Below are 54,471 nucleotides of genomic sequence, written 5' to 3'. Positions count from 1 at the left end.
GCCTGCATCGCGGCAACGGCAGCCTTGAGGCTGTCGAAGGCAACGGGCGTGGCCTTGGACTGCATGCCCCGCAGTTCGGTTTCACCCAGCGACTGGCGCACCACCCCAATCCGCCGTCCCGCAAGAGCGGCCGGACTGCCATCAAAACGCCCGGTGGGCGCCAGCAATCTCACGCCGGAAAGGCCGATCGGCAGGGAGAAATCCACCTGCATGTCCACCGCCCAGCTGAACGGCAGGCCACAGGCGAGATCCGCCTTGCCACTGGTGATGCTGTTCACCAGGCTGGCCGGATCGCTGATCGGAGCAAAGCGGACACTCACAGGACGGCCCACGGCCTGGCTGAGCTCAGCGGCAATGCGTTCAGCCACCAAGATGCCGTAGCCGGAAGGCTGGCCTTGGGGGCTCACCATCATTAGGGGTGGGACGTCGGCGAAACCACTCAGCACCAGCTGGCCGCTGCGCGCTGCCCGCTGCACCGCCCCCTCCAGCTGGGGCTTGGCCGGGGGTTGGGCCGAGGATTTGGTTTGGGATTGGGCCTGGACCGCCGCCGGCATTGCGGCCATCAGCCCGAGAGCTCCCACGCCAGCAGCCAGCCGGCGACCAAGGCCAGCTAAGCGAGAGCTGCGCTTGGAAAAGCTGCGCTTTGGTGCTGCCACCCAACCTCGACGTGATCTAAAAGAAGTATGCAGAGGCTCGGCTCCACTGCCAACTCAGCTCAATAATCAAACCGCATGCTGAGATCAAGCCAGGCGCTGCGGGTGATCGGCGCGCTGGTGGAGATCAGGTCGATGCCGCTGCTGGCGTAGTCGCCTAGCTGCTCAGGCTGCACGCCTGAGGCTTCCAGCACAAGCTGCCGGCCGCCAGCCAGGCTGCGCAACTCGGGCACCAGCTGCCGCAACTGGGCCGGCAGGAATTCATCCAGCAGTACCCCATCGGCGCCCGCTTGCACCGCCGCTGCCGCCTCAGCCGCCGTTTCCGCCTCCACAATCACCCGGGCCGGCCAAGGAGCATGGGCCCGCACCGCCGCAATCGCCGCCTCCACCCCACCCGCCCAAGCCAGGTGGTTCTCCTTGAGCATCGCGGCGTCATCGAGGCCCTGGCGGTGGTTGCTGCCGCCCCCGCAGCGCACGGCGTACTTTTCAAGTCGGCGCAGACCCGGCGTGGTTTTGCGGGTGTCGGCAAGGCGCACGCCCGTGCCCTCGAGCTCGGCCACCAGGGCGGCGGTGGCGGTGGCAATGCCGGAAAGACGCATCGCCAAGTTGAGGGCCGTGCGCTCGCCGGCCACCAGGGCAGCGGCCCCACCCTCCAGCTCCAGCAGGCGCTGGCCTGCCACCACCGGCTCACCATCAGCCACCAGCAACTGCAGCCGCAGCGCCGGATCCAGCAAGCGGAACAGCGGCTCCACCAGCACCCCGCCGCAAAACACCCCTGGCGCCTTGGCCAGCCAGTGAGCCCGGCCATGACGACCAGCCAGGGCCGCAGCCGTGAGATCGCCGCGGCCAATATCTTCTGCCAGGCAGGCGCGCAGCTGCGGCTCCAGCTCGGGGGTAAAAGGCAGATGGGCAGCAGGCATTACCCCTCCGGGGCATGACGATCTAATGATGCGAGGTCATAGGCCAGCCGGATACGCCAACGGTTGCCAAATCCGCGCCCACGTATTTTCTAAAGCCAGATCCAACGTGCTCCCCCCTTGATCCGCCCCAACCTGCGCAACCTTGCCCCCCTTACTGCCGTTGCGCTGCTGAGCCTGGCGGGATCCGGCACCACCGCCGCCATGGCCCAAACCAAGGCCGCCCTGACACAACCCACCCCTACCGTCCAAATCCTGGACAACAACATCTCCCTAGCCCAGGTGCTCAAGGCCCAGGAAGGCTGGTGCACGGCCCTGCTACAGATCAGCGCCGACTACGCCAAAGGAGGGATCACCAAGGCATAGGCAACCGCCACAAAGGTGATTGATCAAGCCTATGCCTACCAATACGGACCGGTGGCGTTCAAGCCAACCCTTGCCTCAGGCGAACAAACCTTTCGCACTGATCGAGAAGGTGCCCTCGCCTACTTTGTGGGCCACAATCCCAAATTCCCCCAAGACAAGGGTTTCGCCATCAAGCCCTGGCGCTCTTGCAAGATTGTGAACCAGGTGATTCAGCTGAATGGGGCGTCGGCCACCACCATGGGCAATGTGATCTTCACCGACGCCACTGGCGGCGTCACCAGCGTTGACAAGACCTGGACGTTTGCCAAAGAAAACGATGGCAGCGTGCGCATCGTTCTGCACCATTCATCGCTGAAATACGGCGGCTGAGCCTCACCGCATCTGCAACGATCGCCATGACCAAACCCCGCTGGTGGACCGCCGGTGACCTCGATGGCTTCCTCGGCCTCGGGCTCGACAACCTGATCCAGATCCTGTTGATCGTGGCCCTTTGCCGCGGCGTACTCGGCTATCCCGACAGCCTGATCTTCGGCGCGATCCTGCCTGCCACTGGCATCAGCCTGGTGGTGGGCAACCTGGCTTACGCCCGCCAGGCCTTTCAGCTCGACCAGCGCGAGGGGCGCGACGACCGCACCGCCCTCCCCTACGGGATCAACACGGTGAGCCTGTTCGCCTATGTGTTTCTGGTGATGCTGCCGATGAAGCTGACGGCCTTGAGCCAGGGCCTGGATCCAGCCGCAGCGGTAACCCTCTCGTGGCGAGCTGGGCTGATCGCCTGCCTGGGTTCGGGGTTGATCGAATGCTCCGGTGCCTTCATCGGCAACAGCCTGCAGCGCTGGCTGCCTCGCGCAGCCCTGCTCTCCACCCTGGCTGGCATTGCCCTGGGCTACATCGCCCTGGGCTTCCTGCTGCGCACCTACGCCCAACCGGTGGTGGGGCTGGCAGTGCTGGCAGTGATCCTGGTGGGCTACTACGCGCCGGTGCGCTGGCCGGTGCCCGCCGGCCTGGTGGCCGTGCTGCTGGGCATAGCCCTGGCCTGGGCCAATGGTTTGATCGACCTCGATCCAGTGCGCTGGCAGAGCAGCACGGCCCTGATTGGGCTCCACATACCCAAGCTGCAGCTGGCAGACCTGTGGCAGGCGCGCGGCCAGCTAGTGCCCTGGTTGGGGGTGATCGTGCCGATGGGACTTTTCAATGTGATCGGCTCGCTGCAAAACCTGGAGAGCGCCGAGGCCGCCGGCGATCGCTATCCGGTGCCCAGCTCGATGCTGATCAATGGCATTGGCACCCTGGCCGCTGCCACCTTGGGCTCCTGCTTTCCCACCACCATCTACATCGGCCACCCGGGCTGGAAGGCCATGGGCGCCCGCATTGGCTACTCCTGGCTCAATGGCGTGGTGATGGGCGCCGCCTGCCTGCTGGGCCTGTTTGGCGTGGTCGGCCAACTGGTGCCGATTGAAGCCGGTATGGCGATCGTGCTTTACATCGGCCTGGTGATCGCTGCCCAGGCCTTCCAGGCCACGCCGCCTCGCCATGCTCCGGCCGTGGCCTTGGGGCTGTTGCCCGGGCTGGCCGGCTGGGGCGCCCTGATGCTGAAAGCGGGGCTGCGGGCCGGTGGCAGCGGCACGGCCGCCAGCCCCTTTGGACCAGCAATGCTGGCGCCCCTGGCCCAGGCCGATGTGTGGGCCGCCGGGGCCTTCGCCCTTGAGCAAGGCCAGATCATCACGGCGATGCTGCTGGCGGGCATGCTCGTTTACGTGATCGAGGCCCGCCTGCTGGCGGCGGCGGCCTGCGCAGCCATCGCAGCCGTGCTGTCCTGGTTTGGTGTGATCCACGCCTGGCAATTCACCAGCTCCGACACCGTGCTGCAGCTGGGCTGGGGCGTGGGCCAGAGCTGGGCCCTCGGCTATGGGTTGATGGCCCTGGTGTTCCTCGCCGCCCGTTGGGGCCTCCGGCCTCAGCGCTGATGCTGCAGCAAACCGAGGGTGAGATTGTCTGGGTCGGTCTGCAGGTAGACGTAGCCACCACCATTGGCGAGCAGCACCACTTTGTAGTTGTAGGAGGCGCCCGCAGAGTCTCTCTGGGTCATCGAACCCAGGCAGCTGGCAGCCAGCTTGAGATTGCCGCTGTAGGTGCCCCGGTCCTGGCGGCCGGCGTAGCTGGACACCGCCAGACCTTGCACTGCCCCTGCCTGCCACCACTCCCGCTGCACCACCGCATTGGGCTGCCAGCTGCCAGCCAGCCAGCTCTGGCCCTGCTGCTGGCTGGTGACCAGGCCATCGAGCTGCTCGGGCCGGCAAGCGCCCGGAGCCTGGGCCACATAGCGCAACGACAACACCTCACTGGGTGCCACCACCAGGGAAGTGCGCGGCCGGCCTAGGCGCTCCAGGGCTACCGCATCAGCCATGGCACCGGCCGAACCCTGGCGCTCAACTAATGCCCAGCAGTTGGCATCGGCTTTCACCTGACCGCTGTAGCGATCTTCCGTAAAACGGCGCCCCGCCCGCAGGTAGCGAACCCCTTCGATGCGGCCATCAGCAAACCAGCGCTCCTGCATCAGCAGGGCCGTGGGTTCGCCCCGCTGCTGACCGCTCCCGAGCACCACAAAGGTGCCAGCCGCTGGTGCTTTGCACTGGGCCAGGGCCGCCGCAGCCGACTTTTCAGCAGCTCCTGCCCCTGGCACCAGGCCAGCGCCAATAGCCACGACAGCGAGCAGGGCGCGGGGGTTGGCCAACAACGCACACCATCAAGTGGTTGCAGTTTGGCAAGAGGCAGTTTGGCAAGAGCCCTACTTACCAATACAGAAACGCGAAAACACCCGATCCAGCACCGCCTCGCTCACCGCCTCGCCGGTGATCTCGCCGAGGGCACGCACGGCGGCGCGCAGGTCAATCGTCCAGAAGTCCCAGGGCAGCTGCTGCGCCGCAGCTTCAAGGGCAGCCCCCAGGCTCAGGGCTGCCGCCGCGGCCAGATCCCGTTGGCGGGCATTGAGTGCCACCTGCACCCCTTCAAGGCAGCCAGCTCCACAGCGGCGCAGCAGCTCGGCCACCAGCTCGTCGCGGCCGGCGCCAGTGAGGGCACTGAAGCGCACATCTGCCGGCTCCCCATCCCCCGGGGGCACCAGACCCACCGGCAGGCCAGCCCCATCGGCCTTGTTGCCCGCCACCAGCAGCACGACGCCCTCGGGCACCAGCTCCCGCAGGGCCTGATCCTCCAGGCTCCAGCCCGCCTCCAGATCAAATAGCAACAGCACCGCATCAGCGGCGGCCAGGGCCTGGCGGGAGCGCTCGATGCCCAGCTGCTCAACCCGGTCGCTGGTGGGGCGAATGCCGGCGGTGTCGAGCAGGGTGAGCGGCACGCCGTCGAGCACCAGCTCGCTTTCCAGCAGGTCGCGGGTGGTGCCCGGTAGGTCGGTCACGATCGCCCGCTCTCGCTGGCTGAGCAGGTTGAGCAGGCTGGATTTGCCCACGTTGGGCCGTCCCACGATCGCCACCCGCAGGCCCCGGCGCAGCAGCTCCCCCTGGCGCGCCTCAGCCACCAGCTGCTCCAGCTCAAGCCGCACCGCCTCCAGTTCCGCCGTCACCGCCGCGCCATCGAGGGGGGGCAGGTCCTCCTCGAAGTCCACCCGCGCCTCCAGCTCCGCCAGCTGATCCAGCAGCCGCTCGCGCAGGGCGCCGATGCGCAGCTGCAGGCCGCCATCGAGGCCAGCCATGGCCAGCTGGGCCGCCCGGCGGCTGCGGGCCGTGATCATTTCGCTGATCGCTTCGGCGCGGGTGAGGTCGAGCCGGCCGTTTAAAAAGGCCCGCTGGCTGAATTCCCCTGGCAGGGCCCGCCGCGCCCCAGCCGCCAGCACCAGCTCCAGCACCCGCTGCACCGCCATCAGGCCGCCATGGCAGTGCAGTTCCACCACGTCTTCCCGGGTGAAGCTGCGGGGGGCCCGCATCAACAACAGCAGGGCTTCGTCGAGCCGCTCGCCACTAGCAGGATCCACCACATGGCCGTAAAGCACCCGGTGGCTGTCCCAGCTCTGCTGTCCTGGGGCCACAAACAATTGATGGCCGATCGGCTCGGCCTCGGGGCCAGAAATCCGCACGATCGCCACACTGCCCTCGCCTGGAGCCACGGCGGTGGCCACGGCGGCGATGGTGTCAGCAAATCCGGCGGGGTCTGGCATGACCCCATTTCAGCGCCAAAGCGCCCGCAGATCGAGCACCCGGCTCAGGGATTGGCCAGGCCGGGAAACACCATCAAATCGATATGGCCGCCAACGGGATGGCGCCATTCGCGGAATTCCTCGGCCAAGGCGTGCTGCTCGCGGGGCAGGGCTTGAGCCTGCAGGTCCTGGAGCCGCTGGTGCACCAGGTCCAAGGTGTCGTCTATCAGCTGGGCCGCCTGCTCGGAGGTCATGGTGGGGAAGCCGGGGAATGGGCAGGTTGTAACTGGGCCTTCAACGGCACGCTGTAGCGGACATCACGACCGCGCCAGCCGCACCTCCAGCTCACCGCTAGCAGGCAAACGCCCCATCAGTGAGAGAATCAGCTTCTATTCAGGGGCACTCGTGACGAACGGCAAGGGATCTCCGCGCTCAGCACTGTCGACCCTGCTGCTTGGCTTCGGCGCCGTCGGCGGCTTGGCCCTGCTGGTGTGGCTGACGCTGGTGATGCTCGACCTCAAGCACCTCAACACCTCGGGCTTCACCCTGCCCTAGCCGATGCCCGTGCGGGCGATGTCGAGCACATCGGCCATGGAGCGGATCTGATTAATGGTGCTGGCTAGCTGGCTGGAACTCTCAAGCTCCACCCGCAGATCGATGCGGGCTGGCTTGCCGGGATTGGTGCGCACCCGGGCATCGCAGACGTTGATGCGGTGATCGGAAAGGCGAGTGAGGATGTCTTTAAGCACCCCAACGCGATCGAGCACCTCGATGCGAAGTTGCACCGGGTAGCGGCGCGGGCGCGTCTCGGAGGCGGAATTCCAGCGCACCGGCAGCCGCCTTTCGGCCGGCACCTGGGCCACGTTGGAGCAGTCCTGGCGGTGGATGGTGATGCCGTGGTTACCGAGAGCCACCGCCCCAAGAATCTGCTCGCCAGGCAGGGGACTGCAGCAGCCCCCGAGCCTGTAATCGAGGCCCTCAAGGCCGAGGATTGAGCTGGTGCCACCCCCACCCACCGGCGCTTGATGCGCCACCTGGGCAGCGTGGGCCGCCACCTTGGCCGCGACCTGCTCATTGCTGACCACGGGGGTGGAGGCTTCGCTGGCCAGGCGCATTTCCTCACGCAGCCTGTTGAGCACCTGATGCAGGGTGACCCCACCAAAGCCGAGGGAGGCCAGCAGGTCTTCGGTGCAGGTGAGATTGCAACGGCGGGCCACCTTGGCCATCGCCTCACCATTGAGCAGGGCATCGAAGCCATCGCGGCCGAGCTCGCGCTCGAGCATCTCGGTGCCGCGCTGGAGGTTGTCTTCGCGGTGGCTGGTTTTGTACCAGTGGCGAATGCGATTACGGGCCGTGGGGGTAGCCACGAAATTGAGCCAGTCGAGGCTTGGGTGGGCCGTCTTGGCGGTAACCACCTGCACGAAGTCACCATTCCGCAGAGGTGTGGCGAGCGGGCATAGCCGATCATTAATGCGCACGCCCTGGCAATGATTGCCGATTTCCGAGTGGATGCGATAGGCGAAATCTACGGCCGTAGAACCCTTACGCAAACCCACCACATCGCCATTGGGAGTAAATACAAACACCTCCTCATCAAAGAGATCTTCTTTGATCGAGCGCAGGAAGTCGTTGCTGTCGGTGCCACCGTCATCCTTCTGCCAATCAACCAGCTGCCGCAGCCAGTTGAACCGCTCGGCATCTGCTCCAGAGGCGGCCGGCGAACCGCCCTCCTTGTATTTCCAATGGGCAGCAATGCCGTATTCGGCCACCTGGTGCATGTCGGTGGTGCGAATCTGCACTTCAATCGGCCGGTGCCGGCCGATCACCGCCGTATGCAGGGATTGGTAGCCATTGGGCTTAGGCAAGCCGATGTAATCCTTGAAGCGCCCCGGGATCGGCCGGAAGGTGTCGTGCACCACCGCAAGAGCCCGATAACAACTCTCGAAGTTGGGGCAAAGAATCCGCAGAGCCGCCACGTCGTAGATCTCGTGGAACGCCTTCTGCTGGCGCTGCATCTTGCTCCAGATGCCATAGAGGTGCTTGGGCCGGCCGCTTACTTCGCAATTGGCCAAGCCCACGGCGGCTAGCCGGTCTCGCAGCAATTGCACCGTGACCGCCAGGCGCTCCTCGCGCTCGCTGCGCTTGGTGGCCACCTGCTGCTGCACATCCCGGTAGGCCTCGGGCTCGAGGATCTTGAAGGCCAGATCTTCCAGCTCCCACTTCAGCCGGCCAATGCCGAGGCGATTGGCCAGGGGGGCATAGATCTCCCGGGTTTCCCGGGCGATGCGCAACTGCTTTTCGGGCTTGAGCGCCGCGATGGTGCGCATGTTGTGCAACCGATCGGCCAGCTTCACCAGCACCACCCGGATGTCGCTGGCCATGGCCAGGAACATGCGGCGCAGGTTTTCAGCCTGGGCTTCGGTGTGGTTGGTGAAGTGAATGCCGCCGAGCTTGGTAACCCCCTCCACTAGGGCCCGCACCTCGGCGCCGAAGTGCTGTTCGATCTCCTCAGCGGTGACCTCGGTGTCCTCCACCACGTCGTGCAGGAAGCCCGCAGCGATCACGCCGGCGCTGGCACCGATATCGCGCAGTAGGTCGGCAACGGCGACCGGATGAATGATGTAGGGCTCGCCACTGGCCCGAAACTGGCCCTCATGCAGCTGGTAAGCGAAGTCGAAGGCGGAAGCCAGCAGGGCCTCGGCATCGGTGGGGCAGCTCACCCCCTGCCCCGGCGGCACATGCTCGATGCAGCGCTGCAACCACTCCGGCAGGGGCACGCCGTAGTCGGCAGGACTGCGAATGGGCTTGCGCACCAGGGCTGGAGCTGCCGCCACTCGAGTAGCTACGGCTGTTGCATCCAGATTCGGGGCCGCCCTGAGCATTTCAGCCTGCGGGTTCCTCTCATCGTAGGCAAGTGGGGCCAAGCTGGTGGCCATGATCAGCCCCGTGCTCGCAATTGAGAACCTGGTGGTGCGCTATCCCGACGCGGAGCGCCCCACCCTCGACGGCCTGAACCTGACCCTGGCGGCCGGCGATCGCCTGGCCCTGGTGGGTCCTTCCGGCTGCGGCAAAAGCACCGTGGCCCGGGCAGTGCTGCAACTTCTACCCCCGGGCAGCCAGTGCAGCGGCTCCCTGCTGCTGGCGGGTCAGAACCCCAGCCAAATGGCCCGTCCGGCCCTGCGCCAACTGCGCGGTGAAGCGGTGGGGCTGGTGTTCCAGGACCCGATGACCCGCCTCAACCCACTGCTGACGATCGGCGATCACCTGGCCGACACCCTGGCGGCCCACCGGCCCCGCTGGCAGAGGCGCCAGGTGCGGCAACGGGCGGAAACCCTTCTGATCCGGGTGGGCATCGGCCCGGAGCGCTACGGCAGCTATCCCCATGAATTCAGTGGCGGCATGCGCCAGCGCTTAGCGATCGCCCTGGCGATGGCCCTGGAGCCGCCGCTGGTGATCGCCGATGAACCCACCACCAGCCTGGATGTGGCCGTAGCCGGCCAGGTGATGGCGGAGCTCAGCAACCTCTGCCGCGAAGCGGGCAGCGCCCTGCTGCTGATCAGCCACGACCTGGCCATGGCGGGCCGCTGGTGCGACCAGATCGCCGTACTTGATCAGGGACGCCTGGTTGAACAGGCGCCAGCCCGGCAGTTGCTGATGGCCCCCGCCTCCGCCCTGGCCCAACGGCTGGTGGCCAAGGCACGGGAGCGGGAGGGCGCCGAAAGTTTGCCGCCACCGCCAGCACCGCTACTGCTGGAAATCGAGCAGCTGCGCAGCTGGCATCCACTGCAATCCCTGCCCTGGCAAGCCCGCTGGCTTAAGGCGGTGGATGGCGTCAGCCTGCGCCTGCAGCAGGGCGAAACCATCGGCTTGGTGGGAGCCTCCGGCTGCGGCAAAAGCACCCTCTGCCGCGCCCTGATGGGGCTGGCGCCGGTGCGGGGTGGCACGGTGCGGCTGCAGGGCACAAACCTGCTAAGCCTGCGGGGCCGAGCCCTGCGCCAGGCCAGGCGCGGCATTCAGATGGTGTTTCAGGACCCGCTGGCCTGCCTCAACCCCCAGATGGTGGTTGGTGAGGCGATTGCCGATCCCCTGCTGATCCACGGCCTGGCCAACCGCTCCCAGGCCCGTCAACGCGCCCGCGAACTGCTGACAGCGGTGGGGCTCACCCCCCCGGAAAGCTTTGAAAACCGCCTGCCCCGCACACTCTCTGGTGGTCAGCAGCAACGGGTAGCGATTGCCCGGGCCCTGATCCTGCAGCCCCAGGTGCTGCTCTGCGATGAGAGTGTCAGCATGCTGGATGCCGAGGTGCAGGCAGATGTGCTGGCCCTGTTGCGGGAGCTGCAGGAGCGCCTGGGGTTGGGGATGCTGTTTGTCACCCACGACCTGTCGGTGGCCAGTGGCTTCTGCCACAGGGTGCTGGTGCTGGAGGGGGGGAAGATCGTGGAGGAGGGCCCCGGCTCCCGGCTGCTGAGCGATCCCCAGACCGCCATCACCCGAACCCTGGTGGAAGCCTGCCCGCGACTTCCCATAGCTGCATGACCCTGCCTAGCGCCGCCTGAGCACCGCCAGCAAACGCTCGAACATCTCCGGCAGCGGCGCTTCGCACACCAGCCGCTGCTTGGTGATCGGGTGATCAAGTCCCAGCTGCACGGCGTGCAAAGCCTGGCCAGGCAGCTCAAGCGGCAGCTTGCGGCAGCGGGAGTAAGTGGGGTCGCCCACGATCGGGTGACCGACGTGGGCGCAGTGCACCCGGATCTGGTGGGTGCGACCAGTGTCGAGCTTGAAACGCAGCAGGCTGTAATCCCCCAGGCTCTCTACCAGGCGCCAGTGGGTGCAGGCATGACGCCCCGAATCGTCGTGAACCACGGCATATTTTTTGCGGTCGACGGGGTGGCGGCCGATCGCCCCGACAATCGTGCCGAAGTCGCCAGCCGGTTGGCCGTGCACCACCGCCAGGTACTGGCGAGAAGCGATGCGCTTCTGGATCTGCACCTGCAGCTTCACCAAGGCCTCCTGACTCTTGGCCACCACGATGCAGCCCGTGGTGTCCTTATCGAGCCGATGCACGATGCCGGGCCGCAGTTCGCCGCCGATGCCGGGCAGATCTGGGCAGTGGTGCAACAGGCCATTGACCAGGGTGCCATCCCTGTTGCCAGGCGCCGGGTGCACCGTGAGCCCGGCGGGCTTGTTGAGCACGATCAGGTGGGCGTCTTCAAACAGCACATCAAGCGGCATCGCCTGGGGCACCAGGTAGGGAAGGGGCTCGGGCGGCGGCATCCACAGCGCCACGCTATCGCCTTGGCGCAGGGGAGTCTTGGCCCGCCCCGTAACGCCGTTGACCCGCACATAACCCGCCTCAATGAACTTCTGGATCCGGGCGCGGCTCTGCTCCGGCCGCTGGGCCACCAGCCAGCGATCCAGCCGCATCGGCAGCGGCTTGGGATAGGTGAGCGTCAGCAGCTCACCTTCGCCCTCGCCAAATTCGCTCATAGAGGCGTCAGAACAGGCAGCTCAAGCGCAATGGCACCCAAGCGAGCGCAGCGAAAATCATCGAGCAGCTTGGTGGCCATGCGCAGGCTGTCGCCACTGGTGTGGCGCTCCGCAGCGGTCACCAACCAGCCCTCCACATCCGGGCCGCCGCCGGGCAGCACACCCAGGGGGATGCCATAGCGCTTGCCCACCAACCCAGGCGGCACGCCAGCCGCTGGCTCGGCTTCCAGCAGGGTGAGCAGCTGCAGGAAGGCCCGGGCGGCGGCTTCGTTGTCGTAGGCCGCCTGGCCGATGTCGTCGCACAAGGCCAAGCGCAGGGCTGCCTGCTGGTCGTCGAGGCGGGGCGGCAGCACGCCGGGGGCGTCGAGCAGGTCGAGGTCCTGGCCCAGCCGCACCCAGCGCAGGCTGCGAGTCACACCGGCACGGCGGGCGCTGTCTACGACTTTCTGACGCACCAGCCGATTGATCAGGGCCGATTTACCCACATTGGGGAAGCCCAGCATCAGCGCCCGCACCGGCCGTGGCTTCATGCCCCGCCCCGCCCGGCGAACATTGAGGGCCACGCCGGCTCGGATCGCCGCCTGCTGCAGCTGCTTAACGCCGGTGCCAACCTTGGCGTCACACCACCAGCAGGTCTGCTCCTGGGCTCGAAACCAGGCGGTCCAGGCCTGGCGCACCGGCGGCGGGATCATGTCGACCCGGTTGAGCACCAGCAGGTGTTGCTTATTGCCGATCCAGCGCTGCAGCCGCGGGTGGGAGGTGGCCATGGGTATGCGGGCATCGCGTACCTCAATCACCAGGTCCACCTTGGCCAGATTGGCGCTGAGAGCTTTCTCCGCCTTAGCGATGTGGCCTGGGTACCACTGAATCGCAGGAGCGTTGACGCTGAGCGGAAGCGTCTGGGGCATCAGGGCACCACCAGCACCGGACAGGGAGCCAGCTGGATCACCCGGGCGGCGGTGCTCTGCTGATCGCTCTCGATCGCAATGCCGCGGGTGCCCATCACGATCACGTCAGCATTGATCTCATCTGCCACATCGCCGATCACGAAGGCGGGCTTGCCCTCCCGCTCGATCACCTGGCAGCTCACGCCGGCCTCTTCAAAGCGAGCGCGGGCTTGCTGCAGCAGGTCAGCAACCGCAGCTGGGTCGTCCTGCTCGGGCTCCACTACCGACAGCAACACCAGGGTGCTGGAGTGCTGCTGGGCCAGTTTCAAGGCCACCGCAGCCGTTTCCATCGCCTGACGGCTCCGGTCGATGGGAAAGAGAACGGTGTCAAACATGGGGCGTAGTGCGGCTGGGCAGATGCAAGCCCGTGGCTTCAGTCTGGGGGTCGATTCGTCGCCCGGCCAGGGCGGATGGCAGGGGGGAATCCGAAGCCTGGCCTGGCTGGGGCACGCGGGGGCTAATCTCCCCCGGCAATTCAGTTATTCCATAACCCATGGCGAAGCGATCCCTGGCCAGCCTTTCGGCCGATGAGCTCCGCGGCAAGCGCGTGCTGGTGCGGGTTGACTTCAACGTACCGCTAGATGACGCCGGTGCCATCACCGACGACACCCGCATCCGGGCCGCCCTGCCCACGATCAATGACCTGAGCAGCAAGGGCGCCAAGGTGATCCTGGCGGCCCACTTCGGCCGTCCCAAGGGCCAGGTGAACGAAGCCATGCGCCTCACCCCCGTGGCTGCCCGCCTCAGCGAGCTGCTCGGCAAACCCGTAGTCAAAACCGACAGCTGCATCGGCCCCGACGCCGAAGCCAAGGTGGCAGCCATGGCCGAAGGCGATGTGGTGCTGCTCGAAAACGTGCGCTTCTTCGCTGAAGAAGAGAAGAACGACGCCGGTTTCGCTGCCCAGCTGGCCGCCCTTGCCGATATTTACGTGAACGACGCCTTCGGCGCCGCCCACCGGGCCCACGCCTCCACCGAGGGCGTCACCAAGGCGCTCAGCCCCAGCGTGGCCGGCTACCTGATGGAGAAGGAGCTGCAGTACCTGCAGGGCGCCATCGACGAGCCCAAGCGCCCCCTGGCGGCGATCGTGGGCGGCTCCAAGGTGAGCTCCAAAATCGGCGTGCTCGAGGCCCTGATTGACAAGTGCGACAAGGTGCTGATCGGCGGCGGCATGATTTTCACCTTCTACAAAGCCCGTGGCCTAGCGGTGGGCAAGAGCCTGGTGGAAGAGGACAAGCTTGAGCTGGCCAAGGAGCTCGAGGCCAAGGCGGCCGCCAAGGGCGTGCAGCTACTGCTGCCCACCGATGTGGTGCTGGCCGACAACTTCGCCCCCGACGCCAACAGCCAGACCGTGTCGATCGACGCCATCCCCAATGGCTGGATGGGCCTTGACATCGGCCCCGACTCGCTCAAAGCCTTCCAGGAAGCCCTGGCCGACTGCAAAACCGTGATCTGGAACGGCCCCATGGGCGTGTTCGAGTTCGACAAGTTTGCCGCCGGCACCAACGGCATCGCCCACACCCTGGCCGACCTGAGCGGCAAGGGCTGCTGCACGATCATCGGCGGTGGCGACTCCGTGGCAGCCGTGGAAAAGGTGGGCGTAGCCGAGAAGATGTCCCACATCTCCACCGGCGGTGGCGCCAGCCTGGAGCTGCTGGAAGGCAAGGTGCTGCCAGGCGTGGCAGCACTAGATGAAGCCTGATCTGGATGTGGCCTGATCCAGGCTGACCGCGAAAGGGGGCTCAGGCCCCCTTTTTTTGTTGGCGCTGGTCCTTGTCCAAGCCCGGCAAGCCAAAGCGGCGCTGAAGCTCGGCCCGTTCGGTCATCCAGCGGCGACGCTGCTCCATCGCCTGGTCCTGCAGGTTGCGCTGGCAGGTCTGCAAGGCATCGACGCCACGGGCCGGCACCATGCAGCGCTCGGCCTGGCTCAGTTGGTCCAAGCGTTCGACGGAAACCCGCTGCTCCAGCTGTCGGCGGGCAGCGAAATAAGCCTGGCGCTCCTGGCTGCTCAATTTGGCCATCGCCTCGGCCTGCTGGCGTTGCATCGCTTCGCGGCGCTCAGGGTTGGGGCGCCTTCCGTAACCGGTGCCTTCGGCGAAGGCCGCAGCACCGGCCCCACTCACCCCCATGGTTAACAAGGCGCCTGCCAGGAGCAGGGAGGCAGGGCGCTGTCCGGCTCTAGGCAAAAAGGTGTGCAAGAGGTTCATGGCTGTAGGTGGGGTGAGGTGGGGTGAGGTGGGGTGAGGTGGGGTGAGGTGGGGTGAGGTGGGGTGAGGTGGGGTGAGGTGGGGAGGAGCCGCTCCAAGCGGCTCCTCCCCTGAATCCTGGACGCTCCTTTTCACTGAAATGTGACTAGACCGGCGGAAAGTTGTGACCGGATCTGACTGTGCACAACCGCAGCGCCGGCTGAAGCCGGCTTCAGCAACCGGAGATCACACCACCCAAGATGCCGCCCATCGCGGCCCCCATTGGCAGGCTCCAGAGGCGATTGCGGGAGTTGCTGGCCAACATCGCTCCCAATCCGCCACCGATGGCAGCCCCGGTCAGCACGGTGCCCCTATTGCAGCGATTCACGGGAGGAGGGCTATAGAGCTCAGGCTCAGAGGCAATGGGGTAGTCATAGGAACTCACGGGCAGGGGGGCATAGGTTCGGCCTCGGGGCGGACCGTAGTTGTCGTAGGCGTAGCGCTGACCGCCGTAGCGCTGATCCCCGTAGCGCTGATCGCCGTAGGGATAGGCCTGGGAGGCCTCAGGAGCAAGGGCTGCACTGCCGAGCAGGCCGGCCAAAACGAGAGGAAGAGCAGAGAGGCGCATGGTTGATCTTGCGGAAGGTGATCTCGAGGTAGGTGGTGTGGCGGGGAATGGGATTCGGAGAAATAAAAGCGAAAAGGCCGTCAGAGGCTCAGGCCGGGCCGTCCAGGCAGCTGGGCGGTGAAGCCCTGGCGGCCCATCAGAAGCTGCCATTCCTGCTGATCGCGCCGCCTCTGACGCTCCCGAGCCTGCTCATCGCGGCGCAGGCACTGGTCGTTGTCCCAGCGCTCACGGGCGCTGCTGAGGCAGCGATCCAGTTGGTCGAGGCGCCACTGGGTCTGGCGATAGGACTGATCCGCCAAGGCCCGCTGAGCCTGAACCCAGCCGCGCGTGAGGTCCGAATTAGGGCTCCAGGGGCCGAAGGCTCGACCGGGGAACTGGGGATCGGCCATGGCGGAGCCGTCACTAACGACGCCGCTACCCAACAGGCCCAGCACCAGGGCCAGACGGGGAAGGGGAAAGGACTTCATGGGAAGAAGGTGGGTGAAATGGTGCAGCCTTGAGCTGTCACCCCGGAACTTTGCGGCGAACCAACGGGCTAAGTGCAACCGAGTTGCCACCAACCTGTGACCAAATCCGACAGACGCGGGGGTTAACCGGCAGTTTCAGCTCCCCAGCTGGCTTTTGGAGCGCCCCCAAAGGGCGATTCCAAAACGAAATCCAAAGGCGGGGCTAGGGCCATTGCCGGAGCCATCGCTCTCCAGCCGCTCCAGCCCACCGCCGTGGCCGGCCGCCACCCGAGCGGCAATCGCCAGCCCCAGGCCGCAGTGGCCGCTGCCACCTCGGGCGGCATCGAGCCGCTGGAAGGGCATCAAGGCCTGATCCCACTTAGCGGCAGGGATGCCTGAGCCCCCATCCCAAAGCACGATGCGGAAGCCCTCCCCCTCAGGCGGCCCTGACTGCAACACAAGCCTCAGCGGTGGTGCGCCGTAACTGCGGGCGTTATCGATCAAATTGGCCACGGCCCTGGAAAGCGCCACTGGCTGCACCACGCGCAGCAAGGGCTGCAGCTCCAGCGCCAGGGTGTCGGCATCCAGGCCCGCCGCCACCTCGGCCAGCAGCTGGTCAAGCGGCACCGCCACGGCCACCTCGTTGTCGTTACCGCCAGCGAACAGCAAAAACTGTTGAGTGATCCGCTCCAGGGCCGCCAAATCGGCCTCAGCCTGTTGCAGATCCACTCCCGGCAAGCCGGCCAAGCTGAGCCGAAAGCGCAGTCGTGTAATCGGGCTTTTGAGGTCGTGGGCGATGCCACCCAACATCACCGAACGCTCCTGCTCGACGCGCCCCAAGCGCCGCACCATTGCATTGAAGCGGCCGGTGAGCTGGCGCACGGTGGTGGTGCCACGCTCCTCCGGCAGAGCGGGTGGCCGGGCAGCGGTGCCTACCCCGCCCAGGGCCCGCTGCAGCTGATGCAGGGGGCGTTGCACCTCGAGCCAGAAAAACAGCAGCAGCGCCACGCTGCCGCCCAGCCCCAGACCCGCCAGCAGCAGCCAGGGATCGGGCGGCCAGCGGCGGGCCGGCGGAATCGGCGCCAGCAGCCACACCGGCTCCAGCGGCGCCAGCAGTTGCACCCACACACCCCTGTGCGGCAGCGCCGCCGGCAGCACGGTGGGACAGGGCCGCAGCTCACGGCAGAGCTGCTGGCGCAGCAGCCGTCCCTCGGCAGCCAGAGCAGAGTTGGTGGAGGTGGGCGGAAGGGCCCCGACTCGCAGGGACAGGCCACTGAGCCGGGCCAGGGTCGCCGGCGGCAAGCGATCGAGGGCCAGCTCCGCTAAGCGCACCTGAAACAGCACCTCGGGCCCCAACTGGGCAATGCGGGCCCGCTGCAGACGCTCGGCCAGCAGCGCCTGCAACTGGGCCGTACTCAGCAGGGCAACCCCAAGTCCCACCAGGCCGTAGCGCAGGGCGGTCCTAACGGCTGCGAGGTTGACCATCGGGCACGAATACATAGCCATAGCCCCACACCGTCTGCAGGTAGCGGGGTCGAGCGGGATCCGGCTCCACCAATTTGCGTAGCCGCGACACCTGCACATCCATGCTGCGGCTGTCTGTTACTGAATCCGGCCCCCGCGCCAGCTCGACCAGCCGCTCACGCGAAAGAGGTCGGTGCGGATGCTGCACAAAGGCCGCCAGTAAAGCGAATTCGCCTGAGGTGAGCACCGTGATCCTTCCCCCCTGCTCCAGGGTGCGGGCCGCCAGATCCAGCACCTGCTCACCAATCGTCAAGGACTCCCCTTCGGCCAGGGGCGTACCGGCCGGCAGGGCGACGCGGCGACGCAAAACCGCCTCAATGCGGGCGGTGAGCTCCCGCGGCAGGAACGGCTTGGCCAGATAGTCGTCGGCGCCCTGCTCCAGGCCGATGATCCGATCCACCGCATCGCCTTTAGCGGTGAGCATCACCACCGGCAGATCGTCACCGCCGTCGCGCAAGCGCCGCAGCAGGGTGAGGCCGTCGTCTCCCGGCAGCATCAGATCCAGCACCACCAGATCGGGACGCTGGCCTGCCAACCGCGCCATCAGCTGGGCTCCGTCTGCCAGGCAGCGCACGTCATAGCCCTGGTCGATCAGGTAGGTGCCCACCATGCTCCGCAATTCGGGGTCGTCATCAACCACCCAGATGCTTTGACCAGGGGACATCGCGGTGCCATTCCGGAAAGATTTAGTCACAGCTTGGCCGGAATCTGGCAATAGCGGGCAGCACAGGGCTGCATAGCCTGAGTTCATTCCCACCTAAGCCATGCCCACCGCAACCATGGTTCCTGGTGTTCGTCACCCGCTGCGACTGATCGCCAGCCGCCTGGCGGGAGTGCTGCTTTTGGCCACTGTCGTCAGCCCAGAACTGCCGGCACGGGCGGCCGATGAGTTTGAGGTGTACCAACAGCGGCTAGCGCAATTGTTCCGGCAGCTCGATCGCAACGGTGATGGCAGGCTGGAGCTTGATGAAGTGCGCACCAACGCCTACCTTCTGCGCCACTTCGAGCGGCTCGACCGCGGCGGCAAGGGCTACCTAGTGCCCGGCGACCTGCGTTAAGGATCCAGCTGGGTCTTGTCGGCCACCACCAGCACCCGCTTGGTGGCACTGACGATGCCCTTGGGATGGACCAGCAAAATTGCCCAGGTCTGAGATCCCGGTGTGAAGGGAGCCTGCACCGACTTGAACAGGCCACCGCCACCCAATGCTCCCAGCTGGAGCTCTGGGCTCTCCAGAGCGTTCACCTGCTGACCGGTAAGGGCCACCAAACCACCCGCCGCGATCGCCCCCTCCAGGGGCTCGTCAAACAACGCGTCAACGTCATAACGCTGACCTGTGAGCACCGCATCCGGGATCAAAAGACTCACGGGTAGATCGGCCTCACCGCTGCGCATCAGGGTCTGCTCTCTAATCACTATCTGGCCATTGATGCGGCCCCCAGGACCGCCACTGCTGCTGAGCACCAACTGTTGCTGGGCATCGAGCCGGTAGCGAGTAGGGCCTTCCTGCCGGGTGCCGGTCACCTGGAGCTGCACGGTGCTGCGCCCATCACGCAAAGGCTTGCCCGTGGTGAGCTGCCAGCGGGCATCAGGGAACTGCCGCAGCACGCTGCGCCTTCGCAGTTCCACCAGGGTTACGTCGAGCCCAGGACCGTCCTCCATGGCGCCCCTGAGCTCGCCGGTGCCATTGAGGGCCGTTTCCAGGGCCTGGAGCTGAGCCGCACTGGGCCCGGCAGCAGCAATAGCGGGCACCGTGCTGACCAGCAGGACGGCGAGGCCGGCCAGGCTTCGGGGCAGAAATCGGCCAAGTAGCTGGAGACGCGGCATGGGGCGGCGGAAACCGCTTTTAAGTTAGGCATGCTTCAGCCCCAGCACCCATGCCCAGGCTCCTAATTGCTGCCAGCGGCACCGGTGGCCACCTATTTCCTGCTTTAGCAGTGGCCGATGCCATGCCGGCGGATTGGAGCGTGTCGTGGCTGGGGGTGCCAGACCGACTGGAACGCCAGCTGGTGCCGAGCCGCTATCCACTGCACACGGTGCGGGCCGGGGGGCTGCAAGGCCGGGGCCCGCGCAAGCTGCTCAACCTGCTGCAACTGCTGCAAGCGGTTCGGTCAGTGCGGCGGTTGATCCGGCGCGAACGCATCGCAGCGGTTTTTACCAGCGGCGGCTACATCGCGGCGCCTGCAATCCTGGCGGCCCGCTGGGCCGGCGTGCCGGTGGTGCTGCATGAGAGCAACGCTGTGCCCGGCAAGGTGACTCGCCTGCTGGGCCGGCTCTGCAGCCAGGTGGCTGTGGGCCTGCCCCAGGCCGCTGCCCGCCTGCCCCGCTGCCGCCCCCTGGTGACGGGAACGCCGGTGCGGCAAGCCTTTCTGGAGCCCGCCCCCCTGCCCGAATGGGCTCCCAAAGGCTCCGGCCCCCTGCTGCTGGTTATGGGCGGCAGCCAGGGAGCCGTGGGTCTCAACCAGATGGTGCGCCCCCTGCTTGCCAAGCTCACGGCCGCTGGCGTGCGGGTAGTCCACCTCACCGGCAGCAACGACCCCGAGGCAGGCCAGCCCCTGCCAGCCGGGGTGGTGGAGCTTCCCTTCAGCGACGAGATCCCGGGCCTTCTGCAGCACGCCGCCCTGGCGATCAGCCGCAGCGGCGCCGGCGCCCTCAGCGAGCTGGCGGTGTGCGGCACCCCGGCGGTGCTGGTGCCCTACCCCGCCGCCGCCGACCACCACCAAGACGTCAACGCCGCCGCCGCGGCCGAACTTGGGGCGGCCGTGATCGTGTGGCAGCACGGCCCCGCTGAGCCGGCCCTCGAGCGCTGCCTCTGGCGACTGCTGGGCCCGCGCCTGCGGGGTGCACCAGCTGCTTGTGATCCCTTAAAGCAAATGTCTACAGCCATGGGCGAGCTGGCGGTGCGCGATGCCGATCAGCGAGTGGCGGCGATGCTCAGCACGCCCAAGGGTTGATCAAATCCAAACCCAAGTCGGCAAAGTCAGCCAAATCCCGAGTAGCGAGCTGAGCGCCATGGGCCAGGACAGTGGCGGCAATCACCGCATCCGCCGTGGCCATGGGCCGCGCCAACCGTTCACGAGCGCTCAACAGATGGGCGTACCAATGGGCCGCTTCACTGCTGAAGGGCCAAACCCTGCCTGCAAAGATTTCGGCCACCAGTTCATCCCAGCACTGCTGAAGGCTCTGCTTGCGCCGCCCATCCGGAAGCCGGGCGATGCCATGCAGGATCTCCGCTTCATTCATGGCCGTGATCGCCACTCGTGCCGGATCCAATCCATCCACCCAAGCCAGCACCTGGGGATTGGGCTGGGGACGCATCAACTCGGAGATCACGTTGGTGTCGAGCACGATCACTCCAGCCCCTCCCCAAACTCCGCCGGCCTGGGCTGGGAGCGACGAGCGGGGAGCTCAAGCTCAACGCCACCCAGCGAGGCGAAATGGGCATGGATCCGCTGGCCCAGGCCAGGGCCATCAGGCTTGAGGGCTCCCCAAGACAGGGCCTCTCGCAGAATCGTGCGCACTTCTTCCTCCATCGAGCGACCGTGGCGCGCTGCCTGGAGACGCAACTGCGCCTTGGTGGCCTCATCAAGGTTGCGCACCGTCAGCGTCGCCATCAAAAATGCATGCAATGCAAGCAACGCTAGCGCCCTAATTCCTGCCGCAAGGCCCGCAGGATGCGGCGATTGTTGCGGTGGCTCTGATAGCCAATCCGCAGCCAGTTTTCCCCCAGCCCCTCGAAAGAGCGGCAATCGCGCAACAGGATGTGATGGCGCCGCTCCAGGGCTTGGCGCAACGGCACTAGCGAATGCTCAGCGCGGATCAGCAGGAAGTTGGCGACTGAAGGCAGGGTTGTGATGCCAGGCAGCTGGGCCAGCTGACGCTGCAGCCAGGCACCCTCGCGGCCGGTCCAGCGCTGCACCCTGCCGCACCAGCGCCGGTAGGCCGCTGGATCAGCCAGCAGCCGCTCCCCCACGGCGGCAGCCAGGCCATTCACCGGCCAGGGATCTCGCCAGGAAGCCCACTGAGCCAGGCGCTCGGGGTGGCCAAGGGCATAGCCAAGGCGCAGGCCCGCTATGCCATAAAGCTTGGTGAGGCTGCGGATCACCACCAGGTTTGGGTGCATAGGCAGCAGCGGGATCAGGCTCTGGGCCTCGCCACCCGGCACCAGAGACAGGAAAGCCTCATCGGCGATCACCAGGGCAAAGCGCTGCAGCAGGGGCTCCAGGGATACGCGAGTCCAGAGCGCTCCAGTGGGGTTGTGGGGATTGGTGAGCCAAAGCACCTCGCCCGCCGGAGGTGCCGGATAGGCCTGAGCGGCACCAACTGCCGCAGACCCATCCACCTGCATCGGCAGCGGCTGGGGCCGCCAAGCCCCATCCCAGCAGGCCAGGGCCCGCGGATAATCGGCAAAGCCTGGCTGGGCCAACACACTCAGCCCTGCCGCCGCCGCATCCCGGGCCGCCCAGGTGAACAGCTCAGCCGCGCCGTTCCCCGGCAACAGCCAATCGGGCTCCAGGCCATGCAGCCGGGCCAGCCCACGGCGCAAACCTGCATAGGCGCGGTCGGGATAGGCCCGTAGCGGCGCGGTCAACCCGGCCCACATCAAGGAGCGGCGCACAAACCAAGGCGGCCCAAAAGGGACCAGAGAGGCGCTGGCATCAAGCAACTGGGAGGGCCGGCAACCGAGCCGCGCGGCGGTGGCGGCCTGGTTGCCGCCATGGCGCTGAAGCGACCCCATCGGCATCAAGGCAATTTAAGTGGCAGCGCCGTCACAATCGTGTTCTTCGCACCGGCTCCGTGTCCAGCCCCAGGCTGCAACCGCTGATCAGCGCCATTGGCCAGGTGCTGCTGGGCAAGGAGCAGGCGGTGAGGCTGGCCCTGGCCTGCCTGCTAGCCCGCGGCCATCTGCTGATCGAAGACCTGCCCGGCATGGGCAAAACCACCCTGGCCGAAGCCCTCGCCCGCGCCTTCGGCCTCGAGTTCAAGCGGGTGAGCTTCACCAGCGACCTCCTGCCAGCCGATCTCACGGGCATCAACGTCTTCGATGCCGGCAGCGCCCGTTTCCACTTCCAGCCCGGCCCCCTATTCAGCCAGGTGCTGCTGGCCGATGAGATCAACCGGGCCAGCCCCCGCACCCAGAGCGCCCTGCTGGAGGCGATGGCGGCCGGCCGGGCGAGCGTCGATGGGGTGAGCCACCCGCTGCCCGAGCCCTTCCTGGTGATCGCCACCCAGAACGGTCTCGACCAGGTGGGCACCGCCCCCCTACCGGAATCCCAGCTGGATCGCTTCTTGATGCGGCTGAGCCTGGGGTATCCGGATCGACGGGCCGAGCGTGATCTGCTCAGCGGCCAGGCGCTGCCGCCAGCCAGCCTGGAGCCCCTGCTAGATGGCGCCGGCCTACTGGAGCTGCAGCGGCGAGCCGCCGCCCAGCACTGCTCCAGCGCCCTGCTCGACTACGTACTCGACCTGGCCGCTTTCAGCCGGCGAGCAGACCAAGCCGGCACCGGGCTGTCACCGCGGGCCTGCCAGGGGCTGGTGGCCGCCGCCCGGGCCTGGTCGCTGCTGGAGGGGCGGGACCACGTCACCCCCGCCGACGTGCAGGCGGTGCTGCCAGCTGTGGCTGAGCACAGGCTGGCTGGCGATGCCGCAACGCTGCTGGCGGGGGTGGATGGACTTCGCTAGGGCCCGGCAACTGATCAAACCGCACCGAGGCGAGGAGCTAAGGCTGGGGCTGCGCAGCCTCTACATCCTGCCGACCCGCTTCGGCTTGCTCTGGCTGGCGGGCGGGGGCCTGCTGCTGCTCGTGGCGATCCAAAGCCAGCGCAATGGACCGCTGCTGCTGAGCTTCTTGATGCTGGGGCTGTGGCTGCTGGCCCTGCACCTCACCCAGTTCAACCTGCAAGGCCTCGAACTTGAAACTCTGGCCCCCAGCGGCGGCTTCGCGGGCGAAATGGTGGCCTATCCGCTGCTCTGCCGCAGCCGCTGCCAGCGCGATGGGATCCAGCTGGGGCTGGCCGGCAGCGCGGCAACACCCCAGCCCCTGGCGGCTGGTGAATCGGTGCTCTCGGTGCCTTGGCGCGCGGGGCGGCGGGGGTTGCAAACCCCGGGGCGACTGCGGCTGCAAACCACCGCTCCCCTCGGACTTTTTGCGTGCTGGACGCTGTGGGAACCGCCACGGCCCCAGCCCATCTATCCAGCCCGGCGGCCGGGGCCGGTGGCCGAAACCCCCTGGCCCGCCAGCAGCGACACCGCCGCCACCGCCGCTAGCAAGTTCGCCGCAGGCAGCGACGACTGGGACGACCTGCGCCCCCACCGCCCCCAGGACGGCCTAGCCCGACTGGCCTGGAAATCCCTTGCCCAGGGCCGGGGCCGCCAAACCAAAACCTTCGCCGATGCCACCCCTGCGGTGGGGCTGCTGACGCCAGCGCCGGGCCTGCAGCCGGAGCGAACCCTGGAGCACCTCAGCGCCGAAATCTGGCGCCGTAGCCAGGCGGGCGAGGCCTACGGCCTGGCACTGGGCGGCATCCAAGTGGCCCCCAACACTGGCCCCGAACACCGTGACCGCTGCCTACTGGCCCTGGCCCTGGCACCTGGCGCAGCGCCATGAGTGGTAGCGCCCGCTGGCTGCAGATCCTGGGGCTAGGGGCCCTGGCGGCGGGTTTGGCGGGGCTGGATTTCAGCGCACCGCTGAGCTGGCTTTCGGCGGGGCTGCTAGTGCTGGCTGGCCTGAAGCTGGCCGAGGCCCGCAGCCTGCCGGAGCGGCGACTGGTGAGCCTGCTCACCTTGATTGGCGGCGGTGTGCAGGGTGCCCAGCAAGGGGAGTTGCTGCCCAGCCTGCTGCAGCTGCTGGCCACAGCGCTTGGCCTGGCTGGGCTGCTAGCCCTGGAGGTGGGGAGCGGGCTGAGCTGGTGCGCTGTATTGCGACGCAGCCTGGCGGTGCTGCTGGCGGCCCTGCCGGTAGCCCTGGTGCTTTTTCTACTGGTGCCGCGAATCGAGCCGATTTGGCAAACACCAAACCTGCGGGGTGCTGACGCCAGCGCCGTAACCGGCTTGAACAGCGAACTCGATCCAGGCAGCATCTCAAACCTCGCCGACAACACGGGCCCGGCAGCGCGGGTGAGCTTCAGCAGCGGCCAGCTGCCCGAGCCGGCCGAGCGCTACTGGCGGGTGATCGTGCACGAGCAGTTCGACGGGCAGCGCTGGAAGCAGCGCGAGCTGCCAAGCAACCGCCTAGCCACCCCAGCCGGAGCGGCTAGCAACCCAGAGAGCAAGGCCAGCAGCCAGGTGTGGCTGGTGGAACCCAGCCCGGTGAACGCCTTGCCCTGGGATGGCAGCGGCCGGGCCAACCCCAACCAGTTGCGGGTGAATCGCAACGGTGAACTGCAGCCCCTCCAAGCCAACCAGGAGCGCCGGGCCTATTTGGTGAGGGCCACGGGCAGCCCCCAGCCGTGGCAGCAACGGCAGCCGAGCCCGGCCGATCTGGAACTACCCGCCGGCAGTAATCCCCAGCTGGAGGCGCTTGGGGCCAGCTGGCGTGATCTGGCAACGCCCGAGCAACGGCTGGCCGCTGCCAAGCAATGGTTTACGCAGCAGGATTTCCGCTACAGCAGTACTCCTGGTACCCAGCGGGGCCTGGATGTATTCCTGTTTAAAAGGCGGGAAGGCTTCTGCGGCCACTACGCCAGCGCCTTCACGGCCTTCATGCGCGCCGCGGGGGTACCGGCCCGGGTGGTGAGCGGCTACCTAGGCGGCACCTGGGTGCGGCCGCTGGGCGGAGCGCCCTACCTGGATCTGCGCCATAGCAACGCCCACGCCTGGAGCGAGGTGTGGCTGCCTGGCCAGGGTTGGCAACGCATTGACCCAAGCGCTTGGACAACTGCCCCAGCCAGCCGCGCTGAAGGCGGGGAAGCAGGCGGCAGCACCAACCCCATTAGATCCTGGCTGCAGTGGCTGCAGTGGCAGTGGTGGGGCCTCGACCTGGCCTGGAGCCGCTGGTGGCTGGGCTTCGATCAGGCCGGCCAGGAAGCATTGCTGCAACGGCTATTTGGCGACCAACGCCAATGGCTGGGCGCCGTGGTGCTTGGTGCGGTGGCTGGCTTGCTGGCTCTGGCTCTGGCCGGGCTGCAGTGGCTGCAGCAACCAGCTAGCCGAGATCAAATAAGCCGTGAGCTTCAAGCTGTGGTGAAACACCTGAAGAGGAGTGGCGTTGAGGTGGAGCCAGGTGAGAGCTTCGAGCAGCTATGCAATCGGGCAAGTCGACTGCTGCCAGCCAGCGCTTCAAGCCTCCAGGAGTTGGCAAGCTGCCACAACCTGCTGCGCTACGCCGCATTAGGCAAGCAAGAGAGGTTGCAGCAGTGGGCCGACTGGCGAACAGCACTGCGAACCATTAATAAAGCCACCAAAAGCACGCTATAAACATGGCAATGGTGGAATTTGCCTTGCAGTACAGCGCAGTTCATCTGAATAAAATATTTTTGCTTGGGGCCTGCAGCCTTCTAGCTACGAGCCACGTCTGGATTGCACCCCCTACTGCTACGGCGGGCTCAGCCGACCTGATTCGACTGCTTGAAAGTAAAAACTGCAGGAGTTGCAAACTTCAGGATGCGGATCTTGTCCATGCAGATCTGCGCGATGCCGACTTGCGCCAGGCACAGCTGCAACGGGCGAATCTGGGTCAAGCGCGGCTTGATGGAGCCCAGCTGAGCGGAGCCAACCTCAGCTTTACAAGTCTCACCGGGGCCTCCCTACGAGGGGCCGATCTCCGCGGTGCCCGACTGGAAGGCACCGACCTTCGCCAGGCAGACCTAAGCGGTGCACTGCTAGATCCAGGCGCCCTTTCGCGCAGTCACTGGCAGCGAGCCACAGGCATCGAATCAGTACAACTGGGCTATGCCGAATTACATAACGCTGGAGCTGAGGCGGCTCAGCAGGGCCGCTATCCGGAGGCTGAACAGTTCTTCGGAGAAGCGATCCGAAAAGAGCCCAGCGCAGCAATCAGCTGGGTAGCCAGAGGTATTTGTCGCATTGAACAGGGGAAAACGGCACTCGCAGCAAGTGACTTCAACTACGCTGCCAGCCTATACAGCCAGGGGGGTGAAGTCGCCCAGGCCGAGCAACTAAAACAGGCCGCCGAGAAACTTACCAAGCCTGAAGTATCGAATAGCGAAGGTGGCAACGGAGCAGGCAGCAAAGCCCTCGGAGGGATCCTGTCTGCCTTCCAGTTCCTGGCTCCACTGGCCATGAAAGGATTAATTCCGCTGGGGCTGTAAAGCCACATTGGAGACCTAAGGGCGAAACTCAAACCAGTCGAGATCTTTCAAAGCGCCCAGGCGCTCAGCCGGGAGCATTCCCACACGTACATACAAAAGATCTGGCCGGCCAGATCGAATTTTCAACCCCGAACCCAGGAGCAGATTCTTACCCTGGCCTGGTTCCAAGGTGGTGTCATACACAATCCCGCCCCTAAGTCGCTCAACCTGCACCCAGCTCTGGCCCCCACGGGCCTCTAGGCGAAGGCTGACAGCCATGGGTAGCGGCGATCGCTCGCGGCCAAGGGGCACCGTAGGGATACACCTAAAGGCAACGATCGCCGATTCAGCAGATAAGGCAAGCCCAGCACCATCAAAACCAGCGCAACACCGGCACCAAATATCACACCCAGCTGGAGCCTATTGGACAGGCCAAATGATGGGTTTGCGGCGTAGGACGACTGAAAGCGAGGCAAGCGCAAGTACGACCAACTTCTGCGGACCTGCGTGAGGGAAACCTCTGCTGCCAGCGGCAATGCCTCAGGAGCCCCGGGCTGCAGCAGGCTTCGAGAGAGTTGCTCCTGCAAGGCCTTGCGCTCATCTAGCAGGTAGCGAATATCCTTAGCGACGGCATGCACCTTATGACGAAACTTATCCTCATAGATTCCAGGCAGCTGCTCCAAAAGGCTTCTATATTCCTCCAGCTCTGATTGAGCAGCATGCAATTCATCTTGAATGCCCTCAAAAAGATCTGGCGACTTTGGGGAAGGATTGCTCATATTTTTAGGAAATAAAATTTATAATGCAAATATTTCCAACTTCATATTCAAGGCTGTGAAGAGCCCATGAATTCTCGAGCATCTACCGAGCCCGGCTTATAGCCATAACCATAGGATCCACCAACCTCATCGTTAATTATACGAGGGCTAACCATAATAACCAATTCATTCTTGGTTCTCTGCCCAGCAGAACTCCTGAAAAACTGACCGATCAAAGGCAAATCTCCAAGCAGAGGCCATTTAGTTGCAACTTGGGTATTTAACTCAGACAGCACACCCGTAAGAATGAGGGTTTGACCATCTCGTACACGCACTTGACCTGTGTCGAGAAGACGCGAATTAATGATATTGATGAGTCCACAGTTTCCGGCTGGCTGGGTTCCAGTTGGCGCAGAGATCTCGGGAGAAAGGGAAAATGTCACGAATCCATTGTCGTCAATTTTGTCAACTCTGGCGCCGAGAGTCAGGCCAGAATTTGCAAATTGAGGTTCACAGAAATTGTTGCCATTTGCATCCTGCTTAACAGAATAAGATGTTACCAATGAAGAGCCGACCTGTACAAATGCTTCATTTGATCTAGACCTACCTACTCTGCCATCCTGAGAGACGCGATTTTTCAACGGATCATCAATCTCTTTAACATCAGTTTGATTACCTCCTTCTTGTAACATAAGAGTAGGTGAAGCCAAAATTTTTGTATTTCTAGAAACAATTTGGGCCTCTAGAAAATCAAAAAATTGCTGATCAGAGCTGCCAATTGCAGCCAACGAAGGAGGCACTGAGCCCGGAGGCAAGCTTTGATTAAATGCCGCAACCAAACGGCCAGAGTCATTCACAATATAGTTGCTTCCAAATCTAAAGGCAAAGCTATTATCGATAGTCGTGTCATTGCCTAGCGACACATCTAAAATCTTAACCGAAAGCGCTACTTGGCGCTGCCTAAGATCAAGACGACTCAAATATTGTTGAGCGATAGCCACCAATGAAGATTCGCCAACAACAGTAATTGTTCCAAGCCTTGAATCTGTAGTAGCTTGAAGCCCAAGAAGAGGACCCCTTTCTCCTCCATATTGCAAAACTTTTGTTTCGGTCGAAGTCCTGGTTGTTTGAGGATTTACGGTGCCTGCACCCGAAAGCGGAACTCCCTCTGTAGCGGTGATTGTCTCTTGAAACGTCTTCGTAACAAGAGCGCCAAGATTAGCCAAATAATCAGCTGCACTATCAGCTGACGCCTGATTCAAGCGGTAGACTTTGGATACTTGAGGACCCAGTATCTGCTGCAATACTGCCGCTCCAACCAAGATTGTCCGACCATCAAGACGGGCTTGCAAGCCAGAAGATGCCAACACAAAATTAAATGCTCTAGAAAAAGATTCATTTTGAAAAGCAACTGATACGGCAGGAAGTGAGACTTTGTTTCGCGAAGGGTCTTGACCACCTTCTTTGCTTTCTGACTGAAGCTCAGTGCCCTGCTTAAGACGAGGAGGCTGAAGATCCGAATATGCAAAACCGTATCCGCCAATCCGAGCCATTACCATAAGCAAATCACGCGGATTAGCTCCACTGGTGGTGAGTGTTACGGGTGGTCCACTTAAGTTGAGGTAACCACGATTTTGCACAGTCATCGTGCCCACAGCCATATCACCCAACGGTGGCGCTACTGCTCTGGCCTGTAGCGGTGGCGCATAGGTAGGCAACGGGACCGCACCGGGCCGACTCAGATCAAGGCGGTTGGTCTGCAGGGAAGCTTGGGGTGCCGTCGGAAAAGCAAGGATCAGGTTTAGTCCGTCTGCGCTCACTACCGGGCGAGCCAATGGGACCCCGGGCATCGGGGTCACCGACAAGATGTAGCTACTGCCAGAGCCATCCAAGCTCACCGACTGAATTCCCAATTCAGGCAAGGAAATGCGCTGCGGGCCAAAACGCAGGCCCGAAGGAGTAGCGGTGAGCAGCTGACCCTGCCAGCCACTGCCCCGAGACGATTGCTGCAACTGGGGGCCTGGACCAGCACCCTCAACCACCAGCTCAACCGAATTACCCAAGCGACGCACCTGGAGCTGCATCGGCCCGGCGGCGGCAGGAGCAGCGCCGGTTTTAGCAACGGAAGAAACTGCCTGACCAGAGAGCGATTGACGAGGAGCCGACTGAGCGGCTACGTCCAGAAGGGCGTATCCGGGAAGTGCTGAAGCCACCGCGGCCGTCGCTATGCGGTGCCAGAAATTCCTGCCCAACGTCAAACTCTATTGGTAATCGGATCTTACCTAAAATATTTCATGATGGCCAGTCGCTGTAGCCAATTAATTGAAGGCTTGGCTAGTTCTTGCCCGCCACTGATGCAGGCGCGAGAGCACCTGCAGATTTATAATAAGTCAGCATCAACTTCAGCTCAGTTTTCACCGCTACTCGGCCAACACCTGGAACAGCAGTCCCGGCCGGAGGGGCAAGCTGAGCCCCAGCTTTAGCTGGATCTACCACAGCCAAAGACAAATTGCTCTGGCTCACAAGCACACTCAGCTTTTCAGTGGCTCTCATAAAGGCCAGCAGGCTTGGATAACTACCGCGAGCAGTGAGCAACACCTTCTGCTCCTTCAGCCCAGCCGCTTCCATAGGAGAAGCTGGCGGTGGCGGAGCCTGTTCACCCTTCTTCGCTTCTGAAGCGGGCACAGGTGCTGGCGCCGCCACTGGCTCATAGAGATCGAGCTGCACTCCGTGGCGCGCAGCTTCCGCATCAAACTGGGCAAGGAAGGTAGAAAATTCACCACTACCCTGAATTAATTGCAGCACCTGGAGCTGCTTACGCTCCGCCGCGCTTTGGGCCTCGGCGGTTTTGGCAATCTGGGATCTCAGCAGGGGGATGCGGCTCTTGAGTTCCTCAAGCTGGGCCAAGCGTTCACTATCGGATTGGAGGCGCATCCATTGAGGTGCTACCCAAAAGCCAACAATCAAAGCAGTAACAACCGCACCAATACCAATCGGCACACCCAACAGCAAGCGCTGCTGTAACTTGGTGGCATTAGGGCTAGCAACATCTTGAAGATTAGTCATCAGAGCAGACCCTCCTTTTGGAGCAGATCGAGGCGTCGCACCAAACCCTCGGAGCCCAGCTGGGTGAGGATTTGTTTTTCCGCTAACGGACTAATCGGTGGGCGGAAGTTTACCTGGATCTCAAAATTGACCGGTGCTACTACTGCTTGAGCCTGAGGTGTGCTGGCTGCACCCGCTTCGCGGGAGGCCTTCACCAAAGTGATCGCATTGGGATCAAGCAAAGGCGAACGCTTCAGCTGCAGCTGCAGGGCATTGATACGTGCAAAAGCCTGGGGATCACGTGACAGCCCCTTGAGGCGATAGCCAGTGCCTTCTTCAGCAGCACTGGTGAGCTGGATTCCCGCAGGCACCCTCATTTGCAGATCGCGCAGCACCGCTGAACCGGATCGCACTGACAGCAAGCCCTTAACCAAATCCTGATTGGCCTTTGCCACCCCATTGAGCTTGGTTCTGCTGGCGCTCAGCTGGGTTTCAAACAACTGCACCTCTGCTTCCACGGTGCCTAGGCCCTCGATCGCCGAGCTCACCATCAAGGCTCTCAAAAACACCAATACCGCCACGCCAAGGGAAACGCCAACCAGGGCCGCACCAATCACCACACCTTGGACAAGCCAGCGGCGCCCCTGGATGGAGGCCTCAGCTGGCTCGGGCAGATTCAGCTCCTGGCGTTTTTCACGCAGCAGATCAAACTGGGAGGCCATCGATGGGGAGCTCATTGGGCCAACTCCAAGCCGGCAAGTCCTTGCAGCACAAGGGATCCAAAGCCGTCACGCTCAAGCAGCTCGGACTCCAGTTCTAGGGCCTGTTCCAAGCCTTCCAGATCCGGCATTGATTCGGCGAGCAGCAGCCTCACGGGTGCTTTGGGTGCATGGTTGCTGCGATAAAAATCCAGGCTCTGCTGCAGGGCCGGTAACAACTCCGGCATAGCCCCAGGCAGCAGCCGCTCAAATTCAGGCACGCCCTGGCGCCAGAGGGTTAGGACGATCTGCTCATCAAGCGGCTGCAACAGGGCTACCAGGGTGGAGGCAGGTGTAGCTGTTAGTTCATCGCTGAGCGCTCCCATCAAGCACACCTGAGCCGGCAGCAGATGTTGCAGGGTGCCGCCAGCTATTGCAAACACCTCCACCCAGGCCTCCACCACCGAGCGAGCTGCGGCCACCACCAGGGAGCTGGCAGTATTTCCAGGTAGGGGCTGCACATCGACGTAAGCGTCATCCAACGCAAACGGCAGCCGCAGATCAGGGTTCAGATCGCGTAGCTCATCGATCGAATCCACGGGATGCTGCGCGCTAGCCCATTCGACCACCCGCCAATGGGCCGCCTGGCGGGGCAGGGACACCACCAGCTGGGAATCAATCCCACCGTGCTCGAGCAGCAGATCACCGATGAAGTCGCCCACCGCATCCGCGAGCTGGGGCACCCCATTACGGCAGGTGCGCGCCGGTATCGGCGCTGACCAGACTGGCTCAACTGGCTGGCCCCGTTTAACGGACTGGCCAAGCACCAAGTGCTCGGACAAATCCACCATCACCAGTTTCGGAAATAGCTGGGCACGGAGGGGCTGCCAAATATTTTGGAGTCCCGCCAGTACCAAGGTGCAAACCCATTCGCTATAACAACTTACCGAACATTCAGCGCCAGGCCAGACTTGTGCCCACGGCTGCGCTGATATGGCTCAGGCCATGGCGATCCAGCTGGGACGCCAGACCTTCCAAAATCTGCGGCACCAGCGCCGGCCCGCCGTAGATCCAGCCGGTATAGAGCTGCACCAGCGAGGCCCCCGCAGTGATCCGCTCCCAGGCGCTCTCGGCCGAATCGATCCCGCCGACGCCAATCAGGGGCAAGGCTGGACCCGCCGTGGCCCGCAGCCGACGCAGCACTTCAAGGGCCCTGCCCCGTAGGGGCACTCCGCTGAGACCGCCGGCCTCCTCGGCCAATGTGCGGCCAGTCTGCACCAGGCGCCGCTGCTCCAGGCCAAGGCGATGCAGGCTGGTGTTCACGGCGATTACGCCGGCCAGCCCCTCCTCATAGGCCATGCGGGCAATGGCATCAATGGCGTCGTCCTCCAGATCCGGCGCGATCTTCACCAGCAGGGGCGGGCAGGCCGGCAAGCGCCGCAGGCGCTCAACCAGGCGCCGCAACAGGGTTTCCTCCTGCAACTCCCGCAGACCCGGCGTGTTGGGCGAGCTCACATTGATCACCGCATAGTCGGCCAGGGGGGCGAGGAGCTCCAGGGAGGAGGCGTAGTCGTCGGGGGCCAGCTCCAGGGAGGTGATCTTGGATTTGCCCAGGTTGATGCCCAGCACCGCCGGGCGCTGGCCCGGTGCCGGCAGCTGCTGACGCTCCAGGGTGCGGCGCAACACCTGGGCGCCGCCGTTGTTGAAGCCCATGCGGTTGAGCGCCGCCCGCTCGGCAGCCAAACGAAACAGCCGCGGCTTGGGATTACCCGGCTGGCCATGCCAGGTGACCGTGCCCAGCTCGGCAAAGCCAAAACCAAACAAATGCCAGATCCCTGCTGCTACACCGTTTTTGTCAAATCCAGCCGCCAGGCCCACCGGGTTAGAGAAGCGGCAGCCAAACAGGGTTTGCTCCAGCCGTGGATCGGGGCGCTGCAGCTCAGCGCCCAGGCCTGCCAGGGCACCACTCACCAAGGGCCACTGGCGCCGCAAAGACGCCTGGGCCAGGGCCGTTAGGGTGAGCTGGCTGAGCTGCTCGGCGTCAGCGCCGTCATCACGGCCCAGCAGCGGACCCACCAGTCGCCCATATAAGGCGTCTGTACTGGTGCGAACCGTCCCTGTGCCAGCCCTGCTCGATGAGCCTGAATCCACCATCAGCCGCCGCCTACTCCCGCGCGCCCAATCCTCCCTCGTCCCGTTGCAAACGCCAGCGCCCTCCCTCCAGGGGTAACACCTGCCAGTCGCGCCAGCGCCAGGGGCCACTGCGGCGCTCCAGTTGCTGCAAGGGCTGCTCCACCAGCTGGGCCAGCTCCACCAAGCTGAGGCCGTAGCCCTGGCCAGCGAAGCGATCGGCCAGCTCACAGCGGCTCAGCAGCTGTTGCATGGCAGCAGGCGCCGGGTCGGCAATCCCTGGGCCAGGGGCGGCGGTTTTAGCGCTGGGAATATCGGCAGGAACATCGGCTTCGATCCGGGCAGTGGCGATCACCTCGCCAGCCGCCATGGCCGGCATCTGACCCTTGGAAAAGGCCACGGCGATCGCATCACAGCGGTCGTTGTCTGGATCACCGCTGTGACCCTTGACGTGCACCAGGGACACCCCCTCAAGCCGGGCCTGGTCCAGCTGCTCCCATAGATCCCGATTGAGCACCGCTCCGCCGGAGGCCGTGCGCCAGCCCTTGCGCTTCCAGCCCTGGATCCACTTGCTGAAACCATCGATCAGGTAGCGGCTATCGGTGCGGATGCTGAGCTGGTCCGGACGGGGCAGCTCCTTGATGGCCTCCAGCAAAGCCAGGGCTGCGGTGAGCTCCATGCGGTTGTTGGTGGTGGCCCGATCGGCGCCGCCCATCTCATGCACCGAGCCATCCTCGAAGCGCAGCAAGGCCCCCCAGCCGCCGGGGCCCGGATTGCCACTGCAAGCACCATCACATGCCGCAGCCACCACTTTCACCGGCTTAGCCGCCACTGGACAACCCCCGAAAATTCGCTAGAGAACCCATCTGCCCGCTTGCTGCGCCCCGCCATGGACCCATCCAAACCGGGCCTGACCAGGAGCCAGGCAGAGCGCCGAACCTACCGTCCCTGGCGCAACGCCCTGCTGACAGGTGCGGCCCTGGCCGCCCTCACCCCCTGGGCAGAGGCCGCCAACCTGTTCAATAGCCGGCCGCTCGATGCCAGCCGCTTCGCCGTGCTGGCGCGGCCCCTGGGGCGTAACGACTGGAACCTGCTGGTGCTTGAGCAGATCCAACCCCAGCCCCGCTGCTGGGAGGAGCGCCCCGACGGCCTGATCGACCCGGCCCTCAACCGCTTCAACTTCACCGGCATCTGCAGCCGCTATCTCGACAGCAACGGCTACTCCCTGCGCATCGGCGATCAGGATCTGGCCAGTCGCTACCGGCTGCAGCTGCGCCAGAGCGGCAACGAACTGCAACTGCAGGCCAGCACCCCCAGCTATCCCACCACCCTGGTGGTTGCCCGCGCCAAGGTGCCCCTGCGGGATCGAGATGGGTTTGTAGCCCTGAAGCTCGAAGCCGGCTGGGACCTGCAACGCCGCAGCTTTGGCGAGCAGACCCTGAATCACCTGTACTTCGCCAACGCCGCACCCCTGCCCCAGCTACTAGCCGCAGCCAGCGGCACCTCCCAACCCCCAGCCAGGCCTGGAGCCCAGCTTGGCCTGCGTCCGCCGGTTGCCCCCCCGAGCCTGCTGGCCCAGGGGACAGGCCAGGGCCCTATTCGCTTGCCAGTGATCCCCTTCCGCGATTGAAGCCCAGGTGCCAGTTGCCGGAGAGTCCCAGTCCAACTAGCCGATCCCAAAGCCTGCCATTAAGTTTCTGGGGTGTGAGGAGTGGGAACGCTCTTCCGGGGTCGAAACGAGGACAGACTCCCAGAATCGTTCCAACTCAGAGCCCTGCCTTCGGCGGGGCTTTTTTATTGGTCAGATCTTTTTGTTTGTTACTGCATCAAAAAACCGGCCCTGGAGGGACCGGTCTGATGGCAACGAAAGACGTTGGCAGAAAGGTGATAGGGCCCCGCAGGGCCCCAGCGATCACTTGATCGAAACCTTGCCGCCAACTTCTTCCACAGCTTTTTTGATGGATTCGGCTTCGCCTTTGGCGATGCCTTCCTTGATGGCGCAGGGAGCGCTTTCCACCAGGGCCTTGGCTTCGCCTAGGCCGAGGCCGGTGACTTCGCGGACGGCCTTGAGGACCTTGATCTTGGCAGCGGCGTCAAAGCTGTCGAGCATGACGTCGAATTCGGTCTGCTCCTCGACGGCTTCAGCGGCAGCAGCGGGAGCTGCGGCCATCATGACGCCCGCGGAAGCGGCGGCGGATACACCAAAAGCCTCTTCAATCTGCTTGACGAGCTCGGAAGCTTCAAGCAGGGAAAGAGTCTTCAGTGACTCGAGAATTTGGTCGGTTGTAGCGGACATGGTTGAGAATCAGCAACAGATCTGTTTGTGAACAGTCGGATCGGGGGAGCTCAGCTTTCGCCTTCGGCGTGCTGTTTGAGCGCCCGGGCAAGACCGGACGGAACCTCGTTGATACCCACGGCCAACTTGGTAGCCACGGCGTTGATCGCACCAGCGATCTGGGCCATGAGCACCTCCTTGGAGGGCAGATCTCCGATGGCCTTGATGTCTTTTTCGGAGAGGAGTTTGCCTTCGAAAAGGCCACCCTTCACCTCAGACTTCTTCGTGTCCTTCTGAAAGGACTGCACGGCCTTCACCGCACCACCCACATCGCCCTTAACAAGGACGAAAGCGTTGGAGCCGGTGAGCAGAGAATCGAGATTCGCCCAGGCGGTATTTCCATCAATGGCGCGGCGCATCAAGGTGTTTTTGGTCACCTTGCACACCCCCTTGCTGGCCTGCAGACGAATCCGCAGATCAGACATCTCCTTGATGGACAAGCCCTTGAAATCAAGGACAAGCGCCATTTCGGCCTCGCCGAGGAGCCCCTTGAGCTCATCGACGATCTGTTGCTTGCTCTCCAGCGTGCGGCCCATAGGAAAGGAACGGATCAGGGGAACAAGCCGGGAACGCAGCCCGGGACGCTGACTTTTCCCAAGGGAAAGGTCAACTCGAGGCCGCTGCACGCTCCACAACCCTTCCGGACGAATCCTTCTTGGTGCCAAACCTGTCGCGATCACCTCGGCAGGACTTACGGACCGAAATCCACCTGCTGTCTGGGGTAGGGCGCGTGCCCTTCTGGACAAAGCCAGTGGCCCACACTACACACCGCCCACACCCGAGCTCAGCCATGCCTGCCTCTCGCCGCCGCGGCGCCAAGCTGCTGCTCAGCTTGGTGATGGCCTTGGTGGTCGGCCTGGCGATTCCAGCTGGAGCGGCCCCCACCTGGACCGTAGGTACCGATCCCACCTATGCCCCCTTCGGCATGACTGATGGGGCCAGCGGCGAGCTGCGGGGCTTCGATATCGAACTGATCGAAGCGATCGCCAAGCGCACTGGCCAGCGGCTCAAGCTCACAGCTCTGCCCTTCGATGGCCTGATACCTGCCCTGCAGGCGGGCAACCTCGACCTGGCCATCAGCGCCATGACGATCACCGCAGAGCGGGCCGAAACCGTCGACTTTTCGCGCCCCTATTTTGCCGCTGGCTTGGGCATAGTTGTGCGGCGAGGCACCCGGGGCATCGCCAACCTCAAAGATCTAGAAGGGCGCACGATCGCCGTTCAGATCGGTTCCACCGGTGCAAAGGCCATGGCAGCCGTGCCGGGAGCCAAGCTCAGCACCTTTGATTCAGGTCCTCTTGCCCTGCAGGAGCTTCTGAACGGCCACGTGGAGGCCTACGTAAATGACCTGCCTGCCACCCTTTACGCGATCGAAACCGCTGGCCTCGATGGCATCGAGATCGCCGGCAAGCCCCTCACTAGCGACTTCTACGGCATCGCCTTCCCCAAGGGCTCTGGCCTGCGCGAAGCAGTAAACAAGGGGCTGGGCCAGGTACTGGCCGATGGCAGCTACGCCCGGATCTATGAGCGTTGGTTTGGGCAGAGCCCGCCAGCTCTACCCCAGCGAGCCCCTGCTCTCGATAGCCGCAGCGATAGCGCCGGACTTGACGGGGTGCAGTTGCTGCGCAATTTGATCCGCGGTGCGGGCGTGACCCTGGCGCTAACCCTCTGCTCCTTCGGCCTAGGCCTGATCGGAGCTGGCCTGGTAGCTGCGGGGCTACTGGGGGCCAACACAGTTTTGCAGCGCTGCTGCCGCATCTACGTCGACTTCTTTCGCGGCACGCCAATTTTGGTGCAGCTGTTCGTGATCTACTTCGGCGTGCCTGCCCTAGCCCGCCAACTGGGACTAGAGCTGCAACTAGATCGCTTCTCTGCCGCAGTGCTCGCCCTAGGGCTAAACGGCGCTGCCTACCTGGCGGAAACCCTACGAGCAGGAATTATTTCCATTGACCGGGGCCAATGGGAGGCCTCAAGGGCCCTGGGGCTCAAGCCCCTAAAGGCGCTGCAGCTAGTGATCTTGCCCCAGGCCCTGCAGCGGGTGCTGCCCTCCTTAGCCAATGAGTTCATCACGCTGATTAAGGACACCAGCCTGGCGGCGGTGATCGGCTTCGACGAACTTTTCCGCCAAGGGCAGCTGGTGGTGGCCACCAGCTACCGGGCGTTTGAGGTTTACCTAGCGGTGGCCTTGGTTTACCTAGTGATGACCACCACGGCCTCGCTGCTGTTCAAGCAGCTGGAGCGGCGACTCAGCCTTCCTGCTTGAGGTCCTGCAGGGCCGAGAAGTCAACTTCCACCGAGGGGCCCATGGTGGAGGTCACATAGAGGCTCCTCCAATAGCGGCCTTTGGCACCGCTGGGCCTATTGCGATCGATGGTCTCCTGCAGGGCCTTGAGGTTCTCGAGCAAGTTGACTGGAGTGAAGCTGGCCTTGCCAAAGCGCACGTGCACGATGCCACTGCGGTCGGCGCGGAACTCAAGTTTGCCGGCCTTGAACTCGTTGATGGCGCCAGCCAGATCGGTGGTGACGGTGCCTGCCTTGGGGTTGGGCATCAGGCCGCGGGGACCGAGCACCCGGCCCAGCTTGGCCACCTTGGGCATCATGTCCGGGGTGGCGATCAGCAGGTCGAAGTTCATCTCGCCTTTGGCGATCTGATCCACCAGATCGTCGTCACCAGCGAGGTCGGCGCCGGCAGCCTTGGCGGCGGCCACGGCTTCACCGCGGGCGATCACGGCAATGCGGATCGCCTGGCCGGTGCCGTGGGGCAGGGCCACGGTGGTGCGCAGCTGCTGGTCGGTGTACTTGGGATCGATCCCGAGACGCACGTGGGCCTCCAGGGTTTCGTCAAACTTGGCGTTGGCGTTGGTCTGAACCAGCTCAATGGCCTCGAGGGGGCTGTAGCTGCGGTCTTCGACCTTGGCGCTGATCGCTAAAAAGCGCTTGGAGATTTTCGGCATGGTGGGAATGGGGTACGGGCGATTCAGGGCGTGGCTGTTGAGCAGATGAACTGATCAAGGCTGCCTGGATCTCCCCCGGATAAGGGATGGAATTAATCGTTAACGGCGACGCCCATGTTGCGGGCGGTGCCTTCGATGATGCGCATGGCCGATTCAGCGCTGGTGCAGTTGAGGTCGGGCAGCTTGGTCTTGGCGATCTCCTCGAGCTGGGCGCGGCTGATGGCACCCACCGAACCCTTGGCAGAGGTGGCGGCACCCTTCTCGATACCGGCTGCTTTCGAGATCAGCACGGAAGCGGGAGGGGTCTTGGTGATGAAGGTGAAGCTGCGGTCTTCAAAGACCGAAATTTCAACCGGGATCACATATCCAGCCTTCTCCTGCGTCCGAGCGTTGTACTCCTTGCAGAACGCCATGATGTTGACGCCGTGCTGACCGAGGGCAGGGCCCACCGGCGGCGCGGGGTTGGCTTTGCCGGCCTGGAGGGCCAGCTTGATAACGGCAACGACTTTCTTGGCCATCGTCTAAGGCTACGGGGCGAATCTGCGGATCACCCCCATCGCCGGGGATGTGAACTAAAACGGCCGCCCTCCGCAGGGAGACGGCCGCTGAGCGGGGCCGAAACCTAGCTCTGCTTGCTGATCTGGGAAAACTCGAGCTCCACCGGGGTTTCCCGGCCAAAGATCGAGAGCAGGGCCTTGAGCTTGTTGCGCTCGCCGGAAACCTCGATCACCTCGCCCTGGAAATCCTTGAAAGGACCAGCCGTGACCAGGATCTGATCGCCTTCGGCGAGATCCACCTTGACGACTGCCTTCTTTTCTGCGGCTCGCTTAAAGATGCGATCCACTTCCGTGCGGCTGAGCGGCCGGGGCTTGATGTGGCCGCGGGCCTTGGCCGTTGCGCGCCGCTCCTCTGCCCCCACGAAATTGATCACGTTGGGGGTGCTGCGCACGGCCATCATGGTGTCTTCGTCGAGCACCATTCGCACCAGCACGTAGCCGGGGAACACCTTTTCCTCCGTGCTCTGGCGCGAGCCATCCTTCTTCAGCTTCATCCCCGGGGTCTGGGGGATCTCGATCTCAAGGATCCGGTTGTCGACGCCCAAGGTGACGGCCCGCTGCTCGAGCGTGGCCTTCACCTTCTTCTCGCAGCTGGAGGCCACCTGCACCGCATACCAGCGGGCCACCTGCATCTTTTCAACCGGCGCCGGCGCTTCCAGCACTTGGGGCACCAGCTCGAGCTCTTCTGCCGCAAGCTCGAGCTCTTCTGCCGCAAGCTCAGTGGCTTCGATTTGGCTGTCGGTCAGGGACTCGGACACGGGGCTCAGGAAAGAAACGGGATCAACGGACGGGGGATCGACTACGGATCGGCTCAACGGAACACCTGATTGGCCCCCCAGCCATAAAAACGATCGATGGCGGCGATCGCTGCCGCCGAGAGACTCACCATCAAGATCACGGCCACCGATTCGCTGAACAGCTGCTGACGGCTGGGCCAAACGACTTTGCGTAGTTCCGCCAGGGTGGCGGCAGCAAAGCCATCAGGCACCGCCGAGGCTGCGGCAGGCGAGATGGACGCATCGGGGCTGGGTTCTGCCTCTTTGGAGTCGGGAGTTTGGGGGGTTGGGTCCACTGGCGCTCGCGCACGGGGGCGTCCGCGCGTACCGGCAAACGAACACCCTAGCCGAGGGGCACAAAGGTCAAGGGATTGCCCGGCTCAACACGCACGCCCCGTGCGCCACTGAAGCGCTCGGCCAGCAGCTCGGTGGCCAGGGGATTTTCCAGCTGGCGCCGCAGCACACGCCGCAGGGGCCGGGCGCCGTATTCGGGCTCGTAACCCTGCTCAGCCAGGGCCTGCACCACCGGCTCCGGCACCTCCAGCTCCAGGTGCTGCTCAGCCAGCAGCCGGGCCAGCTCGGCCAGTTGCAGGCGCACGATGCGCTGCAGGTCGGCTGGACCAAGGGGGCGGAAGCGGATCACCTCGTCAATGCGGTTAAGGAATTCCGGCCGAAACTGGCTGGCTAATGCCTGGTCTATTTGCTGGTCGAGCCAGGTCTGCTGATCGCGCCAGGCCTGCTGGTCAGGCTCCACGCCCGCCTCCCGTGCCGCCTTTGCACTGTCGAGGATGGCGCGGCTGGCCAGGTTGCTGGTCATGATCACCACCGTGTGGCGGAAGTCCACAGTGCGGCCCTGGGAATCGGTGAGGCGGCCGTCGTCGAGCACCTGCAGCAGCAAATTGAACACCTCCGGGTGGGCCTTCTCCACCTCATCAAGCAACAGCACCGCGTAGGGCCGGCGCCGCACCGCCTCGGTGAGCTGGCCGCCCTCCTCGTAGCCCACATAGCCAGGGGGTGCCCCCACCAGCCGGGCCACGGCGTTGCGCTCCATGAATTCGCTCATGTCGAGGCGCACCAGGGCGTCGTCCTCGTCGAAAAGCGCCGCCGCCAGAGCCTTGGCGAGCTCGGTTTTGCCCACGCCGGTGGGGCCCAGAAATAAAAACGAACCCACCGGCCGCGTTGGCGACTGCATACCGGCCCTAGCGCGGCGGATCGCCGCGGCCACCGCCGCCACCGCCTCTAGCTGGCCAACCACCCGCTCGCCCAGGAGTTGCTCCAGCTCCAGCAATTTCTGGCGCTCCCCCGCCAGCAGGCGCTGCACCGGAATGCCGGTCCAGCGGGCCACCACATCGGCGATGTCGCCCTCCTCCACCTGTTCACGCAGGATCGTCTCCCCCTTCAGTTCGGCCTCAAGAGTTTCGCGGCGCTGCTGCAAGCCATTGAGCTGGTCGTGCTGCAACCGGGCTGCTTCCTCATAGTCACCCTCCCGCTCGGCCTCGGTGATGGCGTGGCGTAGGTCTTCGTCTTGCTGCAACAGCTCCCGCAGCTCCGCCAGCCGCTCCCGCTCCGCCTGCCAGCGCTGCTGCAGTGCCTGCAAGGTCTCGGTGGCGCGGCGGCGCTGCTCCTGCAACTGCAGCCGCTCCTCCAGCGGCGCCGCCTCAGCCGAGAGCAGGGCCAGCTCCACCCGGCGCAGCTCGGCCTCGGCAGCTTCCACCAGCTGGGGCTTGGAGGTGACCTCCATGCGCAACTGGGCGGCGGCCTCATCCACCAGATCAATGGCCGAATCGGGCAAACAACGATCGGTGATGTAGCGGTCGGCCAGGCGAGTTGCCGCCACCAAAGCCTGGTCGGTGATGGCCACGCCGTGGTGCAACTCGTAGCGCTCCTTTAGGCCCCGCAGAATTTCCACACTGGTGTCGAGGCCTGGCTCCTTGATCAGCACCTGCTGGAAGCGGCGCTCCAGGCCAGGATCCTTCTCGATGCTGCGGCGGTAGTCCTCGGCGGTGGTGGCGCCGATGCAGCGCAGATAGCCCTGAGCCAGGGCTGGCTTGAGCACGCTGCCGGCGTCGGCGTTGGAGCGATCGCCGCTCACCACCGTGTGCAGCTCGTCGATAAACAGCACTACCCCGGCTGCCCCAGGAACGGCATCGGCGTCGTGCACCTCCTTAAGCACGGCCCGCAGGCGCTCCTCAAACTGGCCGCGAAACTTGGCCCCTGCGATCAAGGCGCCCAAATCCAGGGCCACCAGCCGCAGACCCTGGAGCGAGTCGGGCACTTCGCCGGCCACGATGCGCTGGGCCAGCAGCTCAGCCACGGCGGTCTTGCCGACGCCGGGCTCCCCAATCAGCACCGGGTTGTTCTTGCTGCGGCGTGAGAGCACCTGAATCAGGCGTCGCATCTCCAAGTCGCGGCCGATCACCGGGTCGAGTTCGCCGGCCCGGGCCGCCGCAGTGAGATCCCGGCCGTAGCGCTCCAGGGCGCTGGGCTCGGGCGGCTCCTGCTCCAGTGGGGTGGCAGCCTGTGGGGCGACGGCCAATGGGGCGGCAGCCACCGGCGCTAGCGGAGACGGGCCCGCGTCGATCCAAGCGTCGGGGGGGGGGGCTGGCGCCTGCGGAGGAGCAGGAGCCGGTGGGGCTGGGCTGGCAGGGGAGCCAGGCCGAAACTGGCGTTGCAGCAAGTCTTCGCTGAGCCCCTCAGCCGCCAGCAACGACGCCCCGATCCGGGGATCGCGCACCAAAGCGACCAGCAGGTGGGATACGTCTAAAAGAGAGTCCCCCCAGGCGGCCCGGCTGCGGTCCCCATCCTCGAGCAGATCCTCAAGGGCATCGCCGATGTACAGCTCACCGCCGGCGCTGCCGGGTTGGTCGACGCAGAAACTCTCGAGCTGATCGAGCAGGCGATCGGGCTCAAGCGGCAGGGGATCCAGCCAGCGCCCGAAACGTCTCTCCAGCAGCAGGGTCTGCAGCAGGTGCTCCACATCCATGGCGCCATGGCGCCAACGGCGAGCCGTGTCCTGGGAGGCCAAGAGCAACTCCCAGGCGTCTTCGCTGAAGCGATCTGGTTCGCTGGTGAGGCTTGGGGGCATGGGCTTAGCGGTCAGCCGCGGGAGGAGAGCTGGATTAGTTCCACCTTGTAGCCATCAGGATCTTCCACAAAGGCGATCACCGTGTTGCCGTGCTTCATCGGACCGGGTTCGCGCACCACCTTGCCGCCCTTAGCCCGGATTGCATCGCAAACCGACTGGATGTCCTCCACTCCTAGGGCGATGTGGCCATAGCCCGCACCAAGGTCGTAATGACTGGTGTCCCAGTTGTGAGTTAGCTCCAGCACGGTGGTGTCCCGCTCCTCGCCGTAACCCACAAAGGCGAGGGTGAAACGGCCTGAGGGATAGTCCTTGCGGCGCAGCATCCGCATCCCCAACACTTCCGTATAAAAGGTGAGGGAGCGCTCCAGATCGCCAACCCGGAGCATGGTGTGCAGCATGCGCATCAGCGGATCAGGCCAGGCATCAACCTGGGCACAACAAATTCCATTGTGGCGAGCAACCCCAAGGGCGGTACCCATCAGCACAAATGGATGGGTGGGGGTGACCCATAGGATCTCGACAGAGAGCGCCAATGGCACTTCAACGTGATCGATTCCCTCGACCTTGTTATTGACACCGTGGTGGCACGGGAGGTGTTGGATTCCCGCGGCACACCCACGGTGGAGGCCGAGGTGCTGCTGGAGGGAGGCGCCAGCGGCCGGGCGATTGTGCCGAGTGGCGCTAGCACCGGTGCCCATGAGGCCCATGAGCTGCGAGATGGCGGCAGCCGTTACTTCGGCAAGGGCGTCACCCAAGCCGTCAACAACATCGAAGAGCGAATCGCCCCGGCCCTTTGTGGCCTGAGCGCCCTTGACCAAAGCGCCGTGGACGGTGCCATGGCCGAACTCGACGGCAGTGACAACAAGTCCAGCCTCGGTGCCAACGCCGTGTTGGCCGTGAGCCTGGCCACCGCCCGGGCAGCCGCCAACGGCGTCGGCCTGCCCCTCTACCGCTACCTAGGCGGCCCGCTGGCCAACCTGTTGCCGGTGCCGCTGATGAATGTGATCAACGGCGGCGCCCACGCCTCCAACAACATGGATTTTCAGGAATTCATGTTGGTGCCCCATGGCGCCAGCAGCTTCCGCGAAGCCCTGCGCATGGGCGCGGAGGTGTTCCACACCCTCAAGGGTTTGCTGAGCAGCCAGGGCCTCTCAACCGCCGTTGGCGATGAGGGCGGCTTCGCTCCCGACCTGGCCAGCAATGACGCCGCCGGCGAACTGCTGATGCAAGCAATCGAGAAGGCCGGCTATCGGCCCGGCGACCAGATCTCCCTAGCTCTGGATGTGGCCAGTACCGAGTTTTTCAAAGATGGCCGCTACAACTTCGGCGGCGGCAGCTACAGCAGCGCCGAGATGGTGGACCAGTTAGCCCAGCTGGCCAGCCGGTTCCCGATCGTTTCAATTGAAGACGGCATCGCCGAAGACGACTGGGATGGTTGGGCCCTACTCACCGAGCGCCTTGGCAAAACGGTGCAGCTGGTGGGCGACGACCTGTTTGTGACCAACACCGCCCGGCTACAGCGGGGCATCGATCTTGGTGTCGCCAATTCAATTTTGATCAAAGTGAATCAGATCGGCTCGCTCACCGAAACCCTGCAGGCGATCGATCTAGCCGGCCGGGCTGGCTACACCAGTGTCATCAGCCACCGCTCCGGCGAAACCGAAGACACCACCATCGCCGACCTCGCCGTAGCCACCCGCGCCGGCCAGATCAAAACCGGATCCCTCAGTCGCTCCGATCGGGTGGCTAAATACAACCAACTGCTCCGGATTGAGGACGAACTCGGCAGCCAGGCGATCTACGCCGGCGCTGAAGACCGGGGCCCCCGCGGCAAAGCCTAAGTATTTATATCTCCCCCGTTGGAGGACGATAAATAAAAAGCAAGGGTCAGCCATTAAAGTTTCCTGAACACTTAGGGCCCGGAGGCGCTGTTGGCACCCGCCTCCCAAGACCCTCCCACCAAATTGGTGGCGTCTGAATTCACAGCAAAAAGCCCAGAGTTCAACGCAAAGGGCTTAACGCGCCTCTCCGCCTTGCTCGGCGCTATCGGCATAGTTGTCACAGGTGGAGCGTCCGTATTCACCTACCAGCTCCTGCACGAGCCTTTGGAGTCGGTTGGGGCCTCGGAGGTGAGTCACCTGGCCTCGGCCAAATGCACCGCCATTGCCCGCTCGCTCACAGCCCTTTCCCTGGCTCGCAGCGATGTGCAAAACGGGGAACCAGAGGGTGAGCGCACCGATCCCGATCCCAACGCGACCATCGGCGTAATCAGCCTCGGCAACTGGGATCTTGAGGATTTTCATACCAGCAGCATCTCCCAACAGGAAAGCCTGGCCATCCTGCGCCGTTTACCTCTAGATCCCCGCAACGATCCCCAGGCTCGATCAGTACGCACCGCCCTAAGCGGCGCCTCCCCTGAGCTCAGGGCCGACTTAAATCAGCCCCACTGCAATGGATTGGGCTACAACCTTGCCCCTATGGCGGTGCGGGCCTATCCAATACCGGGCCGCTCCAGTGGTTGGACAGCCTTTATCTACGGTCCATGGAACATACGGGGCAAGCAAAAAGCAGCCTTCTCCCTGGTAAATCTTTCGGCCAGCATGCTGGCGATCAGCGGCCACGATCAGGACCCAAGCCTGCAAGCGCCGGGCACTGCCCAAGCTTGAGCTAGAGCCAGAAGACCAAAAACTGGTAGGGCTGCGCATCGTGCCCTTTGCCAACCAGCTGGTCAGCACCCAGGTGAGCATTGACCACAACCGGCTCAACTGGACCTCCTGGCGCGCCACGGCCCTGGTTTTTCTGATGGGTTCACTGGCCACCATCTCATTGGTGCTGGTGAGTCGCAATTCGGAGATCCGGCTACGCCGGCTCAATGGAGCCCTGCTGCGCGAGAGCCGCACCGATGGGCTCACCCGCATCGCCAACCGCCGCGCCTGGGATGAGAGCCTCAATCTTGAAGAGAGCCGCCGCCAGCGACACGGCTATCAGTACGGGCTGGTGGTGGTTGATCTAAACGGCTTCAAGCAAATCAATGATGAGCAGGGCCATCAGATGGGAGACCAGGTGCAGAAGATCGCAGCCAGCCAGCTGGGCGCCCAAATGCGCGGCACGGATTTACTGGCCCGCGTTGGCGGCGACGAGTTCGCGCTGATGGTGTTCAACCCCAGCGCCTCCGGCTTGGATGAACTGGTGGATCGCCTGCGGGAGGCCCTGCAAGCCTGCGGTGTTCAAGCCTCGATCGGTGCAGCGATGAGTGAACCGCGAACCACTCTGGAGCAAACCTGGGCAAAAGCTGATGAGGCGATGTACACCTACAAGCCCCAAACCAGCAAAAAGCTCAACCCACGCCGGGCAATTGATCAATCCGGCCATCGCGCTTAAGCCGGCCCTGCAGCTTGACCCAGCTGAGCCCCACAGGCAGGCTGGCCAGCAGGGGAATGATTACTAAGGCCGGTCGAGCACTGACCGCCAGCAGGGCCGCTGCAACTGCCAAACCAGCTAGCAGCATCGACTGACCCGCAGCCTGCTGGGCCAGGGCCAAGCGCCGGAGCAGGCGATCCGTTTCGCCGGCGCGAATCTGCACCTGCAGGTCGCCCTGCTCGATGCGCGCCAGGCTGTCGTCTAATCGTTTGGGAATACCCAAGGCGCGGCTGCCCACCTCTGCCGCCTGGCGCGAGATTTCATTGAAGAGGTCGTTTGCACTACCGCCAACACCAGAACCACTGCCACCGCTTGAAGTCATTAGGGGAAGTAGGTAGGGGCGGGCAATCGCCACCAAACTAAAGCCGCTATCGAGGCTGCGGCCGACCCCCTCAAAGGTGGAGAGGGCCCGCATCACAAAGATCAGCTCTGGGGGCAACCTGAAGGGCTGTCCGTAAACCAGGTCGTATAAGTCGCCCGACAGGCGCTCAAGCACATTGGCGGAAAAAGGAGGCGTCAGCGCCTCTTCCAGCATCACCCTCACCAGGCGCCGCACCGGGCCCGGATCAACGCCAGGTGCAATCACACCCGCCTGCTGCAGCTCCTTGACCAAACCAGCTGCGTCTCGGCCAGCTGCTGCACGCACCATGCTGCCCAGGCGGCCCCGCAGGCGGCTGGAGAGCTGTCCCATCATGCCGAAGTCGTAGTAGATGAGGGCCCCATCGGCGGCAACGGCCAGGTTGCCGGGGTGGGGATCGGCGTGGAAAAAGCCAAACCGCACCAGCTGCTGCAGGTAGCTGGCGGCGCCCTTTTCCGCTACGGCGGCGGGCACGATTCCAGCCTCGATCAGGGCCTGGCGATCGGTGATCTTGATGCCGGGCACATAGTCGAGGCAAAGCACCCGGCGGGAACTCAATTCCCACACCACGGCTGGAATGCGGATGCCGGGATCGTCTAGAAACTGCTGGCGGAAGCGGGCCGCGTGCTCGGCCTCCAGCCGGAAGTCGAGCTCTCTGAGCAACACCCGCCGGCACTCCTGGGCAATGCCGATCCAGTCGCGGCCGCGGCCCCAGCGGGGATGGCGCTGCACCGCCGCGGCAACTTGTTGCATCACCTCAAGGTCGAGCCGGAAGGTGCGCTCCAAGCCAGGGCGCTGCACCTTGAACACCACCTGACGGCCGCTGCGCAGGCTGGCGCGGTGCACTTGGGCCAGGCTGGCCGAACCCAGCGGCTCGCTCTCCAGGTCAATGATCTCGGCGCAGCGCTCACCCAACTCCTGCTCCAGCAGGTCTTGCACCACCGCAAAGGGGAAGGCGGGAACCCGGTCCTGCAGGGTGGCTAGCTCCTCCACCAGTTCAGCGGGCAGCACGTCGGGACGGGCCGAAAGCAATTGGCCCAGCTTGATAAAGGCTGAGCCAAGCCCCAGGAATGCCTGGGTGAGCCAGCGGGCCCGGCGCCGCTGACGGCTCCGCTGCCGCTCTGGGGTGACACCACCGACATAGCTCCAGGCCTGGCCGTCCCACCACAGACCGAGCAGCAGGGCCAGGGCCAACCACCAGATGCGCAGCGGCCTACGCAGGATCACGAATCCTGGTCCAGTCGGCGAGCCATGGCCGCCACCCGGGCGCGCAGGGCATCGATTTGATCCTGAATATCCACAGCAGGCGCCGTGATGGCTACCTCCGGCTCGTCGTCCCTCTCGATCCGGGCAGCTTCTGCTTCCACTTCGTCCCAGAAAAGCTGAAACTCCTGACGCAGCCGCTCCGGAGCGTCCTGGGCCAGCAGAGCCAGATTGGCGGCCGCATCAACGAGGCCGCTGCCTAAGCGAGCCCCCAAGCGCTGCAAGGCAGCTTGGACAAGCGATTGCGGCGCACTCATTGGGGCCTGGCAGCAGGGGTGGACTGTGGCAGATCAGCGCCAGGCAAATCTGGAGGCGGCGGGGCATCCAGGCTTGGCGCGTCAGCGGGGACAGCCTGGGCTTCCGGTTCAGCCGCGGGCGAGGGCAACTCCTGGGGCGGCTCAGCTTCGCTGGCGGCGGGAGCCGCTGTATCGGGTTGCTGCTCTAACTGCAAAAGATCCGCGTCACCGCGGATGTCCTGGTTTTCAGCGCCAAACCGCAGCCGCAGGCTCTCCAGCGAGGTGCCCGGGAAGGGCCGCACCTCAAAGGCCTGACCAAGGCGCACCAAGGAAGGCAGCTGCAGAGCAAGCAGCCGCTGGGTGACGCCATAACCGAGGCCAAAGCAAAAGCCCACCAGCAATGGCACCTGCCAGCGGGGGCGTGGCTGGGATGGCGGAGCTGCTGAAACCGAAGCCACTTGAGCCATAGGTGCCAAATCTAGGGGGAGGGGCTTTGCTGGGGCGAGTCCCCGCCTAAGAACAGATGGCCCTGATTCCCCGCTGGCGCTTCATGAGCGACGAGGCGAAGGATTTGACAAAGCGCACTGCGGTGTCGTTGCTGGTGGTGTTGCTGGTGGCGGTTGTATTTAGAGCGCTGCTGCCATGGGCGCTACTGGGGCTGGTTATTTGGTGGATTTGGAGAGCTATCAACAAATAAAAGCCAATAAAAAAGCGGACCCGTCCAGGACCGCTCGATGACCAAACCCAAATATATCACAATTTGTAACGGCCCAGGCGGAGCTCTGTCAGGCGGCCTGCTGGTCCTTAGCCCAGGCTCTCTCAAGGGAGCTCCTGAACTGCTCGGTGCCGGACGGGGCGCCGATTAGGTGCCTGCGAAACAGGCTGGTCAAGCGCCAAAACTTGATTCCTGCCGCGATTGCAAAAACCGCCCAGGGCACAAGCATCCATAGGGGGTTGCTCATCGCTGCTGCTCTCCTCGACCAAGACCCTTAATCACCGTTGGAACTCTAATCACTGTAGGAATTCCAACAGAGATCAGCTGAAGACTCGTTTGGTTTGCCTTCAGATAATTAGGTCGTGTAATCGGCGTTAATATACTACATTCTTCAAAATGCCTGCCACAACTGGGTTTAACCACGTGACATGGTGACACACCATTGACACAGACCCTGTGACTGCCTACCGTCAAACACAGAACTGACACACCGATACCGTGTCCAGAAAAGAGGACGGAACACTTGTTCTAAACAAGACGAAGATATTTGACACTGAAAACTGTTATATCTATCAGCGTGGTGGCACCGAATCAAAATACTGGCAATTCTATTATTGGGACTCAGAAGGCAGGGAAGGATTCAGAATCAGGAAATCGCTTAGAACCAAAGATTTTCTGATTGCCCAATCACTAGCACAGAGAGAATACATCAATATCCGAGCAAAGATTCAAAACGAAGAATCACTTCAGACATTAACAGTTGCTGAAATGACTAATATATTTCTTGCTAAAAAGAAATTAGACATAAGTAGCGTTCCTCATGCGGGCATAACACCAGAGACCTATCGGATACTAAAAAATAGGTGCGAAAAATTAAATAACTTTTTAGGGAAAGATACTAGGGTTGACCACTTGAAGCGAAGTGCTTTCAAGGAATATGAGCAGTGGCGAAAAGATGGTTACGGCGGGAAAGTACCCAAAACAAAGACAACCATCAAAACTGAGTTATCCACGTTCAAATCAATCATTCAAGATATAGCAATTAAAGACAAGCGAGTTATCAGCAATGCACCAGATATTCCTAAAATCACGATTCCACCATCCGAAGATGAGCACAGAAGAAATCACTTTAGGCATGAAGAACTGAGAGTTCTCATAGGAACCATAAACGAATGGAAAGAAGAAAAGACTTTAAGAAAAACAGCAGGTCTTCACAGGCAAATGATTGCTTGTGCGATTGAGTTAATGCTTAACAGTGGGATTCGGGTTGGAGCAGTAAGGAAAATCAGATGGCGGGATATTCGTGTCAACCCAAAGGATAATCCCAAACAACAAAAGATCTTCCGAATTATCACGATCCCATCAGAAAACAACAAGACGGGCAAGCAGTATGAATGCAACTGCGAAATAGCACTCATTGTTGAGCATCTGAAAAGAATATCCCGCTTCAACTCACCAAGCGACCTACTTTTCTGCAATCAAAATGATGGCAAGACCTTTTCATCTCGCATATGGGCAGATTGCTGGAATGAAATCATCAAAAGAAGCGGGTTAGAAGAAGAATCAGGCAGGCGTTTTTCATACTATTCATTGCGACACACATACGCAACCGTATCACTTGCAAACAAGGTTCCACTTCAGTTGCTCGCTTCCAACATGGATACGGGGACAAAATATATACAAGACCACTACTATCACCACGAGACTGAAGAACTTACCGAAGAACTAAACCCTATAAAAAGAACAAGAAAGATGACTGCTGACGAAATGCTTGCTCAATACCTGCCCCAAAAAATTTAGGACGAAATATTTCTCTCTCAATCTGTCACCTCTGGAGGTCAATGGTACCAAACAGTTTTCACTTGAGAATTCGCCTTTGCTTTAAATCTTCGTAGAATTGTTGAACAGCATGAGTAATCACCTCATCATCTGAATCATACTGTGGACGGCGTTCAACTTGATTAATAATCTTGTTTCTAATCTCACGCACTTGCTGTTTTGTTTTTTGGTTCATAGAGACCCCAGTTCGCTTTTAATAGCAGAGACAATAAATGCTGATACATTGATGCTGTCATCTTTCTTCATTCTCTGCAGTTCTTCTTTATAGCGTATATCTCTTTTAGGAAAAGTAATTGTAATTTGCTGGTTCTTCATTTATACCTCGTTTATGAATAGTGAGTTTTGATAATCCAATGAATGCTGATGCTTGGATGCCTCTTTGACCAGATAGTTTGCAATAAGATAAGGATTGGAAATCTCCTTCACATGAACTTTCTTCCATCTGGAGAAACATTTTCTACTCCTTTTGACATATCCATTCCATTCATCCTCCAAAATATCTTTTGAATTGAATTTATTAGGCAGTTCAGGAAGAAGAAGATGCGTATGATACTGGAGTTTAGTCTTGCCCATTTCATGGAAGAACAACATGGGTGGATATTTGCATTTCCATGTTTGGTTAGGTCTTTTAATTCCCCAGAAGTATTTAAGAATCACGTTCTTAACTTGTGATGCATCTTGAATTATACAATCCTCGCATCCACGTCTTTTAACATAGTAATTATAGGATGGAACCTCGCTCCATAATGATTTCGCACTCTTAAATCCCCACCTGCTACTAGTGGAGTCAACATTCTCAACCACTCTCCATCCAAATTCAGAGGGGTGCTTATAATGGTAAGTAACCATAAATTTAGGATCAAATCCACAATCTATCTGGTTAGTTACAAAATTAAGTGTTGCATCTTTCTCTCTATTAGGCATCTTAATACTGGCAATGAATTAAACTTTATGTTTATCTGGGCACCGCAAAGCAACTGAGACAAATCTCAGTGCATAAAGATTTAAAAATGCTTACTTGTTTTTCTACTATCCAAGAGAATTAAACTGTTCGGCATCTAATTGGTACACCCACTATTTATAAGGATTATGATTTTAACCCTATCTTTAGCATGGCGAGAAATCTTCAACTCAATAGAAAACAACCTTAGATGCGTTCCCTTGAGTTTAATTTGCTGTTTTTATATTGTAGCACGGAAGAGATAGATCGTCAATACCTATTTTTAAAGACCTTTACGAGCAGTAGAAATAATTGATTTGATAGTGAAAACATGATTTCCATCACATTTCCGCTTCCTTGCAAAACTTATGGACTGCCGATGCACTCACACCTGTTAATTCGGCAATAGAACGAATTGAATTACCTTCCTGCCTCAACCGAAGAATATGATCTTTTTTAACCTTTGGTAGCGAAGGGCGTCCGCCAAGATTGCCCCCAATACGCTTACGGTGCTCAACACTCTCTCTGGTGCGTTCCCGAGTCAGTTCACGCTCCACCTCTGCCAGACCAGTAAGCAGTCCAATGACCAGCGGTGCCATCTTGCCAAGTGCTTTGGTGCTGATGAGACCATCCAACGTCCTGATGTGGATGCCCTGAACCTGTAGGTCGTGAAGGCGGTTGATTACTTCCACCTGAGTCCTGCCCAACCTGTCCAACTTGGTCACAATGAGTTCGTCTTCGGGTTCCAGCACCGCCAGACACGCCTGCAATTGATGACGGTGCTCTACAGGCGTTCTACTGCTGATGACCTCGTTGAAGACGTTGGAGCACCCTGCATCCTTCAATGCCGACACCTGCGTGTCGGTCGCCTGATGGGAAGTGGAGACACGTGCGTAACCGACCGACTTTGGCATTGTCCATTAACCAACCCTCTTTCCAATACTAGCACATGAACATGGTTTATGGACGGTTCAAATGCCCTTGTGGCAGTGCTCTATGGGTGTTCGCTCAACCGTTGGGTTTTCATACGGGGTCGCAGGTACTACACCATGTTGAATTAGAGGTCTTAATGCAGTAGAGTTGAAGGGAGTTCATACATACTCCTGTGAAAAAATTCTTAATTGGGGTCTCTGCTGTAGTTGCTCCAATCCTTATGTCTCCTGCTGCAGGTGCTCAGCAGTGTCGCTATGTAAAGGCAATTATGAACCCTGATTTCATGCGTTGTGAGTATTACGCCGAAGCACCCGGAATGAATATGGATAAAATCTGGATTTGCTGCTAATAATTGATCTCTTAGGATATAAATCTATCTTGTTAGCAGAGGAGGATGCCATCCTTCTGGAATGATGGCATCCTTCTCTTGTTTTAGTCCGTAGTATTTTATTTTGCATGTTTTGGACATCTCTTGACTAGTCCACGACCTAATCCCTGTATCGTAATACACTACTTTCGTGTATTCGCATATTGTTCGATTTTGGATATTTGTTTGATTTGACATGTATTCGTCAGCAATAGACAAGCATCTATAATAAGCAGTATTGTCATATGGACTTGATGTATTCCCATTGTCTTTTCTATAAGGATTGGGTTCGCATGTACTGACCTGCAATGGCATTATCTGCGATTCTGTCTGCAGAGGAATTGCTATTAACATGCAGAAAATGGTTTTGGTTATTATTTTTTTACTTTGTTTGATTTTTATCATTGGAAAAGATGATATACTATTTTTCTCATGTTAATACAATTGCAGACCCCAGCATCTAGAACTTAGCAATTGATAACTATGACGTGCTTCCGCAGGGAGTTTCTCTTTTTCTAATCTACACCATTCTATTTTTTCTTTTTCTTGTTGTTGCCTGATAAATGTCGGATCTTTCTCTCTTTCTTTTTCCTTCTCTGACCATCTTTGTTGTATAGCATCATTGTATGAATCTTCTCTTTGTTTATCCCTCTTGAATTCTAGTTCTTTCATTTTATTTTTCTCTTCTTTGGTAGGTTCATGAACAATACTGTCGCACAAAAGGTTGACCATTGCCTTGTCGTTGCCATTAGAGTTCTTTTGCAGGCAGTCTTCCTTGTCTTTGTAAATCTCTGACCTTAATGGTGGTGGAATTATCAATGATATTAGTGAAATTACTACCACGATCAGGAATGCAACTTTATACATCTCATGTTTTGATTCAAGGACGACTAATATGAGTTTCATTCTATAAATCTTTGGGATTATTAGGATCAGTTGCTGGGATCATGGATTCGCCTGGTATAAAAACTTCTTGAAGTATGCGTTCTATAAAATCTGCTCGACTGAGTATTCCCCATTCTTCACGGATTTTATCAATGGTTTCCAGCAGTGGAGTATTGAGTTTGAGCGTAACTATTTCTGTATTCTCTGATTCCATTTGCAGATAAGCGGTGAGGGATGGAACTGAGGCACCGTTAAATACGGGAATTTTGTGCTATCAGAAGCGAGTGATTTTTCGGATCCCCAAAATGGTCTTTTTACAAGAGAGAACGTGAACTTACTTTATTCCACTACCATGCAATGACACCATCTGCGACGCATCCCTCAATAAATTCACCTCAATCGCCGGATCGAACAGAGTGCAATGAGTGACACACTAGTGACACATGGAAAAAATACTGCTTAAAAGCATTGCTATGACTGCGTTTTTCCTTACGTCGTGTAATCGGCGTTAATGCGGACATATTGAGCCGAAAGGTCGCAGCCCCAGGCGACACCTGTGCCGGCGCCATCGCCCACCACCAGGCGAATAATCACCGTGTCGCTCTGCAGATAGGTGCTGGCGGCGGC

61 protein-coding genes (1 of these 61 only partly in view) are annotated in these 54,471 nt (G+C 62.0%); 19 read left to right on the top strand and 42 right to left on the bottom strand.

The annotated features are described in order from the left end of the window. Together grrP and nadC are read right to left on the bottom strand one after the other, a co-directional pair. Positions 1-656, bottom strand: partial view of an extracellular substrate binding-like orphan protein GrrP gene (gene grrP, locus KBY85_RS06925; protein ID WP_254960794.1) — the 5' portion only. The gene continues 361 nt to the left of window position 1, outside the view; only the first 656 of its 1,017 coding nucleotides appear in the window; the start codon lies at positions 654-656; its stop codon lies off the left edge, out of view. A 59-nt stretch (positions 657-715) separates the two neighbouring features. Further along, positions 716-1,573, bottom strand: coding sequence for a carboxylating nicotinate-nucleotide diphosphorylase (nadC, locus tag KBY85_RS06920; RefSeq protein WP_254960793.1), 858 nt, complete (start codon positions 1,571-1,573; stop codon positions 716-718). A gap of 117 nt (positions 1,574-1,690) precedes the next feature. Here nadC and KBY85_RS06915 point away from each other — a divergent pair, with 117 nt between their 5' ends. Genes KBY85_RS06915 through KBY85_RS06905 form a run of 3 tightly spaced genes read left to right on the top strand, consistent with a single transcriptional unit; the run spans position 1,691 to position 3,903 of the window. Next, positions 1,691-1,936, top strand: a complete 246-nt coding sequence (locus KBY85_RS06915; protein ID WP_254960792.1) for a hypothetical protein — start codon at positions 1,691-1,693, stop codon at positions 1,934-1,936. Between the two features lie 15 nt (positions 1,937-1,951). Beyond that, positions 1,952-2,305 (top strand): hypothetical protein, encoded by a 354-nt coding sequence (locus KBY85_RS06910; protein WP_254960791.1) that lies wholly within the window; start codon positions 1,952-1,954, stop codon positions 2,303-2,305. A gap of 26 nt (positions 2,306-2,331) precedes the next feature. Beyond that, the gene (locus KBY85_RS06905) at positions 2,332-3,903 is read left to right on the top strand and encodes an NCS2 family permease (protein WP_254960790.1); all 1,572 of its coding nucleotides are present in this window, start codon (positions 2,332-2,334) and stop codon (positions 3,901-3,903) included. On the opposite strand, the gene KBY85_RS06900 is transcribed toward KBY85_RS06905, so the two are convergent. From KBY85_RS06900 to KBY85_RS06890, 3 genes are read right to left on the bottom strand one after another with little or no spacing between them, the layout of a single operon-like run. Further along, positions 3,894-4,670: a hypothetical protein gene (locus tag KBY85_RS06900; protein ID WP_254960789.1), complete on the bottom strand. Its 777-nt coding sequence runs from the start codon at positions 4,668-4,670 to the stop codon at positions 3,894-3,896. The two genes, KBY85_RS06905 and KBY85_RS06900, sit on opposite strands and share 10 nt — an antisense overlap. A gap of 54 nt (positions 4,671-4,724) precedes the next feature. Next, entirely contained in the window at positions 4,725-6,110 is a 1,386-nt protein-coding gene (mnmE, locus tag KBY85_RS06895) for a tRNA uridine-5-carboxymethylaminomethyl(34) synthesis GTPase MnmE (protein WP_254960788.1), read from the bottom strand. A 44-nt stretch (positions 6,111-6,154) separates the two neighbouring features. After that, positions 6,155-6,343 (bottom strand): hypothetical protein, encoded by a 189-nt coding sequence (locus KBY85_RS06890; RefSeq protein ID WP_254931775.1) that lies wholly within the window; start codon positions 6,341-6,343, stop codon positions 6,155-6,157. 151 nt (positions 6,344-6,494) lie between these two features. Between KBY85_RS06890 and KBY85_RS06885 the strand changes: the two genes are divergently transcribed. Next, complete coding sequence (locus KBY85_RS06885; RefSeq protein WP_254931776.1) at positions 6,495-6,644, top strand: hypothetical protein; 150 nt, start codon at positions 6,495-6,497, stop codon at positions 6,642-6,644. On the opposite strand, the gene KBY85_RS06880 is transcribed toward KBY85_RS06885, so the two are convergent. Beyond that, entirely contained in the window at positions 6,641-8,971 is a 2,331-nt protein-coding gene (locus KBY85_RS06880; RefSeq protein WP_254960786.1) for a bifunctional (p)ppGpp synthetase/guanosine-3',5'-bis(diphosphate) 3'-pyrophosphohydrolase, read from the bottom strand. The two genes, KBY85_RS06885 and KBY85_RS06880, sit on opposite strands and share 4 nt — an antisense overlap. 52 nt (positions 8,972-9,023) lie before the next feature. Between KBY85_RS06880 and KBY85_RS06875 the strand changes: the two genes are divergently transcribed. After that, positions 9,024-10,625: an ABC transporter ATP-binding protein gene (locus tag KBY85_RS06875; protein ID WP_254960785.1), complete on the top strand. Its 1,602-nt coding sequence runs from the start codon at positions 9,024-9,026 to the stop codon at positions 10,623-10,625. Positions 10,626-10,631: 6 nt separating this feature from the next. Here the strand turns inward: KBY85_RS06875 and KBY85_RS06870 are convergent, their stop codons facing one another. From KBY85_RS06870 to KBY85_RS06860, 3 genes are read right to left on the bottom strand one after another with little or no spacing between them, the layout of a single operon-like run. After that, entirely contained in the window at positions 10,632-11,576 is a 945-nt protein-coding gene (locus KBY85_RS06870; protein WP_254960784.1) for an RluA family pseudouridine synthase, read from the bottom strand. Then, the gene (ylqF, locus tag KBY85_RS06865; protein ID WP_254960783.1) at positions 11,573-12,484 is read right to left on the bottom strand and encodes a ribosome biogenesis GTPase YlqF; all 912 of its coding nucleotides are present in this window, start codon (positions 12,482-12,484) and stop codon (positions 11,573-11,575) included. Before ylqF ends, KBY85_RS06870 begins: the two co-directional genes overlap by 4 nt. After that, positions 12,484-12,858, bottom strand: a complete 375-nt coding sequence (locus tag KBY85_RS06860) for a universal stress protein (protein WP_254960781.1) — start codon at positions 12,856-12,858, stop codon at positions 12,484-12,486. The genes ylqF and KBY85_RS06860 overlap by 1 nt, the downstream gene beginning before the upstream one ends. A gap of 158 nt (positions 12,859-13,016) precedes the next feature. On the opposite strand from KBY85_RS06860, the gene KBY85_RS06855 reads away from it, so the two are divergent. Further along, positions 13,017-14,222, top strand: coding sequence for a phosphoglycerate kinase (locus KBY85_RS06855; RefSeq protein ID WP_254960780.1), 1,206 nt, complete (start codon positions 13,017-13,019; stop codon positions 14,220-14,222). A 40-nt stretch (positions 14,223-14,262) separates the two neighbouring features. On the opposite strand, the gene KBY85_RS06850 is transcribed toward KBY85_RS06855, so the two are convergent. The 5 genes from KBY85_RS06850 to KBY85_RS06830 all read right to left on the bottom strand — a co-directional run bounded on the left by KBY85_RS06850 (position 14,263) and on the right by KBY85_RS06830 (position 17,968). Then, positions 14,263-14,727, bottom strand: coding sequence for a hypothetical protein (locus KBY85_RS06850; RefSeq protein ID WP_254960779.1), 465 nt, complete (start codon positions 14,725-14,727; stop codon positions 14,263-14,265). 211 nt (positions 14,728-14,938) lie between these two features. Further along, positions 14,939-15,334: a glycine zipper 2TM domain-containing protein gene (locus tag KBY85_RS06845; RefSeq protein WP_254960778.1), complete on the bottom strand. Its 396-nt coding sequence runs from the start codon at positions 15,332-15,334 to the stop codon at positions 14,939-14,941. Between the two features lie 80 nt (positions 15,335-15,414). Further along, entirely contained in the window at positions 15,415-15,801 is a 387-nt protein-coding gene (locus KBY85_RS06840; protein WP_254960777.1) for a hypothetical protein, read from the bottom strand. 135 nt (positions 15,802-15,936) lie between these two features. Further along, on the bottom strand, positions 15,937-17,265 hold the full coding sequence (locus KBY85_RS06835; protein ID WP_254960776.1) for an ATP-binding protein: 1,329 nt from the start codon (positions 17,263-17,265) through the stop codon (positions 15,937-15,939). Continuing rightward, positions 17,243-17,968: a response regulator gene (locus KBY85_RS06830; protein ID WP_254942233.1), complete on the bottom strand. Its 726-nt coding sequence runs from the start codon at positions 17,966-17,968 to the stop codon at positions 17,243-17,245. Before KBY85_RS06830 ends, KBY85_RS06835 begins: the two co-directional genes overlap by 23 nt. Positions 17,969-18,068: 100 nt before the next feature. Between KBY85_RS06830 and KBY85_RS06825 the strand changes: the two genes are divergently transcribed. Further along, entirely contained in the window at positions 18,069-18,362 is a 294-nt protein-coding gene (locus KBY85_RS06825; RefSeq protein WP_254960775.1) for an EF-hand domain-containing protein, read from the top strand. Here the strand turns inward: KBY85_RS06825 and KBY85_RS06820 are convergent. Beyond that, a complete protein-coding gene (locus tag KBY85_RS06820; RefSeq protein WP_254932094.1) occupies positions 18,359-19,129 on the bottom strand; it encodes a hypothetical protein in 771 nt (256 codons plus the stop codon). The two genes, KBY85_RS06825 and KBY85_RS06820, sit on opposite strands and share 4 nt — an antisense overlap. A 50-nt stretch (positions 19,130-19,179) precedes the next feature. On the opposite strand from KBY85_RS06820, the gene KBY85_RS06815 reads away from it, so the two are divergent. After that, complete coding sequence (locus KBY85_RS06815) at positions 19,180-20,256, top strand: glycosyltransferase (protein ID WP_254932093.1); 1,077 nt, start codon at positions 19,180-19,182, stop codon at positions 20,254-20,256. On the opposite strand, the gene KBY85_RS06810 is transcribed toward KBY85_RS06815, so the two are convergent. The 3 genes from KBY85_RS06810 to KBY85_RS06800 are packed head-to-tail and all read right to left on the bottom strand — an operon-like array spanning position 20,237 to position 22,040. Beyond that, positions 20,237-20,656, bottom strand: a complete 420-nt coding sequence (locus KBY85_RS06810) for a type II toxin-antitoxin system VapC family toxin (RefSeq protein WP_254932092.1) — start codon at positions 20,654-20,656, stop codon at positions 20,237-20,239. The two genes, KBY85_RS06815 and KBY85_RS06810, sit on opposite strands and share 20 nt — an antisense overlap. Next, entirely contained in the window at positions 20,653-20,916 is a 264-nt protein-coding gene (locus KBY85_RS06805) for a FitA-like ribbon-helix-helix domain-containing protein (protein WP_106632889.1), read from the bottom strand. Before KBY85_RS06805 ends, KBY85_RS06810 begins: the two co-directional genes overlap by 4 nt. Positions 20,917-20,942: 26 nt before the next feature. After that, complete coding sequence (locus KBY85_RS06800) at positions 20,943-22,040, bottom strand: histidinol-phosphate transaminase (protein WP_254932091.1); 1,098 nt, start codon at positions 22,038-22,040, stop codon at positions 20,943-20,945. A gap of 59 nt (positions 22,041-22,099) precedes the next feature. On the opposite strand from KBY85_RS06800, the gene KBY85_RS06795 reads away from it, so the two are divergent. The 4 genes from KBY85_RS06795 to KBY85_RS06780 are packed head-to-tail and all read left to right on the top strand — an operon-like array spanning position 22,100 to position 26,571. Continuing rightward, positions 22,100-22,984: a MoxR family ATPase gene (locus tag KBY85_RS06795; protein WP_254932090.1), complete on the top strand. Its 885-nt coding sequence runs from the start codon at positions 22,100-22,102 to the stop codon at positions 22,982-22,984. Beyond that, positions 22,971-23,909, top strand: a complete 939-nt coding sequence (locus KBY85_RS06790) for a hypothetical protein (protein ID WP_254960774.1) — start codon at positions 22,971-22,973, stop codon at positions 23,907-23,909. Before KBY85_RS06795 ends, KBY85_RS06790 begins: the two co-directional genes overlap by 14 nt. Next, positions 23,906-25,717 carry a DUF3488 and DUF4129 domain-containing transglutaminase family protein gene (locus KBY85_RS06785; RefSeq protein WP_254960773.1) on the top strand — a complete coding sequence of 604 codons (1,812 nt, stop codon included), beginning with the start codon at positions 23,906-23,908 and terminating at the stop codon, positions 25,715-25,717. Before KBY85_RS06790 ends, KBY85_RS06785 begins: the two co-directional genes overlap by 4 nt. A 59-nt stretch (positions 25,718-25,776) precedes the next feature. Continuing rightward, positions 25,777-26,571, top strand: a complete 795-nt coding sequence (locus tag KBY85_RS06780; RefSeq protein ID WP_254960800.1) for a pentapeptide repeat-containing protein — start codon at positions 25,777-25,779, stop codon at positions 26,569-26,571. 236 nt (positions 26,572-26,807) lie between these two features. Here KBY85_RS06780 and KBY85_RS06775 read toward each other — a convergent pair whose 3' ends face one another. The 7 genes from KBY85_RS06775 to KBY85_RS06745 all read right to left on the bottom strand — a co-directional run bounded on the left by KBY85_RS06775 (position 26,808) and on the right by KBY85_RS06745 (position 33,998). After that, positions 26,808-27,329 carry a hypothetical protein gene (locus tag KBY85_RS06775; RefSeq protein WP_254960772.1) on the bottom strand — a complete coding sequence of 174 codons (522 nt, stop codon included), beginning with the start codon at positions 27,327-27,329 and terminating at the stop codon, positions 26,808-26,810. Between the two features lie 47 nt (positions 27,330-27,376). Further along, positions 27,377-29,521: a general secretion pathway protein GspD gene (locus KBY85_RS06770; RefSeq protein ID WP_254960771.1), complete on the bottom strand. Its 2,145-nt coding sequence runs from the start codon at positions 29,519-29,521 to the stop codon at positions 27,377-27,379. Positions 29,522-29,642: 121 nt separating this feature from the next. Beyond that, positions 29,643-30,374 carry a hypothetical protein gene (locus KBY85_RS06765; RefSeq protein WP_254960770.1) on the bottom strand — a complete coding sequence of 244 codons (732 nt, stop codon included), beginning with the start codon at positions 30,372-30,374 and terminating at the stop codon, positions 29,643-29,645. Further along, positions 30,374-31,090, bottom strand: a complete 717-nt coding sequence (locus tag KBY85_RS06760; protein ID WP_254960769.1) for a PilN domain-containing protein — start codon at positions 31,088-31,090, stop codon at positions 30,374-30,376. The genes KBY85_RS06765 and KBY85_RS06760 overlap by 1 nt, the downstream gene beginning before the upstream one ends. Next, on the bottom strand, positions 31,087-31,902 hold the full coding sequence (locus tag KBY85_RS06755) for a hypothetical protein (protein WP_254960768.1): 816 nt from the start codon (positions 31,900-31,902) through the stop codon (positions 31,087-31,089). The genes KBY85_RS06760 and KBY85_RS06755 overlap by 4 nt, the downstream gene beginning before the upstream one ends. Before the next feature lie 103 nt (positions 31,903-32,005). Next, a complete protein-coding gene (locus KBY85_RS06750; RefSeq protein WP_254960767.1) occupies positions 32,006-33,205 on the bottom strand; it encodes a quinone-dependent dihydroorotate dehydrogenase in 1,200 nt (399 codons plus the stop codon). Positions 33,206-33,215: 10 nt separating this feature from the next. Then, the gene (locus tag KBY85_RS06745) at positions 33,216-33,998 is read right to left on the bottom strand and encodes a ribonuclease H (RefSeq protein WP_396121821.1); all 783 of its coding nucleotides are present in this window, start codon (positions 33,996-33,998) and stop codon (positions 33,216-33,218) included. Between the two features lie 72 nt (positions 33,999-34,070). On the opposite strand from KBY85_RS06745, the gene KBY85_RS06740 reads away from it, so the two are divergent. After that, the gene (locus KBY85_RS06740; RefSeq protein WP_254960764.1) at positions 34,071-34,811 is read left to right on the top strand and encodes a DUF3747 domain-containing protein; all 741 of its coding nucleotides are present in this window, start codon (positions 34,071-34,073) and stop codon (positions 34,809-34,811) included. Between the two features lie 282 nt (positions 34,812-35,093). Here the strand turns inward: KBY85_RS06740 and rplL are convergent, their stop codons facing one another. Both rplL and rplJ read right to left on the bottom strand, forming a co-directional pair. After that, positions 35,094-35,477, bottom strand: a complete 384-nt coding sequence (gene rplL, locus KBY85_RS06735) for a 50S ribosomal protein L7/L12 (protein WP_254960763.1) — start codon at positions 35,475-35,477, stop codon at positions 35,094-35,096. Positions 35,478-35,527: 50 nt separating this feature from the next. After that, positions 35,528-36,052 carry a 50S ribosomal protein L10 gene (rplJ, locus tag KBY85_RS06730; protein WP_106632875.1) on the bottom strand — a complete coding sequence of 175 codons (525 nt, stop codon included), beginning with the start codon at positions 36,050-36,052 and terminating at the stop codon, positions 35,528-35,530. Positions 36,053-36,306: 254 nt separating this feature from the next. On the opposite strand from rplJ, the gene KBY85_RS06725 reads away from it, so the two are divergent. Then, entirely contained in the window at positions 36,307-37,779 is a 1,473-nt protein-coding gene (locus KBY85_RS06725) for an ABC transporter permease subunit (RefSeq protein WP_254960761.1), read from the top strand. Here the strand turns inward: KBY85_RS06725 and rplA are convergent. The 6 genes from rplA to gloA form a co-directional block, all read right to left on the bottom strand. After that, positions 37,763-38,470 (bottom strand): 50S ribosomal protein L1, encoded by a 708-nt coding sequence (gene rplA, locus KBY85_RS06720; protein ID WP_254960759.1) that lies wholly within the window; start codon positions 38,468-38,470, stop codon positions 37,763-37,765. The genes KBY85_RS06725 and rplA overlap by 17 nt on opposite strands. 92 nt (positions 38,471-38,562) lie before the next feature. Continuing rightward, positions 38,563-38,988 (bottom strand): 50S ribosomal protein L11, encoded by a 426-nt coding sequence (gene rplK / locus KBY85_RS06715; RefSeq protein ID WP_254960757.1) that lies wholly within the window; start codon positions 38,986-38,988, stop codon positions 38,563-38,565. Between the two features lie 104 nt (positions 38,989-39,092). After that, entirely contained in the window at positions 39,093-39,659 is a 567-nt protein-coding gene (gene nusG, locus KBY85_RS06710; RefSeq protein WP_396093237.1) for a transcription termination/antitermination protein NusG, read from the bottom strand. A 179-nt stretch (positions 39,660-39,838) separates the two neighbouring features. Further along, entirely contained in the window at positions 39,839-40,099 is a 261-nt protein-coding gene (gene secE, locus KBY85_RS06705; RefSeq protein ID WP_161956167.1) for a preprotein translocase subunit SecE, read from the bottom strand. A gap of 47 nt (positions 40,100-40,146) precedes the next feature. Next, positions 40,147-42,888, bottom strand: coding sequence for an ATP-dependent Clp protease ATP-binding subunit (locus KBY85_RS06700; RefSeq protein ID WP_254960755.1), 2,742 nt, complete (start codon positions 42,886-42,888; stop codon positions 40,147-40,149). A gap of 11 nt (positions 42,889-42,899) precedes the next feature. Further along, positions 42,900-43,292, bottom strand: coding sequence for a lactoylglutathione lyase (gloA, locus tag KBY85_RS06695; RefSeq protein ID WP_254941896.1), 393 nt, complete (start codon positions 43,290-43,292; stop codon positions 42,900-42,902). A 141-nt stretch (positions 43,293-43,433) separates the two neighbouring features. On the opposite strand from gloA, the gene eno reads away from it, so the two are divergent. From eno to KBY85_RS06680, 3 genes are all read left to right on the top strand, one after another. Next, positions 43,434-44,729: a phosphopyruvate hydratase gene (gene eno, locus KBY85_RS06690; RefSeq protein ID WP_254932368.1), complete on the top strand. Its 1,296-nt coding sequence runs from the start codon at positions 43,434-43,436 to the stop codon at positions 44,727-44,729. A 90-nt stretch (positions 44,730-44,819) separates the two neighbouring features. Continuing rightward, complete coding sequence (locus tag KBY85_RS06685; protein WP_254960754.1) at positions 44,820-45,554, top strand: hypothetical protein; 735 nt, start codon at positions 44,820-44,822, stop codon at positions 45,552-45,554. 40 nt (positions 45,555-45,594) lie between these two features. Beyond that, entirely contained in the window at positions 45,595-46,269 is a 675-nt protein-coding gene (locus tag KBY85_RS06680; protein ID WP_254960753.1) for a GGDEF domain-containing protein, read from the top strand. On the opposite strand, the gene KBY85_RS06675 is transcribed toward KBY85_RS06680, so the two are convergent. The 3 genes from KBY85_RS06675 to KBY85_RS06665 are packed head-to-tail and all read right to left on the bottom strand — an operon-like array spanning position 46,226 to position 48,632. Continuing rightward, the gene (locus KBY85_RS06675) at positions 46,226-47,890 is read right to left on the bottom strand and encodes an AarF/ABC1/UbiB kinase family protein (RefSeq protein WP_254960799.1); all 1,665 of its coding nucleotides are present in this window, start codon (positions 47,888-47,890) and stop codon (positions 46,226-46,228) included. The two genes, KBY85_RS06680 and KBY85_RS06675, sit on opposite strands and share 44 nt — an antisense overlap. Then, positions 47,890-48,186 (bottom strand): hypothetical protein, encoded by a 297-nt coding sequence (locus tag KBY85_RS06670; protein WP_254960752.1) that lies wholly within the window; start codon positions 48,184-48,186, stop codon positions 47,890-47,892. The genes KBY85_RS06675 and KBY85_RS06670 overlap by 1 nt, the downstream gene beginning before the upstream one ends. Then, positions 48,183-48,632 (bottom strand): hypothetical protein, encoded by a 450-nt coding sequence (locus KBY85_RS06665; RefSeq protein WP_254960750.1) that lies wholly within the window; start codon positions 48,630-48,632, stop codon positions 48,183-48,185. Before KBY85_RS06665 ends, KBY85_RS06670 begins: the two co-directional genes overlap by 4 nt. A gap of 56 nt (positions 48,633-48,688) precedes the next feature. On the opposite strand from KBY85_RS06665, the gene KBY85_RS06660 reads away from it, so the two are divergent. Further along, the gene (locus KBY85_RS06660) at positions 48,689-48,862 is read left to right on the top strand and encodes a hypothetical protein (protein ID WP_254960749.1); all 174 of its coding nucleotides are present in this window, start codon (positions 48,689-48,691) and stop codon (positions 48,860-48,862) included. A gap of 88 nt (positions 48,863-48,950) precedes the next feature. Here the strand turns inward: KBY85_RS06660 and KBY85_RS06655 are convergent, their stop codons facing one another. Next, complete coding sequence (locus KBY85_RS06655; RefSeq protein ID WP_254941892.1) at positions 48,951-49,127, bottom strand: hypothetical protein; 177 nt, start codon at positions 49,125-49,127, stop codon at positions 48,951-48,953. Positions 49,128-49,378: 251 nt separating this feature from the next. On the opposite strand from KBY85_RS06655, the gene KBY85_RS06650 reads away from it, so the two are divergent. Next, on the top strand, positions 49,379-50,680 hold the full coding sequence (locus KBY85_RS06650) for a site-specific integrase (protein ID WP_254960748.1): 1,302 nt from the start codon (positions 49,379-49,381) through the stop codon (positions 50,678-50,680). 354 nt (positions 50,681-51,034) lie between these two features. Here the strand turns inward: KBY85_RS06650 and KBY85_RS06645 are convergent, their stop codons facing one another. The 5 genes from KBY85_RS06645 to KBY85_RS06625 all read right to left on the bottom strand — a co-directional run. After that, positions 51,035-51,643, bottom strand: coding sequence for a hypothetical protein (locus KBY85_RS06645; RefSeq protein ID WP_254960747.1), 609 nt, complete (start codon positions 51,641-51,643; stop codon positions 51,035-51,037). A 357-nt stretch (positions 51,644-52,000) separates the two neighbouring features. After that, entirely contained in the window at positions 52,001-52,573 is a 573-nt protein-coding gene (locus KBY85_RS06640) for a recombinase family protein (protein WP_254960746.1), read from the bottom strand. 821 nt (positions 52,574-53,394) lie between these two features. Further along, on the bottom strand, positions 53,395-53,865 hold the full coding sequence (locus KBY85_RS06635) for a hypothetical protein (protein ID WP_254960745.1): 471 nt from the start codon (positions 53,863-53,865) through the stop codon (positions 53,395-53,397). A gap of 1 nt (position 53,866) precedes the next feature. Further along, complete coding sequence (locus tag KBY85_RS06630; protein ID WP_254960744.1) at positions 53,867-54,058, bottom strand: ribbon-helix-helix protein, CopG family; 192 nt, start codon at positions 54,056-54,058, stop codon at positions 53,867-53,869. A gap of 275 nt (positions 54,059-54,333) precedes the next feature. After that, positions 54,334-54,471: bifunctional ornithine acetyltransferase/N-acetylglutamate synthase (locus KBY85_RS06625; RefSeq protein ID WP_254960798.1), on the bottom strand; the 138-nt coding region annotated here is incomplete at its 5' end.

It is taken from the genome of Cyanobium sp. BA5m-10 (assembly GCF_024346255.1).
In the GTDB taxonomy this organism is placed as follows: domain Bacteria; phylum Cyanobacteriota; class Cyanobacteriia; order PCC-6307; family Cyanobiaceae; genus Cyanobium_A; species Cyanobium_A usitatum.
Note: the sequence above shows the minus strand (reverse complement) of the source record. Positions and strands in the feature narration are given on the sequence as shown.

Coding starts and splice junctions, on each gene's coding strand:
- nadC (WP_254960793.1), bottom strand. CDS start 1,573: ATGCCTGCTGCCCATCTGCCTTTTACCCCCGAGCTGGAGCCGCAGCTG.
- KBY85_RS06905 (WP_254960790.1), top strand. CDS start 2,332: ATGACCAAACCCCGCTGGTGGACCGCCGGTGACCTCGATGGCTTCCTC.
- mnmE (WP_254960788.1), bottom strand. CDS start 6,110: ATGCCAGACCCCGCCGGATTTGCTGACACCATCGCCGCCGTGGCCACC.
- KBY85_RS06890 (WP_254931775.1), bottom strand. CDS start 6,343: ATGACCTCCGAGCAGGCGGCCCAGCTGATAGACGACACCTTGGACCTG.
- KBY85_RS06880 (WP_254960786.1), bottom strand. CDS start 8,971: ATGCTCAGGGCGGCCCCGAATCTGGATGCAACAGCCGTAGCTACTCGA.
- KBY85_RS06875 (WP_254960785.1), top strand. CDS start 9,024: ATGATCAGCCCCGTGCTCGCAATTGAGAACCTGGTGGTGCGCTATCCC.
- KBY85_RS06870 (WP_254960784.1), bottom strand. CDS start 11,576: ATGAGCGAATTTGGCGAGGGCGAAGGTGAGCTGCTGACGCTCACCTAT.
- ylqF (WP_254960783.1), bottom strand. CDS start 12,484: ATGCCCCAGACGCTTCCGCTCAGCGTCAACGCTCCTGCGATTCAGTGG.
- KBY85_RS06860 (WP_254960781.1), bottom strand. CDS start 12,858: ATGTTTGACACCGTTCTCTTTCCCATCGACCGGAGCCGTCAGGCGATG.
- KBY85_RS06855 (WP_254960780.1), top strand. CDS start 13,017: ATGGCGAAGCGATCCCTGGCCAGCCTTTCGGCCGATGAGCTCCGCGGC.
- KBY85_RS06850 (WP_254960779.1), bottom strand. CDS start 14,727: ATGAACCTCTTGCACACCTTTTTGCCTAGAGCCGGACAGCGCCCTGCC.
- KBY85_RS06845 (WP_254960778.1), bottom strand. CDS start 15,334: ATGCGCCTCTCTGCTCTTCCTCTCGTTTTGGCCGGCCTGCTCGGCAGT.
- KBY85_RS06840 (WP_254960777.1), bottom strand. CDS start 15,801: ATGAAGTCCTTTCCCCTTCCCCGTCTGGCCCTGGTGCTGGGCCTGTTG.
- KBY85_RS06835 (WP_254960776.1), bottom strand. CDS start 17,265: ATGGTCAACCTCGCAGCCGTTAGGACCGCCCTGCGCTACGGCCTGGTG.
- KBY85_RS06830 (WP_254942233.1), bottom strand. CDS start 17,968: ATGTCCCCTGGTCAAAGCATCTGGGTGGTTGATGACGACCCCGAATTG.
- KBY85_RS06825 (WP_254960775.1), top strand. CDS start 18,069: ATGCCCACCGCAACCATGGTTCCTGGTGTTCGTCACCCGCTGCGACTG.
- KBY85_RS06820 (WP_254932094.1), bottom strand. CDS start 19,129: ATGCCGCGTCTCCAGCTACTTGGCCGATTTCTGCCCCGAAGCCTGGCC.
- KBY85_RS06815 (WP_254932093.1), top strand. CDS start 19,180: ATGCCCAGGCTCCTAATTGCTGCCAGCGGCACCGGTGGCCACCTATTT.
- KBY85_RS06805 (WP_106632889.1), bottom strand. CDS start 20,916: ATGGCGACGCTGACGGTGCGCAACCTTGATGAGGCCACCAAGGCGCAG.
- KBY85_RS06800 (WP_254932091.1), bottom strand. CDS start 22,040: ATGGGGTCGCTTCAGCGCCATGGCGGCAACCAGGCCGCCACCGCCGCG.
- KBY85_RS06790 (WP_254960774.1), top strand. CDS start 22,971: ATGGACTTCGCTAGGGCCCGGCAACTGATCAAACCGCACCGAGGCGAG.
- KBY85_RS06785 (WP_254960773.1), top strand. CDS start 23,906: ATGAGTGGTAGCGCCCGCTGGCTGCAGATCCTGGGGCTAGGGGCCCTG.
- KBY85_RS06775 (WP_254960772.1), bottom strand. CDS start 27,329: ATGAGCAATCCTTCCCCAAAGTCGCCAGATCTTTTTGAGGGCATTCAA.
- KBY85_RS06765 (WP_254960770.1), bottom strand. CDS start 30,374: ATGACTAATCTTCAAGATGTTGCTAGCCCTAATGCCACCAAGTTACAG.
- KBY85_RS06760 (WP_254960769.1), bottom strand. CDS start 31,090: ATGAGCTCCCCATCGATGGCCTCCCAGTTTGATCTGCTGCGTGAAAAA.
- KBY85_RS06755 (WP_254960768.1), bottom strand. CDS start 31,902: ATGGTGGATTTGTCCGAGCACTTGGTGCTTGGCCAGTCCGTTAAACGG.
- KBY85_RS06750 (WP_254960767.1), bottom strand. CDS start 33,205: ATGGTGGATTCAGGCTCATCGAGCAGGGCTGGCACAGGGACGGTTCGC.
- KBY85_RS06740 (WP_254960764.1), top strand. CDS start 34,071: ATGGACCCATCCAAACCGGGCCTGACCAGGAGCCAGGCAGAGCGCCGA.
- rplL (WP_254960763.1), bottom strand. CDS start 35,477: ATGTCCGCTACAACCGACCAAATTCTCGAGTCACTGAAGACTCTTTCC.
- rplJ (WP_106632875.1), bottom strand. CDS start 36,052: ATGGGCCGCACGCTGGAGAGCAAGCAACAGATCGTCGATGAGCTCAAG.
- KBY85_RS06725 (WP_254960761.1), top strand. CDS start 36,307: ATGCCTGCCTCTCGCCGCCGCGGCGCCAAGCTGCTGCTCAGCTTGGTG.
- rplA (WP_254960759.1), bottom strand. CDS start 38,470: ATGCCGAAAATCTCCAAGCGCTTTTTAGCGATCAGCGCCAAGGTCGAA.
- rplK (WP_254960757.1), bottom strand. CDS start 38,988: ATGGCCAAGAAAGTCGTTGCCGTTATCAAGCTGGCCCTCCAGGCCGGC.
- nusG (WP_396093237.1), bottom strand. CDS start 39,659: ATGCAGGTGGCCCGCTGGTATGCGGTGCAGGTGGCCTCCAGCTGCGAG.
- KBY85_RS06700 (WP_254960755.1), bottom strand. CDS start 42,888: ATGCCCCCAAGCCTCACCAGCGAACCAGATCGCTTCAGCGAAGACGCC.
- gloA (WP_254941896.1), bottom strand. CDS start 43,292: ATGCGCATGCTGCACACCATGCTCCGGGTTGGCGATCTGGAGCGCTCC.
- KBY85_RS06670 (WP_254960752.1), bottom strand. CDS start 48,186: ATGAGTGCGCCGCAATCGCTTGTCCAAGCTGCCTTGCAGCGCTTGGGG.
- KBY85_RS06665 (WP_254960750.1), bottom strand. CDS start 48,632: ATGGCTCAAGTGGCTTCGGTTTCAGCAGCTCCGCCATCCCAGCCACGC.
- KBY85_RS06660 (WP_254960749.1), top strand. CDS start 48,689: ATGGCCCTGATTCCCCGCTGGCGCTTCATGAGCGACGAGGCGAAGGAT.
- KBY85_RS06655 (WP_254941892.1), bottom strand. CDS start 49,127: ATGAGCAACCCCCTATGGATGCTTGTGCCCTGGGCGGTTTTTGCAATC.
- KBY85_RS06645 (WP_254960747.1), bottom strand. CDS start 51,643: ATGCCTAATAGAGAGAAAGATGCAACACTTAATTTTGTAACTAACCAG.
- KBY85_RS06640 (WP_254960746.1), bottom strand. CDS start 52,573: ATGCCAAAGTCGGTCGGTTACGCACGTGTCTCCACTTCCCATCAGGCG.
- KBY85_RS06635 (WP_254960745.1), bottom strand. CDS start 53,865: ATGAAACTCATATTAGTCGTCCTTGAATCAAAACATGAGATGTATAAA.
- KBY85_RS06630 (WP_254960744.1), bottom strand. CDS start 54,058: ATGGAATCAGAGAATACAGAAATAGTTACGCTCAAACTCAATACTCCA.